Here is a 53,138-nt window from a genome sequence, read left to right as displayed (position 1 = left end):
GGCCGCCGTCCCGGTGGGGCGGGGTCACGAGCCGCCGGGCCAGTGCGTTGGCCACCGTCGCCCCGTGGTCGGCGCGCACGATGTGCAGGCACAGGTCCATGCCGGCGGCCTTCCCCGCGGAGGTGAGCACGCTGCCCTCGTCGGTGAACAGGACCCCGGCGTCGACCGTGACGCGGGGATGGCGCGCGGCCAGCCGGGCGGCGTGGGCCCAGTGCGTGGTGGCCCGGCGCCCGTCGAGCAGGCCGGCCGCGGCCAGGACGAAGGCGCCGGTGCACAGCGAGACGATGCGGGCACCTGATGCGTGGGCGGTGCGCAGGGCCTCGGTCAACTCGCCCGGCGGGTCCCGGTCGATGTCACGCCAGGCCGGGACGATCACCGTCCGCGCGGTGGCGACGGCTTCCAGACCCTGGGCGGGCTCGGCGCGCAGCCACGGCCCCACGCGGGTACCGGCCGCGCCGCACACGGTGAACGAGTACCAGGACCCGGCCAGGTCGGAGTGGTCCGAACCGAAGACCTCGAAGGCCGCGGCCGCCTCGAAAAGCATGGTGCCCTCGGGAAGTGCCATCGCCACGGTCCGCATGTCCGAAACTGTACGCCCCTCGTCATTCCGGCCGCTGGTGGTGTGCGGCCCGGCCCCGGATCATGGTGCCGGCAGGGCGCAACCGCCCTCAGGACAACGGGAGTCAACGATGAGCAACGCCCCCGCCACACCCACCGTGCAGCACGCCGGCGTCCGGTCCGACGCACGGACGGTCGCCGTCATCGGCGCGTACGGCCACACCGGCCGCTTCGTCGTGGCGGAGCTGCTGCGCCGCGGCCTGAAGCCGCTGCTCGTCGGACGGGACCAGGAGAGGCTGGAGGCGCTGCGCGGCCTGGCCCCCGGCGCGCCGGTGCGCGTGGCCTCCACCGGCGACGCGGCGTCCCTGGACCGCGCCCTCGACGGTGCCTCGGCGGTCGTCAACTGCGCGGGGCCGTTCCTCGACACGGCCCTGCCCGTGGCCGACGCGGCGCTGCGCGCCGGCATCCCGTACCTGGACGTCGCCGCCGAACAGGGCGTCAGCGCCGCCCTGTTCGACACCTACGGCGAGCGCGCGCGAGCGGCGGGCGTCGTCATCGCCCCGTCCCTGGCGTTCTACGGCGGCCTGGGCGACCTGCTGGCCACCGCCGCGCTTGGGGAGTGGCCGGACGCGGACGAGATCACCCTCGCGTACGCACTCGACAGCTGGCACCCGACGCGGGGCACCCGGCGCACCGGGGAGAGCAACGCCGGGCAGCACCTGGTGTACTCCGGAGGCGAACTGCGCCCGTTCGACTACTCCCAGGACACCTTCCCGTGGGACTTCCCCGAGCCGTTCGGCACCCAGGACGCCTCCGGGTTCGCGACGGCCGACCAGGTCACCCTGCCGCGTCACGTGCGGACCCCCGAGGTGCGGGCGGTGATGAACCTCGCGCCGCTGCGGGACATCCGGGCCGATGAGACGCCGGAGCCCGAGCCCGCCGACGCCGTCGGGCGCTCCGCGCAGACCTTCCTGGTCGAGGCGGTCGTCCGGCGCGGCAAGGAGATGCGGCGCGCGGTCGCGGGCGGGCGCGACATCTACGCCGTGACGGCACCGCTCGTCGTGGAGGCCGTCGAGCGCCTCCTCGACGGACGCGGCAAGGTGCCGGGCGTACGCGCGGCCGGTGAGGCCTTCGACGCCGCGGACTTCCTGCGGGCGCTCACCCCCGAGCACCTGACCCGGCTCGACCTGCCGTCCTAGGGCGACACGCCCCGTTCCGCGCGGGCGCCGTATCCGCCGCGTCGGATGACATGCTGAAACGATCAGTGAAGTCGAGATCGCGGTACGCGTACGGCGAGTGCCGGTGACACCCGGACCAGGCGAAGGGCAAGTGCGAGGTGCTGACCGTGCTGGTGCTGGCCGCCGATCACCAGGCAGGTGACCTGATCCCGCAGATCGAGGCCGTCCCCGGCGTGTACGTCATCTCCCAGACGGACGACAGCTTCCTCGCCATGGCGCGGGCCCGGGCCCTGCTGCCCGACGTCCTGGTCATCGACCTCAGCGCCCGTTTCGCCGGTGACGCCGCGACGGTGATCGACCAGGCCCGGCGACTGCGGCCGCCCAGCCACATCCTGGTCCACTCGGGCGACACCTTGGTGGGGGCCGTTTCGCCCGACGGCGCGGTCGGGCCCGCCGCCGCCGGTTCGCCGCCGGGGCTCGGGAACGCGCTCGCGCGGCTGGCGGGCGATGCGGCCCCGCCGCCGTGACGGGCGCCCTACGCCTCCGCGACCCGCACCGAGAGCCCGTAGTCCAGCTCCGACCCGTCGACCAGAAGTGCCTCGACGGTGCGGGTTTCGGGGTCGATGTCGGCCTCCATGCCGTCACCGGCGAACCGGGGGAACCCGGAGGCCCCGGTGTCGCCCGTGGCCACCACGACGGCCGAGCGCAGGGCGCCGCGGGCATCGGTGGTACTTGAGCCGTCCCCCGAGAACTCGGGGACCAGCAGGATCTCGAAACGCTGCGGGACAGTGTTCATGACCGTGACGCTAGACAGGAGTCGCGCGCCGCGCACGTCCACCGCTGCCGCCCGGCGCCGCCCACCGCGCTAGCCGAGCGTCAGCTCGACGCGCAGCCGCCCCCGGGGGGCGGCCCGCTCCGGCGGTTCGACACGGACGGTGGCCTCGGCGGTGCCGGACGGGCCCATGAGGGGGTCCGCCCGGCAGATGAGCCTGTATTCGCCCGTCGTGGGGGCGACGAGGGAGAAGCGTCCCTCGGCGTCCGTGACGGCAGCGATGTCCGGCAGAGGCCGTGGACCGTCGGTGAACAGGACGTGGGCGCCCGTCACCGGGGTGCCCGAGGTGTCGCGGACGACGCCGGTGATCTCCACTGCGGACTCGCTGCCGTTCATCGGGGTGCGCTCACGCCTTCCATGCCACGTAGTTGTTGAAGACGGGTGTGGTGAACCGGGTCCCGGAGTTCACCCGGGCACCGCCGTAGGCGTGGATGCCGAAGCCGTAGCGGCCGGTGCTGTCGATGCGGTAGACGGAGCTGCCGCTCTGCCCGCCCGCGGTGTCGATGTCGTAGTACACCTTGCGCGGGGCGACCGAGTCGATCCCGCGCGCCGCGTACCACTGGGTCCCGGACGGCTTGTCGCCCGGATAGCCGGAGATGTTGCCGGTGGTCTTGAGCAGGTCCGAGTCCGACCAGACGCCGAAGCCGAACCAGCCCGTGGTGGAGCCGATGTTGGAGGGCGTGATGATGGCGCCGTAGTCGAAGTTCTCGTCGCCGTTGCTCGTCCAGCCCGTCACGGAGCGGAAGCTCGTGCAGGTGATGCTGCCGTAGGGCAGCGAGGCGCCGTTGCGCCCCGGCATGACCTGGATGCTCTTCACCCAGCCGTCCCGGCCCGCCACGCCACTGCCCTTGATGTAGACGCAGTGGCCCGCGGTCGCCAGGGTGTGGGGTCCGAGCAGCCATCCGGTGCCCTGGTAGAGGGTGTTGTCGCGTGCGGTGATCAGCAGGTAGCAGTGCACGCGCCACGGGTACACGCTGGTGTTGGTGATCTGGATGCGGTCGTCGGGGCCGTGCACGGTCTCCGGGGCCAGGGGCGGCGGGCCGTACGACGCCTCGCCGATGTCGGGCAGCGAAGCGGTCGGGGCCGTCCAGGCCTCGGGCGCGAAGTGCTCCGGGCGCCGGTAGCCCTCGACGTGCTCCAGGCCCTCACCCGTCGAGTGCTGGGCCTGGCCCTCCGTCCCCTCGGAGGGCGGCTGGAGCACCGCCTCCTGCTCGGCGGCCAGGGTTATCGCTCCGTCGTCCGGTTCGTTCGTCACTGCGGTGTGTGGATCTTGCGCCATTCTGGATCACCCGGCTTCTCTCAGAGCTGCGATGTGATGCCTTGCAGGACGCCGCGGCCGCAACGTTTCTGGGTCGATTCCCTTGTTTACTGCCGCCGGACAAGTGCCGCAATGAGCCTTTTGCGCCGACCGTAGCGCGGGCGTAAGCACTGGGGTTCAGGGACGTCCTGTACGCCAACTGCCCGGCTCCCGCGGCCCAGTCGACGCTCGAGCCGTCAGCTCGCCCCGCCGCCTCACGGCGAACGGCCCGGGCGGGGTCCCAGTGGTCACGGCCGGGCACCCGCGCCCCGCCCGCGGCCGGAGCGGGCGGGGCGCGATGCCTTAATCACGACTCGAACAGACAAGCAGCCCCAGGGAGCGGCCCGTTCCGCCCGCGGAGGGCTAAGGGCGCGCGTAGGGCCGGGTCATGATCTCCATGTTGTGGCCGTCCGGATCGTCGAAGTACGCGCCACGACCGCCGAACCAACGGTTGATCTGGCCGGGTTCGGTATGGCTGGGGTCCGCGTAGTGGGTGACCCCGATCGCGTCCAGGCGGGCGATCATGGCGTCGAACTGCTCGTCGGGCACGAGGAACGCGTAGTGCTGGGACTGGACCGGCTCATCGGTCAGCTCGTAATAGTCGAGCGTCACGCCGTTGCCCAGGTCGACGGGCAGGAACGGTCCGAACGGGGCGCCGACCTTCAGGCCCAGGATCACGGCGAGGAACTCGGCGGACAGCTGCCGGTCCCTGGCGAAGACGACGGTGTGGTTCAACTGGACGGTCGTGACAGGCGAATCGGGGTCGTGCGAGTGCGACTGTGAGTGCTGGTGCTGCGGCATGTGTGAGGTCTCTTCCGGGTCTTGGAATCCACTGTCGGTGCGCCGCATGGGGCGCTGTGGGAAGTCGGAAGAGAGACGGCGGGGCTCTGGCCCGCCTCGCGCTCACGCCAAGGCCGGATGCCTCACTCGTACGTGGCCCATGGCCGACCCGGCAGTCACGCGAGTGATCTTAAAGGGCGCCATGGGGCGGGGCAACGCGTTTTTCGCCCGCGCCGGCAGGACGCCCGCGTCGCGCCTGACCGGCGCCACACCCCGGCCGGCCGGGCGTTAGCCTCGTCAGGACGACTGGGCAGTGAAAGGGAGACGGGCGTGGCGGAGCAGGAGCGGCGGTCCCGGCGGCGGGGGCAGGGTGAGCTGGAGGCTCAGGTCCTGACGGTCCTGCGCGAGGCGGAGGGCCCCGCGACCGCGGGCTGGGTGCAGGAGCGGCTCGGCGGGGACCTCGCGTACACGACCGTCGTGACGATCCTGAGCCGCCTCCTCGACAAGGGCGCGGTGACGCGCGAGCGCGCGGGGCGCTCCTTCGCGTGGACGCCGTCGGCCGACGAGGCGGGCCTCGCGGCGCGCAAGATGCGCAAGGTGCTCGACGGCGAGCACGACCGGGAGGCGGTCCTCGCCAGTTTCCTCACCGCGCTGCCGCCGGGCGACGAGCAGGTGCTGCGTGAGCTCCTGCGGCAGGCCGAGGCGGAGAAGGACGTCTGAACCGTCATGGGGATGTTCGTCCTGCTGCCGCTCGTGCTGCCGCTGACGGCCTGGCCGGTCGCCCGGCTCGCCGAGCAGCGGCTGCACCCGCGGACGGCGACCCGGCTGCTCACGACGGTCGCCGCGGTCATGGCGCTCTGCAGCACGCTGTGCCTGGGCCTGCTGATGGTCGTCGGCACGGCGCAACTGCCCGGCAACCCGCTGCCCGACGGCTGGTCGGACCCCGAGGTGCGCGCGGCCGTCCCGTACGACGAGGTCGCCGGGCGTCTAGCCATCCCGGGGCTGCTCGCCGTGGCCCTGGCGTGCGGCAGGACGCTGTGGCGCCACCGCCAGGTACGCCGCCGCGCCCACCGCGCGCTCGCCGGGCTGCCCGGCACCGCCGTCGCCGTCCTGCCCGACACCGTGCCCTACGCCTACGCGCTGCCCGGCGGCGCCCGTGACCGGGTCGTGGTGACCACCGCGCTGCTCGACTGCCTCGCCCCCGCCGAGCGCCGCGCCCTGTTCGCCCATGAGCGCGCCCACCTCGCGACCCGCCACCACCGCTACCTCCTCGCCGTGCAGCTGGCCGCGCGCGCCAATCCGTTCCTGCGCCCGCTGCGTACCGCCGTGGCCTACACGACCGAACGCTGGGCCGACGAGGACGCCGCCCATGCCGTCGGCGACCGCAGGGCCGTGGCCCGCGCGATCGGCAAGGCGGCTCTGCACTCCCGGGGCGCCCCGGCACCGACCCTGGCCGGACTCGCGGCGCCGGGGCCCGTTCCGCGCCGGGTCGCGGCCCTCCTCGGCCCTGCTCCCGCGGCGCGCAGCTGGCCCTCGCTGTTCACCGCGGTGGGGCTCGCGGCGTGGGCGGCCGCCGCGGGGGCAGTGGTCTCCGCCATGTCGTCGGCCAACTCCGCCGTGACGATGGTCATGATCCTGCACGCGGCGACCCCGCTCTGAGGGCGTGGGCCCTGCCCGACTCGCTTTGCCGTTCCTTTACAGTGGTGTAGAAGCACCACCGCTTCCACGCCACCGCCCTCGTACGACGCTTCGTACGAGTACGAGAAGGAGCCACGGACCCGCAATGGGTGAGCCTCCCAGTACGAACCGTGCCACGTCCCGCCCGCTGTCCGAGCGCGAGGGAACGGGGGTGGCACGGTGACCGAGATCCTGCTTCTGCTGCTCGCCCTGCTCCTCACGCTCGCCTGCGCGGTGTTCGTGGCGGCCGAGTTCTCCCTGACCACCGTCGAGCGCGGTGACCTGGAGCGTGCCGCCGAGGCGCGCGAGCGGGGCGCCGAGAGCGCCCTGAAGGCGGTCCGGCGGCTGACCCTTCAGCTCTCCGGTGCCCAGCTCGGCATCACCGTCACCTCGCTGGTCATCGGCATGCTCGCCGAACCGTCGCTCGCGGCGCTGCTGCGCGGCCCGCTGGAGGCCGCGGGTCTCGGCGGCGCCGCTCCCACCACGGCCACCCTCCTCGGTGTGGCGCTGTCCACCGTGATCCTGATGGTCGTCGGCGAGCTGGTGCCCAAGAACTGGGCGATCTCCCGGCCGCTGGCCGTAGCCAAGGTGGTCGCGGCACCCCAGCGCGGCTTCACCGCCGCCTTCGGACCGTTCATCCGGCACCTGAACAACACCGCGAACCACGTCGTACGCCGCTTCGGCCTGGAACCCGCCGAGGAGCTGGCCTCCGCACGCACCCCCGAGGAGCTGGTCGCCCTCGCCCGGCGGTCGGCCGCCGAGGGCGCCCTGGAGGCGGACTCCGCCGAACTGTTCGTGCGCACCCTGCACCTGAGCGACCTGACCGCGGAGAACGTGATGACCCCGCGCGTCGACGTACGGGCCCTGGAGGCGCACGCCACGGCCGCCGACGCGGCGAACCTGACGCACGCCACGGGCCTGTCCCGCTTCCCCGTCTTCCGCGACAGCCTGGACGAGGTCATCGGCACCGTCCACATCCGCGACGTGCTCGCCCTGGCCCCCGACAAGCGCCGGCTCACCCCGGTCACCGACCTGGCCACCGAGCCCCTTCTCGTGCCCGACAGCCTGCCCGCCGACCGGCTGCTCGAGCGGATGCGGGAGACCCGCACGATGGCCGTGGTCATCGACGAGTACGGCGGCACGGCCGGTGTGGCGACGGTGGAGGACATCGTCGAGGAGGTGGTGGGCGAGGTCCGCGACGAGCACGACCCCATCGAGGTCCCCGACCTGCTGCCCGCCCAGGCGGCCCCCGACGGCCGCACCGTGTGGGAGGCCGACGGGAGCGTCCGCATCGACCAGCTCGCGGCGATAGGACTCACCGCGCCCGACGGGCCGTACGAGACCGTGGCCGGACTGATCGCCACCCGGCTCTCCCGCATCCCGGCCGAGGGCGACGCGCTCGACCTCGACGGCTGGGGGCTCGCCGTCCTGGCGGTCGAGCACCATCGCGCCGACCGGATCCGCATCACCGAACCCGCGCTCCACGTGCCCCGCCAGGCAGTGGAGGAGGCACGATGACCACGCTCCAGCTCGCCATCGGCGCCCTGACCCTGCTCACCAACGCCTTCTTCGTCGGCGCCGAGTTCGCCCTGATCTCCGTGCGCCGCAGCCAGATCGAGCCCCGCGCCCAGGCGGGCGACAAACGCGCCCGCATCACCCTGTGGGGCCTGCAGCACATCTCCGCGGTGATGGCCACCGCCCAACTCGGCATCACCGTCTCCTCCTTGGTGCTCGGCGCGGTCGCCGAGCCCGCCATCGCGCACCTCCTGGAGCCCGCCTTCGAGGCGGTGCACATCCCGCACGCCCTGGTGCACCCGATCGCCTTCGTCATCGCCCTGACGGTGGCGACGTATCTGCACATGCTGATCGGCGAGATGATCCCCAAGAACGTCGCGCTCGCCGCGCCCGCCAGGACCGCCCTGCTGCTCGGCCCGCCGCTGGTGGCGCTCACCCGTGCCCTCAGGCCGGTCGTCTTCGGCATCAACGCCTTCGCCAACACCCTCCTCAAGCTGCTCAGGGTCGAACCGAAGGACGAGGTCGAGTCCGTCTACACCGACGACCAGCTCGCCCGCATGGTCGTTGACTCCAGCGAGGCGGGTCTCCTGTCGGCGGCCGACGGCGAGCGGCTGCGCGACGCGCTGGAGCTCGGCACCCGGCCGGTCGGCGAGATCCTCGTGCCGGCCGTCAGGATGCGCACCGTCGAACACACGGTCACCCCGGCACGCCTGGAGCAGGTGGCCGCGGACGCGGGCTTCTCCCGCTTCCCGGTGACGGGGCCCGAGGGCACCCTGCTCGGCTACCTCCACATCAAGGACACCCTGGGCATCGCCGAGCGGGACCGGCCCTTCCCGCGCGCCGCGTTGCACGTGGTCACGCGGGTGCACATCGACACCCCGCTCGACGACACGCTGACCGCGCTGCGGGCCGCGGGCAGTCACCTGGCCGCGGTCACCGGCGAGAGCGGCACGGTGCTCGGGTTCGTCACCATGGAGGACGTGCTGTCCGAGCTGGTCGGCCCCTCACCGGCGGCGCTCAACTGATTCACAGGTGGCGTGACTGTACGTGCGGGGGCTCCGGTGGCTAGGGTGCCCGTGATGTTCTACACAGGTGTAGCACCCGCATTGGACGTAAGACGCGAGACCGCGGGCCCGGGTTCCCCCGGGAGGTCCCGTGAGTGAGCCTGTCCGCTCGGTGCACCGGGCCGGGGCACTGAGCGCGCCGCTGCCCGCCGCGCGCAATGCCCCTCCGGAGGCTTCGGCGCCCCCCACGGTGGTGCCGAAGCCTCCGGTCAAGCGCCGGGACTCGTTCTTCGACAACGCCAAGTACCTGGCGATCGTGCTGGTCGCGATGGGTCACGCCTGGGAGCCGCTGCGCGGCGACAGCCGGGCGGCGGCCGCGCTCTACATCACCGTCTACACCTTCCACATGCCGGCGTTCATCGTCATCTCCGGCTACTTCTCGCGGAGTTTCGACGCGAGCCCGGACCGTCTCAAGCGCCTGGTGACGGGCATCGCGGTGCCGTACGTCATCTTCGAGGTGGCCTACACCTTCTTCAAGCGCTGGGCGGGCGACGACCCGACGTACCCGATCAGCCTGCTCGACCCCTGGTACCTCACCTGGTTCCTGGTCGCGCTCTTCGTCTGGCGGCTGACCACCCCGCTGTGGAAGCTGGTCCGCCGGCCGCTGCCGATCGCGCTGGCCATCGCCATACTCGCCTCCGTCTCGCCGGACATCGGCGACGACCTGGACCTGCAACGCGTCCTGCAGTTCCTGCCGTTCTTCGTCCTCGGCCTGTGCCTGAAGCCCGAGCACTTCCAGATCGTGCGCCGCCGGGAGGCCCGCATCCTGGCCTTGCCGGTCTTCGCGGGCGCCCTGCTGTTCGCGTACTGGGCGGCGCCGCGCATGAACGCCGCCTGGTTCTACCGCAGGGACAGCGCACAGGAACTCGCCGCGCCCGGTTGGTCCGGGGCCGTGATGACGCTCGGCATGTTCGGCTGCTCGGCGATCCTCGTGGCGTGCTTCTTCGCCTGGGTGCCGGGCCGCAGACTGTGGTTCACCGCGCTCGGCGCGGGCACGCTCTACGGCTATCTGCTGCACGGCTTCGTAGCCAAGGGCTCCCGCTTCTGGGACTGGTACGAACTCGGCTGGCTGCACACCCCGCTGGGCGAGATCACCGTCACCCTCTGCGCCGCGGCCCTCATCACCGCGCTGTGCACCCCGCCGGTGCAGCGCCTCTTCAAGTTCGCGATGGAACCCGAGATGGAGTGGGCGTTCAAGAAGGACGCGAAGGCGGTGGCCCGCGGCAGGGGCGCGCACCGGCGGCGCTGACGGGGATGGTGGAGATCGGGCCTCGGCGAGGCCGCCGCGGTGGATGATGGAGTCCGATGTCGGAGTCCATATCCCGGAGGGCCGGACGTGCCGCAGAACAACGACCCCCTGGCGGCACGGACGCCCGAGGAGATGCTCGACAGCTGCCGGGCGAGCGCGGAGCGCGTCGCGGGCCGGGTCTCCCGGTGGGACAGCGCCGACCCGTCGACCCGCTCGGCCGTCGACGCGGGGATCCTCCACCTCGACGAGGCGACGCCCGCAGATCTGCGGGCCCTGGCCGACTGGCGCCCGGCCTCCGGGCGCAACAGCGTGTACATGGACGCCACGACGGTGGGGATCGCCGACCGCCTGCTGGCCGGCGACCGGCGGTGGCTCACGCCGCTGACCCTGTGGGACCTGGCCGCGTTCGCGGACCGGGTGATCATGTCCGACCGGATCTACTACGCGGGCGAGCACCTCGTGCCCGCCGCGAGGCTCAACCAACTCCTCGGTGACGACGTGTTCGTGAGCCTGCCACCCCTCTCGCACACGGACGACGCGCCGGCGCGACTCTACGAACAGAGCCTCAGGTCCTACCGCGCCCTGATCTCGCCTCTCGCCCACCAGCGGGAGCTCCCGGCGGGCACCTACTGGGCGGATGCGGTACGGGAGGTGGCCGACGCCTGGACGCTGGTGACCGGACGCCCCGTGCGCCCCGGTGAGGCGCTTGCGGCCTGTGAGGCACAGGGCTGGTTCACGCCGAAGCTGACGCTGCTGCGCGATCCCTACTGCGACGACCTGCCGTCGCTCTCGGACGGATACTGCGCCCCGGTTCTGGGCGATGTGACGTACCGGGCCCATGCCGCCCAGTCCTTCGCGAACCTCCTCGGCCTTCCCTACGCGCCCGCGACCGCCCGGATGCCTTTCCGCCACTACTTCTGCGAACGGGGTTGGGAGCTGGAGGACCGACTGCTCACCGGCGAGGCGGCCGACCGCGCCTACCGCGAACTCGCCCGGGAGCAGGACCTCGTGCTTCCGGTGTTCCTGGCCGTCGCGCTGGCCGACGCCCGGCGGATCGAGGACGTGTGGCCGCGCCTGGCCGAACTCCGCACGAGGGCTCGCCGCTTCCGCGGGCACCGCGTGGAGCTGGACGAGGCACTGGCGCTCGGCGAAGCCTCCGACACCTCCCGGCAGTTGCTCATGGCGGTGCGCAGCGAGGCGGTCGGACTGACCGAGGTGTGCGGTCACGGAATCTCGTTGGTGGCGAAGATCGTGGGCCGTCTCACCAGGGCCACGCCCGCTCAGCTGCCCGAGGAGATCGCGACCTTGATGGGCATTGCCTCCTCGGAGGTGCCCGCCGATCTGCGGCGGCGCCTGTGGTGGCAGTGCTTCAGGCCTGAGCTGCGCTTTCTGATCCAGGTCCGGTCCCAGTCGCGGGAGATGACCGACGCGCTTCCGAAGATCGGCAGGCTCTGGGGGCTGCCGCAGGGCCGGGCGAAGGGCTTCCGTGACCGGTTCGAGCAGCTGGGCCGGCTGCGGACGGTCAGCTGAGTATCGAGCCGAGCCGGTCGGTGGGACGCCGGTCAGTCGAACCGGCTCTCGGTCGCCGCGATCCGCTCCCGCACCAGGGGATGCCGCGCCAGCTCCGGGTCGAGGAGGGTCTTCTCGTAGACCCAGGCGGTGCTGAGCTGTTCGGGTTCGAGTCCCCAGGCCTCGGTGAGGTCCGCGCTGTGCAGGTTGGCCCGGTCGAGGCGGGCCCCGGCGAGGTCGGCGCGGTGCAGCCGGGTGTTGAACATGTACGCGTCGCTCAGATCGGCGCCGCGCAGGTCGGCGTACGAGAGGTCGGAGGCTCCGAGGCCCGTGTGGGAGAGATCCGCGCCGCACAGATCCACGTACTGGGCATTGGCCTTGACCATCTGGCAGCCCCGCAGAGAGGCGCCGGTGAGCCGGGCGTTGCGCAGCAGGGCGTTCGACAGAGCCGCGTTTTCCAGCCGCGCTTGCGTCAGATCGGCGTCGTCGAGCCGTGCCTTCCGCAGGTCGGCAAAGTGGAGCAGGGCACCCTTGAGGCAGACGCCGCGCGCGGACGCGGCGTTGAACGAGGCATACGGCAACTGCGCGCCCCGCAGGTCGGCGTGGTCGAGGTCGGCCCCATGCAGGCCGGCGAACTCGAGCCGGGCGTTCTCGCCGTGGGCGTGGTGGAGGTCGGCTCCCCAGAAGCAGGCGTGCGTTGCCTGCGCGCCTCGCAGGTTCGCCTCCCACAGGTGCGCGTTGGTCAGATTGGCGCGGCCGAGCTGGGCGGACGTGAGGTCTGCCCGCTCCAGGAAGGCCCACGACAGGTCGGCGTCCCGCAGGTCGGCTTCGCGCAGATCGGCGTCCTGCAGGTCGCTGCCATTGAGCCGGGCGTGTGTCCATCGCCCGCGGCTCAGGTCGGCGGAGCGCAGGTCGAGACCGTTCAGTTCCGGGCGGCGCGCCTCGACGGCTTCATGACGCCGGGCCAGGGCGGTGAGGGCGGCCTGGACATCGGCGGCCAGAGCCACTGGTTCCCGGGCCCGCAGGTATAGGGGCCCTTGATGCCCGAGACGCGGATCCACCACACTCCGCCGGACGAATTCGACCAGCCCGTGGACGATCAGGTCGTGATCACCGTCGGACGAAGAGGCCGCGAGGAGCTGCTCCAGCGCGCTCACGGCGGCCAGCCGCACATCCAATCGCTCCGATGCCAGGTCCGCGTGATGGTCGTGGATCGTCAATGCTTCGCCCCCCCATGGGCCTGCCGTGAGCACCGAACGCGTCAAGGCTAGCCCGCCTCACTCCGGCGCGGGCCCGAACCTGCGCCGGTACGCCGAGGGCGTCAGCCCCGTCTCGCGGCGCATCAGGGCGCGCAGATTGGCGGTGGTGCCGAGTCCGCTGCGTCGGGCGACCGTGTCGAAGGGTGCCACGCCCCGCTCGATCAACCGGCAGGCCAGCGCGAGGCGTTCGCCGGTGAGCCAGGCCAGGGGAGTGGTTCCCAGCTGGGCCTGGAAGCGGCGGTGCAGGGTGGCGGGGCTGAGTGCGGCGCGCGCCGCGAGCTCCGGCACGCTGAGGGGTGAGTCGAGCCGCTCCTGGGCCCAGGCGAGGACCGGCGCAAGCGACTCGTCCGGCACCTCGGGCACCGGCCGCTCGACGAACTGCCGCTGCCCGCCGTCCCGGTGGGCGGCGAAGACCAGGCGGCGGCTCACCGCGTTGGCGACCTCGGCGCCGTGGTCACGGCGGACCAGATACAGCCCGAGGTCGAGGGCGGCGGCGCTGCCCGCCGCGGTCAGGATGTCGCCGTCGTCGACGAAGAGGACGTCCGGTTCGAGCCGTACGCCGGGGAAGCGGGCCCGGAAGTCGTCCGCCCACTGCCAGTGCGCGGTGGCCCGGCGTCCGTCGAGCACCCCGGCCTCGGCGAGCGTGAAGGCGCCGCTGCAGAAGCCGACGAGCCGGATGCCCCGGGTGTGCGCCCGGCGAATGGCGTCCAGGACGGCCGGGCGGCGGGGAACCTCGATGTCCGGCCTGTTGGGCACGATCAAGGTGTCCGCCGAGTCCGCCGCGTCCAGCGAGGCGACGCCCGAGAGAGTGAAGAAGCCGTCCCGCATCAGGGTGCGCGGCTCGGGCGAGCAGAGGCTGAAATCGTAGAGCTCACGCCTGAGTTCGGGCCTGCGCAGCCCGAAGACCTCGGTCGCGCAGCCGAGCTCGAAGGGGTTGGAGTTCGCGTCGACGATGACGACGACCCGATGCGGGTGCCGCCTTCCGGCGGGTTGAGAGGATCCTTGCGACATAAGCTGTTCCTACCACTCACGGGGGAGGCGGCCCATGCCGGACGCTGGACCCATGAGCAACGAACCGATTCCCCTCGGCAAGGCCCTGGCCTCCTTCGACGCCCTCTGGAGCCCCCGCATCGTCACCCGCGTCAACGACTACGACGTACGCGTGGCCAAGGTCGAGGGCGACCACCTGTGGCACGTCCATGACGACACCGACGAGTTCTTCCTGGTCCTGGAGGGTGAACTGCTCATCGGCCTGCGCGAGCCGACAGGCGAACGCACGGTCACCCTTCCCAAGGGCACCGTCTTCACGGTCCCGCGCGGCATCGAACACAAGCCGTCGGCCCCGTCCGGCGCCAAGATCCTGCTCTTCGAGCCCACCGGCACCCCGACGGTCGGCGACCGCCACGACGACATCCCCTCCCACGTCGACGCGACGACGGGCCACCGCCTCGAACTCTGAGGGCGGCCCGTCGGCCTTCTGGGCAGCGGCACACAACAGCGGTATGCCAAGTGTTGACCCGTACACCACGAGAGGGTGGGCCAGACATGTGGACCGCTGGATTCTGGAAGGCCACCGCGGAGCGTGCGCTCCGTACCTTCGCGCAGTCGCTCGCCGCCGTTCTGGTCGCCGGGGCGACCACCCTCCTGGACGTCGACTGGAAGGCGGCACTGGCCACCGCGGGCATGGCGACACTGCTCGCCGTGCTCACGGCGGTCGGTGCCGCCAACGTCGGGGCGCGTGGACCCGGCCTCACGGAGACGCCGACCGCCCGCGAGGGACGGACCGCCACCTAGGCGACGGCCGGCCTCCCGGCCTGCACCGAAAGCCGCTCTCCCCGGAACCGCTCGCGCAGCCTGCGGTCGTGCGACACCACGACCAGCGTGCCGCGGTACTCCGCCAGGGCCTCGTCGAGTTCCTCGACCAGGGCGGGGGAGAGGTGATTCGTCGGCTCGTCGAGCAGCAGGAGGTCGGCCGGGCGCGTCACCAGGCGTGCGAGCGCCAGGCGTCGGCGCTGGCCCACGGAGAGCCCCCGCACCGGCACGGCCAGGTCCTCCTCGCGGAACAGACCGAGGGACAGCAGCGCTTGCGTGTGGTCCTCGGGCAGCCCCGGTAGCCCCGCCGCGAAGGCGTCGAGCAGCGGCCTCGTCGTGTCCTCGTGACCGAGGTACTCGATCTCCTGCGGCAAGTAGCCGACACGAGGGGGGAGTTGGACCTCTCCGCGATCCGGGGTCAGCGCACCGGCGAGGACGGCGAGCAGCGTCGACTTGCCCGCGCCGTTCACGCCGGTCACCAGCGTGCGCGAACCAGGATCGAGGGCCAGGCGCTCGACGGCGAGGCGCTCGCCCACCGCGACGTCCGCCAGAGCGACCGGGCGTACGAAGGGGTGGTCGCCGCCCGCCAGGCCCTCGCCGGCCGTGAAGTGCAGCGGGTCGGGCGGGCGTGGCACCGGATCGGCGCGCAGTCTGCGCAGCCGCTCGCGCGCGTTGCGCACGATCCCGGAGAGCTGCCCCTCCACCGAACGGTTGTTGCTCGCGAAGCGAGGGCTCTCGCTCATCCGCCAGCCGACCGCGATCCGCTTGGCGCCGCCCTCGGCGAGGTGCTCCTGGCGTGCGATCTCCTCGCTCCACTCGCGGTAGCGCTCCTCCCAGCGGCGCCTGGCCGTGGCGCGCTGCTCCAGATAGCCGTGCCAGCCGCCGCCGAAGCGGGCCACGGACCTGCGGTCGCCGTCGACCTCGACGATCACCTCGGCGACCCGGTCGAGGAAGACGCGGTCGTGGGTGACGGCCACGACCGTGCCCCGGTGGGCGCGCAGCCGCTCCTCCAGCCAGCCGAGTGCCTGGTCGTCCAGGTGGTTGGTCGGCTCGTCCAGGAGGAGCAGCTCGGGCTGCGGTGCCAGCACGCAGGCGAGCGCGAGGCGTGCGGACTCACCGCCGGAGAGCGAACCCAGGGTGCGCGAACGCTCCAGGTGCGGTACGCCCAGTCCGTGCAGCGCCGCGTCGAGGCGTGCGTCGGCGCGATAGCCCTCACGTGCCTCGAAGGCGGCGATGAGGTCTCCGTACGCGGCCAGTTCGGCCTCACCGGCCGAGCCGAGCGTCTGTTCCGCCTCGCGGATCCGCCGCTCCAGATCCCGGAGCTCGGCGAGCGCGTCGTCCACCGCGTCCTGCACGGTGGCGTGCGGCGGAAGGCGCAGGGTCTGCGCGAGATAGCCGGTGCCGCCGTCCGAGACGACGGCCACCTCGCCGTCGGCGGGCGCGAACTCGCCCGCCATCAGGCGCAGGAGCGTCGACTTGCCCGAGCCGTTCTCACCGATGACACACGCCTTCTCGCCGGGCCGCACCGAGAGGGAGACCCGTTCGAGCACGGGCCGCTCCGGATAGCCGTACGACACGTCGCGCAGGACCAGTTGACTCACTGTGCACTTCCCCCTCGCTTCGCGGCCACGGCCGCAAGGCTCCGGCTCCGGCCTCAGACGGGCTGACCGAACAGCTCCCGCAGTACATCCTCCATCGTGACCATGCCGGCGAGCCTGCCGTCCGAGCCGAGCACCGCCGCCACATGCGTGCGGCTGCCGCGCATCGCGGTCAGCACGTCGTCCAGCGGCGTGGTCTCCCTGACCTGGGCGATCTTCCGCATGTCCGGCACGCGGAACGGCAGATCGCGCGGCATCCGGTCGAGCGCGTCCTTGACGTGCAGATAGCCGACGATACGGCGGCCGTCGTCCACGACGGGGAAGCGTGAGAAGCCGGATTCCGCCGAAAGCCGCTCCAGCTCCTCGGGCGTCACGCCCACGCGGGCGTAGACCACGCTCTCCAGCGGCAGCACCACGTCCCTGACGGGGCGGCGGCCCAGCTCCAGGGCGTCGTGCAGCCGCTCCTGGGCGCGGTCGTCGAGCAGCCCCGCCTCGCCGGAGTCCTTGACCATCCGGGCGAGCTCGTCGTCCGAGAAGGACGCGCTCACCTCGTCCTTCGCCTCGACCCTGAGCAGCTTCAACAGGCCGTTGGCGAAGGCGTTGATCGCGAAGATCACCGGGCGCAGCGCCCGTGCGACGGCGACCAGCGGTGGGCCGAGCAGCAGCGCGGTGCGCACGGGCTCGGCCAGCGAGATGTTCTTGGGGATCATCTCGCCGAGCAGCATGTGCAGATACGTGGCCAGGGCCAGGGCGATGACGAACGACAGCGGGTGGACCAGGCCGTGCGGGACCCCGACGCCGTCGAACAGCGGCTCCAGGATGTGCGCGATGGCGGGTTCGGCGACGATGCCGAGCACCAGCGTGCACAGCGTGATGCCGAGCTGCGCGGCGGCCAGCAGCGCGGAGACGTGCCGCAGGCCCCACAGCACGCTCTTGGCGCGCCGGTCGCCGTCCTCGGCGTACGGCTCGATCTGGCTCCTGCGTACGGAGATGAGGGCGAACTCGGCGCCCACGAAGAAGGCGTTGACGACGAGGGTCGCCAGGCCGATCAACAACTGGACGGCGGTCATCGCTCCTCCTCCTGGTGGTCGTCGTGCAAGGGCGCGTGCAGCAGGACGCGGGCCGCGCGGCGGCCGCGCGCGTCCACCACGTCGAGGCGCCAGCCGCCCACCTCCAGGGTGTCGCCCTCGGCGGGGATGCGGCCGAGTTCGGTGGCGACGAGTCCGGCGAGCGTCTCGTACGGTCCGTCCGGCGTGCGCAGGCCGACGCGGGCCAGCTGGTCGGTGCGGGCCGAGCCGTCGGCGGAGTACCGCGTCCGGCCGTCGTCGTCCTTGCCGTCGGCCGCTATGTCGGGCGTCTCGTGCGGATCGTGCTCGTCGCGCACCTCGCCGACGACCTCCTCGACGATGTCCTCCAGGGTCGCGACGCCGGCCGTGCCGCCGTACTCGTCGATGACCACGGCCATCGTGCGCTTGCCGGACAGCCGGTCGAGCAGGCGGTCGACGGTCAGCGTCTCCGGTACGAGCAGGGGCTCGCGCATCAGCTCGGCCACGGGGAAGCGGGCCCGGCGCTCGGCCGGTATGGCCAGGACGTCCTTGATGTGCGCGACGCCGACGACCGAGTCGAGGTTGCCGCGGTAGACGGGGAAGCGGGACAGGCCCGTCGCCCGGGTGGCGTTCGCGACGTCCTCGCAGGTGGCCATCACGTCGAGGGCCATGACCTGGACGCGCGGCGTCATCACGTTCTGCGCGGAGAGGTCGGCGAGGTTCAGGGTGCGCACGAACAGCTCGGCGGTGTCCGGCTCCAGCGAGCCCTCCTTGGCGGAGTGCCGGGCGAGCGCCACCAGCTCCTTGGGGCTGCGCGCGGAGGCCAGCTCCTCGGTGGGCTGGATGCCGAAGCGGCGTACGGAGCGGTTCGCGGTGTTGTTCAGGTGCGCGATGAAGGGCCGGAAAAGGGCGCTGAACAGGCGCTGGGGTGTCGCCACCCGTTTGGCGACGGCCAGTGGGGATGAGATCGCCCAGTTCTTGGGGACCAGCTCGCCGACGACCATCAGGAAGACCGTCGACAGGGCCGTGCCGATGACCAGGGCGATCGACGAGGACGCCGAGGTGGGGATGCCCATGGCGCGCAGCGGGCCCGAGATCAGCTTGGCGATGGAGGACTCGGAGAGCATGCCGACGACCAGATTGGTGACGGTGATGCCCAGCTGGGCCCCGGAGAGCTGGAAGGTGAGGTTCTTGACGGCCTTGAGGGCGCCCGCGGCGCCGCGCTCACTGCGTTCGGCGGCTCGCTCCAGCTCGCTGCGCTCGACCGTCGTGAGGGAGAACTCGGCCGCGACGAAGACGCCACAGGCCAGTGAGAGCAGCACCGCCACCAGGAGCAGGAGCACTTCGGTCATCGGGTCACCTCCGTCCCATGATCGGGCAGGGACCGGGGGAATGCGCGATGTCGGGTACTGGGAGGCTCGCCCATGGGCGGACGCTCACACCTTTCGTAGACGTTCGAGTGGTCCGTCCATATTAAAGGACCAGCAAAGCCCACTCCTGCGGACCGCGTACGGGTACCCAGCGCTCGGCCCCTCAGTCGAGGAGGTGCTTCACCCAGCGGCTCCACTGCGGCTGGGGCGCGTAGCCCGCGGCGTGCCACGTGTGATGGGCCTGTTCGTTGCGGTCGAGGACCATGGCGTCGCCGCGCCGCCCGCCGAGGCCCACGAAACGCTCTTCCGCCGCGGCGAGCAGTGCCGAGCCGATGCCCTGACGGCGGTGGTCCGGGTGCACGGCGAGGCGGTAGAGGTGGCAGCGCCAGCCGTCGAAGCCGGCTATCACGGTGCCCACGAGGAGGCCGTCGCGTTCCGCGAGCAGCAGGGCGTCGGGGTCGCGGGCGACCAGGCGCGCCACTCCGTCGTGGTCGTCGCTGACGCTCGTGCCCTTCGCGGCTTCGCGCCAGAACCGCAGTACGCCGTCGATGTCCGAAGGAGTCGCGCGGCGGATGTGGAGATCACTCATGGGGGAGATGTAAGCAGTGCGGCCGCCCGCCGAGCGAGTGGTTTCCGGCGTCCGCTGATGCCCTCCGGGTCGTGGCGGAAACCTGCGGTGGAAACTTTTTCTAGAAAATGTCTCTAGAAAGAGCGATGCTTGGTCCAGAATCTCGTTCATGGTCAATCGTGAGTCCGAGCCGGTGCATCAGCCCGTGCCCGGTAACCCCTACGTCCAGCCGGCGCCCCCGGCGGGCACCACGCGAAAGCTCCGCCTCGCCCTTGGCGCCGGTGCCCTCGCCCTGGTCCTGATCGGTGTGGGCTTCTACGCCGTCACGCAAGCGGACGGGGACGGGAAGGGGAGCGGTTCCCGTGAGCCCGTCGCCGGGCAGACACAACAATCGCCGGACGGCGGGCCGGAGTCGGCGGACCCGGACGCGGACTCCGATGCGAAGGACGACGGATCGGCCGCCGTGATCGACGTCAACGCGGGGCGCAAGGCCGGTGAGGCCAAGGCCTGGGTCGCCATGAACGACATCAAGCTGCCGGGCAAGGGCGCCCAGCTCCTCGACCTCTGGCACGTCCCCGGGATCGTGGCCCAGGCCGAGCACGACGAGGTCACCGGATACCGGACCAAGGACGGCTCGAAGGCGTGGTCGGTGCCGCTGCCCGGCACGGTGTGCGACACGCCCGTGAACCCCACACCGGACGGCAAGGTCGTGGTGGCGTACACGAAGAAGAAGTCCGAGCGGAACTCGTCGTGCGACCAGCTGCGGATGATCGACCTGAGGACCGGCGAGAAGGGCTGGCACAAGGAACTCGTCGACGGCGGCTTCTGGGACGCCACCAGCGCGACGCACGTCTCCATCACGGGCAGCACCGTCCTGGTCGACCAGAGCGCCACCATGCGCGCCTACCGCATCGGCGACGGCAAGCGGATGTACACCACCGAGCGGGAGCGCAAGGGCGGTTGCTCGCTCGACGGCGTCGCGGGCGGCTCGCGGCTGCTCCAGGTCGAATCCTGTCAGCCGGGCAGCCCCAACACGCACGGCAGGCTCAAGATGCTCGACCCCCGCACCGGCGACGTCGAGTGGAGCTACCGGACGAAGAAGGGCTGGAGCATCCAGAAGGTCTACTCCGTCGACCCCGTCGTGGTCGCCGTCCGAAATCGCGACGACATGGACAAGTGGGCCGTCGTCGCCGTCGACGACAAGGGGGACCAGCGCTCCTGGATCGACATGGGCAAGGGCCCGTACGACTTCGAGATGTGCGCGGGGGCCGGGGACTCCGGCGAGGGCGTGCAGAACTGTCCTGGTGGCGTCGCCGACGCGGACACCTTCCACCTGGCGAGCGAGCCCAAGGACGGCGTCATCGGACCCAACAAGATCGTCGCCTTCGACCTGCGCACGGGCAAATCCAAGTGGACCGGTTCGGTCGAGGGCGGGCGGCAGATCACGCCGGTCGCGGCCGCCGGTGCGGGCAAGCCCGGGGTGATCGCCTACGTGCAGGCGCAGGGCGGCAAGAGCGGCCGGACCGTGCGGTTCGGCCCCGACGGCGGCAAGCCCGACGTGCTGCTGCGGCACACCTCGTCGGCCCAGAGCATGGAGTCGGCGATGTACGCCGGCCACACCCTCTACGCCGACAAGCGGTTCTTCGTGGCCCCTACGCGCCTGGACGGCAAGAGCCATGGCGGCAAGGGCGAGGAAGGCAACGCCCGCATGCTCTCCTTCGCCCGGTGAGGCCCCCGGCCGAGCAGCACACCCCCTACCCTCAGCCAGCAGTGGAGCCACGATGACGCAGCCGCCCCCCGAACAGCCCCCGCAGCACCCCCAGGGCCCCGTACCCGCGCAGGGAGCCTTCGGCCCGCCCCCGCAAGGCGCCTTCGGACCGCCGCAGCAGGGGCAGACCCCGGGCTTCGGCCCGCCCGTCGCCCCGCCGCCCAGCGGCTTCGGCCCCCATCAGGCCTACCGGCCGATACCGGCGCCCACCCCGCCGCCGGGCTCACGGGGCCCCGGTCGCCGGACCGCGATCGTCGTCTCCGTCGTCGCCGCGATCGCCCTGATCGTCGGCGGCGGCGTCTGGTACGCCACGACGTCCGGCGACGGCTCGAAGGACAAGACCGCGGCCAAGCCGGGCGGCGACAGTACGGCACCCGCGTACGAGAAGCCCAAGGAGAGCGTGCCTGCGAACCCCAAGGCCTTCTTCTCGACCAAGGCCGTGCAGCCCAAGTTGCCCAAGGGGGATACCACTTGGAAGGCGCAGGGGTCCTGGCTCACCGACAAGGTGTACGCGAAGGCATCGGTCGAAGCGATCGTCGGCGTCGACGCCACTTCGGGGAAGCAGCTCTGGCGCCTGCCGAAACCGGGGGAGTCGTGCGCGGGCTCACCGGACGTCGGCAAGGACAACATCGCCGTCGTCGTCACGGGGGCGAAAGTGCACGACGACAAGGGCAACAAGGCCGCGTGCACCGAGATCACCGCCTTCGACGTGGACAACGGCGACAAGCTCTGGAGCAAGTCGCTCACCATCGGCTACCAGAAGGAGAAGACGGAGTTCAACCAGGTCACCATCAGCGGTGACACGGCCGCCGTCGGGGGCCTCTACGGCGGCGCGGCCTTCGACCTGCGCAGCGGCGACGTCCTGTGGGAGCCGAAGCAGGGGGACAAGTGCCGCGACGTCGGCTACGCGGGCGGCGAGCGGCTCGTGGCGGTCCGCTCCTGCGGTGACTACGGATCGGAGCGCTTCCAGGTCCAGCTCCTCGACCCGGCCACGGGAAAGTCGAAGTGGACCCACAAGCTGCCCGCGGGCGTCCGCGGCCCCAGCGTGGTCTCCACCGATCCCGTGGTCGTCGCCCTCGACTCCGGTGAGATCACCTCGTCGGGCGCCACGGACGTCTTCTCCCTCGGCGAGAAGGGCGATCGGCGTACGAGGATCGCCCTCGCGGACGGCAAGTACCTGCACAAGTGCGGCACCGTCGCCGTCGTACAGGACTGCCGCGGCATCGTGGCGGGCAACGGCAAGCTCTACGTCCCCACCGAGCGGCGCGACGGGGCGAAGGAGTACTCGTCGACCAACGACATCGTGGTCTTCTCCCTGGCCACGGGAAAGACCACGGGCGAGAAGGTGGAGGCGGGCGACAGCTCACCCATCTTCCCGATCCGCATGGACGGCGGGAACGTACTCGTCTACAAGAGCGGCCCCTACGCGCAGGTCGTCTCCCTCGACGGCAGGGACCTGAAGAAGGAGAAGGTGCTGCTCGACGCAGGCACCCGGCCGACCGCGCTGCCGCCCCTGATCTCCGAAGTGCGCTTCCGTGCCAACAAGCTGTTCCTCAGCTCCGATCTGCTCGCCCAGTACTCCGCGGGCAGGGAAACCATCATGATGTTCGGCTTCGCCGCCAAGTAGGCCGCACCGCCCGGTCGCAACTTCATCCGCGACCGGGCGGTGCGGCAGGTCGGCACACCGCGACACCTCACTCGTGCGCGATGGCCGCGAGCACATTCATGCGTGAGGCACGCAGCGCGGGCAGCAGGGCCGCGGCCAGGCCGACGACCACCGAGCCGATGAGCACCGCGATCACCGTCGTCCAGGGGATCGCGAACGCGGTCATGCCTTGCAGCGCGAGCACCTGTTGGGCAGCGACGCCCCACACCAGGCCGAGGGCGAGCCCCAGGAGCGCGCCGAACACCGCGATGACCACCGACTCCAGGCGGATCATCCGGCGCAGCTGCCGCCGGGCGAGGCCGATGGCGCGCAGCAGGCCGATCTCGCGGGTGCGCTCGACGACCGACAGGGCAAGGGTGTTGACCACGCCGAGGACCGCGATGACGATCGCCAGGCCGAGCAGCGCGTAGACGAGGTAGAGCATCACGGCGATCTGCTCGCGGATCAGTTCCTTGTAGTCGGCCTGGTCGCGGACCTGCACCTGCGGGTACGGGTCCAGCGTCTTCTCCAACTGGTCGCGCAGCGTGTCGGCATCCGTGCCCGACGCCGCGTTCACGTACAGCGCGGAGTCCTGGCCGCCCGGCACGAACTCCTCGACGGTCTCCATGCCGAAGTAGATCCCGCCCTCGACGCCGAACCCCTCGGCTCCCGGCTGGTCGGTGAGCGCGCCCACCGTCAGTTCCGTCTTGCGCCCGCCGGGGAACTCCACGGGCAGCTTCGAGCCCGTCCGGACCTCGTGGTCCCGCGCGAAGTCCCGCTGCATGGCGATGCTTCCGGGCGCGAGCGCCCGTGAGGTGTCGCCGTCCACATAGGTGACGCGGGCCACGTCGTCGAGGCGTGGGTCGTAGCCCGCCGCGGTGGTCTCCACGCTCTTGCCGTCCGGCATGGACACCTTCACGGGCGTGAACCGCTGCCGCACGACGAGTCCGGCGCCCTGCGTGTCCCGCACCTTCTCGGTGATCTCCTGCGAGAAGGGCATGAAGTTGCTGTTCTGCACGACGAAGTCGGCGCCCAGCGTTTTGTCGATCTGTTCGTCGAACGACTTGGTCATCGACGCGCTCGCCACGGACATGCCGCTCACCAGGGCGAGGCCCACCATCAGTGCGGCCGCCGTGGCACCCGTACGGCGCGGGTTGCGCAGCGCGTTGCGCTGGCTCATCCGGCCGACCGAGCCGAACAGGGCGGGGAAGGCACCGCCGAGCACCCGGATCACCGGACGGACGAGGAGCGGTCCCGCGATCACGGTGGCGACCAGGGTCAGGACGAGACCCAGACCGAGCAGGGAAGCCGCCGACGCGGTCTCCTGCGCGGTGGCACAGCCCACCAGGGCGGCGGCTCCCGCCGCCCCGACGAGCGCGCCGACCGTCGCGCGGATCTTCAACGGCCGCCCCACGCCCGCTATCTCCGCGTCGGCGAGCGCGGCCATCGGCGACACCTGTGCCGCACGCCGCGCCGGGAGATACGCCGCGACGAACGTGACGCCGACCCCGACGACGTACGAGGCCACGGGAGTTCCCCACCCGACGACCATCTCGGTGGACTTCAGGTTCATCCCGAACAGGCCCATCAGCTCGATGAGCCCGGCCGCGAGGCCGATCCCCGCCGCGAGACCGACCGTGGAGCCGACCACGCCCAGCAGGACCGCCTCGGTGAGCACGGAGCGGCGGACCTGCCTGCGGTCGGCGCCGAGGGCGCGCAGCAGGCCGAGTTCGCGGGTGCGCTGCGCGATCAGCATCGAGAAGGTGTTGACGATCAGGAAGATGCCGACCAGGACGGCGATCCCGGCGAAGCCGAGCATCACGTACTTGATGACGTCCAGGAAACCGCCGAGTTCGGACGCCGCCGACTCGGCCTGTTCGTCCGCGGTCTTCAGGTCGTAGCCCGAGCCGAGCTCGGCGGCGACACGACGCTTCAGCTCGGTGTCGCTCACGCCGGGGGCGGCGTCCACCGAGATGCCCGTCACCGCGTCCTTGTCGCCGAGTAGCTCACTCTGGGCGGTCGCCGTGTCCAGGTAGACCAGCGCGGCGCCGGGGTTGGTGGTGGTGAAGGTGACGATGCCGACGACCTTCACCTTGAACGAGCCGGGCGCGGCGAGCACCGTGAGGGTGTCGCCGATCCGCACGTCCTTCTTGTCGGCGGTGTCCTTGTCGAGCAGCGCCTGGTCCTTGCCGCGAGGGGCGTGTCCCGAGGTCAGATCCACCGGGCTGCGATCGTTGGGCGCCCAGTTGGTGGCGATGGTGGGGGCGCCCGTGGTGGAGCCGACCGGGTCGTTCTCGCCGTCGACGACCGTGATGTTCTCGACGGCCGCGTCGACACGGGTCCGTGCGACCCCGTCGATCCCGGCGACGCGGTCGGCGAGTTCGGCGGGGATCGTCGGTGTCCGGCCCGACGGCACGGCCTCTTCGAGGTCTTCCTTCGGCTCGACGGTCACGTCGGCGGACGTGGAGGCGAAGAGCCGGTCGAAGGTGCGGGCCACCGTGTCCGAGAAGATGAGGCTGCCCGCGACGAACGCCACCGAGAGGATCACGGCGAGCGCGGAGAGCAGCAGTCGTCCCTTGTGCGCGAGGAAGCTCCTGAGCGTCGCCTTCAGCATGTCCGCGACGCCTCAGTCCTGGTCCGGCTTGCTGTCGATGTCGACGCCCCGGCCACCGTCGACGTCTTTGCCGCCGTCGGCGCCGGGCGGGCTCTCCTGGGGCAGCGCGTGGATCACGTCGAACCGTTTGAGGCGTTCCAGGACCGCTTCGGCCGTCGGCCGCGGCATCTCGTCGACGATGCGGCCGTCCGCGAGGAAGAGCACCAGGTCGGCGTGGGCTGCCGCGCCGGGATCGTGGGTCACCATGACGACGGACTGCTCCAGCTTGTCGACGGCCTCGCGCAGGAAGCCGAGCACTTCGAGGCCCGCGCGCGAGTCGAGGTTGCCGGTCGGTTCGTCCGCGAAGATCAGCTCGGGGCGCGAGGCGAGCGCCCGCGCGCAGGCCACGCGCTGTTGCTGGCCGCCGGAGAGCTGGGCGGGCCGGTGCTTGAGGCGGTCGCGCAGGCCGAGCGTCTCGATGACGTGGTCGAGCCACGCGCGGTCGGGGCGCTGGCCCGCGATGTCCATGGGCAGCGTGATGTTCTCGGCGGCGTTCAGGGTGGGGATGAGGTTGAAGGACTGGAACATGAATCCGATGCGGTCCCGGCGCAGTTGCGTCAGCTCCCGCTCCTTGAGCCCGGTGATCTCGGTGTCGCCGAGCCACACCTGTCCCGCGGAGACCGTGTCGAGCCCGGCGAGCAGATGCATCAGCGTGGATTTGCCCGAGCCGGACGGGCCCATGACCGCCGTGAACCGGCCGCGTGCGATGTCCACGTCGACCGAGTCGAGGGCGAGCACCGTGGTCTCGCCGGAGCCGTACGCCTTGGTCAGGCCGCGTGCTCGCGCGGCGACCTCGGCGGGCTCCGCGAGCCCCGTGGCCGATGCCGAAGCAGGTGTGGACAAGGCCGCCTCCTGGGTCGTGGCCGCTCCAACTCCCGTAATCCTGCCGAGAGTAGAGGGTCGGGGCGGGCGCGGGTATCCCTCCAAGGTCGTGAACCGCAGACGTATGTAAGGGGCACGGGGAGAAGGTCCGCGTGTGCGCCTTTGCGCCCTTCCGCGCTCTCCCGCGCCCTCTTGCCGGTGCTAGCGCCCCAGCGCTAGCTTGAAGGCATGGCGAAGACCCAGCTGAACGTGCGGGTGGACGAAGGCACCGCCCGGGCCGCGCGCGAGCGAGCGCTCGCCCGCGGGATGAGCGTGAACCGCTACATCGAGGAACTGGTCAAACAGGACGCCGGCGAGATCGGCCACACCTTTGTCGAGGCTGCCGCCGACTTCATGAAGCAGTACGAATCCGTGTTCGCCGAGGAGTTCGGTGCTGAGCGCGAGGGTCGTCGTTAGCCCTTGAACCTCAGAATCGATCTTGCGTGGCTGTTGATGATCGCCGAACACAAGACGCCCGGAGACCCGCAGGTCACCGACTGGGGTGCCCTGGTGGCCGCCGTCAGCCGGCACGAGGCGGAGATCTTCGGGGTGCCCGTCTACGAAAGCCCGCACGACCGAGCCGCCGCCCTCCTGCAGGTCCTTCTGCACATCCCCGCCCTGGAACGCTCCAACGCCCTCTTCGCCTCGTCCGTCGCCTACGCCTATCTGGTCGCCAGTGGCATGAAGGTCGTCACCTCGCCCGAGCAGGTGCGCGAACTGGCCCGCCTGGTGAAGGAGGACGGGGCGAGCGTGCGCGCCATCGCGGACGAACTGCGCAAGTGGAGTCTGTAGCCGCGCAGCTCCCGCGAGCCGGCCGGATGCCGAGGCGGGGGCCAACGATCATGCGGCGGGGATAGGTTCGGCGGGGAAGAGCCGCACTCCAGGAGGACACCCATGCCTGCCGCCATCCAGCCGATGATCATCACCCCGGACATCGACCGCCTGCTGCGCTTCTACCAGGAGCTGCTCGGCGCCAAAGAGGTGTCGAGGACGCCGGAGGAGGGGCCCGCGTTCTTCGTGGACCTGCGCATCGGCGACGCGGAGCTCGGTGTCGTCTCGGACCCGAGCGTGCCGCTCGACACACCGCAGCGCATCCTGCTGAGCGTGGCGGTGGAAGCCGTGGACGACCTCCTCGCGAGGGTGGAGTCCCTGGGCGGCGAGGCGCTCGGGCCGGCCAACGACATGCCGTGGGGGCAGCGGGTCGCGCACATCAAGGACCCGGACGGCAACGCGGTCAACCTCACGCAACTGATCTGACATCCGCCGGGCGCCCCGGCTTCCGCCCCCGACGTCAGTCGCTCTCCGGCCGCCGGGCCGTGCCGAGCACGCAGTAGGAGGACGGCAGCCGCGGGCCCTTCGGGGGCACCAGCAGGCTCCTGTACGGGCCGATCTCGAAGCCCGCCGTACGCAGCGCGCCCAGGGTGTCCCGCGCGACATGACAGCCGCCGAAGAGCAGCGGCCAGACCGTGCGGTCCAGGACGCGCTGCGTGACCGCCATCGCCGCGCCCGGAGCCACGCCGTGCTCGAAGAACCGCAGCTCGCCGCCCGGCCGCAGGACGCGCCGCAGCTCGGCGAGGGCACGGGGCACGTCACGCACGCTGCACAGCACCAGCGAGGCCACTGCGCCGTCGAAGGCCTCGCTCTTGACGGGCAGAGCCTCAGCGGCGCCGGGCACGACGTCCACCGGCACACCGGCCCGCACGGCCGCGTCCACGGCCAACTGGCGCAAGGTGCGCTCCGGTTCGATGGCCACGACCTCGGAGACCGCCGCCGGATAGTGCGCGAAGTTCAGTCCGTTCCCCGCGCCGACCTCGATCACCCGGCCGGAGAGACCGGCGAGCAGCTCCTTGCGGTGCGGCGCGATGATGCGCTCGGCGGCCACGCTCTGGCGGGCGTAGAAGCGGGCGAAGACAGGATGATGCACCGCGTCCCGGGACGCGGACCTGGCGGAGCGAGGCGACATGAACCCTCCTCGGCGGGACGACCGGACACCGCAATGGTGCCCCGGCAGCGCCCCTTTCCCCCCTGCCGGGACCCGCGAGTCCCGGCAGGTACCCGAACGGGAGCCACCGCGGTTTCAGGCTCCCCGCGCCGCCTCACGGGTCGTGAACGCCGCACTGCTCCACGTTCCCCCGAGCTCCGGGCCGAGCCACGTCCCGGCCCTGGCGCGGAAGTCGTCGGGCGCGAGCGATGCCGCGCCCTCCGGTACCGCGCCGAGCAGGGGGGCGCCCGCGCACCGCGGCAGGTCCGCGACGTTGCAGCGTGACGCGAGGTCCGGTGCCGCGGGCCAGCTGCCGATCGTCACGCCCAGCGGGGCGAGTTCACGCGCCCGCAGGGCCTCGGCCGTGAGTTCCGTCGTGTTCAGCGTGCCGAGGCCCGCCGTCGCGACCACCAGGACCGGAGCCGACAGGAGGCGCGCGGCGTCGGCGAGGGTGGCGCCCTCGTCGTCGAAGTGGACCAGCAGGCCGCCCGCGCCCTCGATCAGGACCAGGTCGTGGTCGGCCGCCAGCTTCTCCGCCGCCGCGGCCACCTCGTACGGCCGGACCTGCGCCATGCCTGCCCGCCGGGCGGCGGTGTTCGGCGCCAACGGCTCGGGGTAGCGGGCGAGTTCGAGGGTGGTGATCGCCTTGCCCGCGAGCCGCGTCACCTCCTGCGCGTCGCCCGGCTCGCCGGGCGCCACCCCCGTCTGCGCGGGCTTGAGCACCGCGACGCTGCGCCCCGCGGCGAGCGCGACGACGGACACCGCCGCCGTCGTCACCGTCTTGCCGATCTCGGTGCCGGTCCCGGACACCACGATGAACGTCATCTCAGCCCTCCTTCGCTGCCGCGCACACCGCGCGGCCGATCCGTGCCACGTCGTCGTCGCCCGTGATGAACGGCGGCATCGTGTAGATGAGGTCACGGAACGGCCGCACCCACACCCCTTCGCGAGTCGCGGCGCGGGTGGCCGCCGCCATGTCCACGCCGTGGTCCAGCTGTACGACGCCGATCGCGCCGAGCACGCGTACGTCCCGTACGCCCGGCAGCTGAGCCGCCTCCGCCAGCGAGCCGCGCAGACCCGCTTCGATGCGCTTGACCTCGGTCTGCCAGTCCTGCCCGAGCAGCAGGTCGATGGAGGCCAGGGCCACCGAGGCGGCGAGCGGGTTGCCCATGAACGTCGGGCCGTGGGCAAGGACCGGAACCTCGCCCTGAGAGATGCCGTCCGCGACCCGCGAGGTGCACAGCGTCGCCGCCAGCGTCAGATAGCCGCCGGTCAGCGCCTTGCCCAGGCACATCACATCGGGTGTGACCGCCGCGTGGTCCGCGGCGAAGAGCGCACCCGTGCGGCCGAACCCCGTGGCGATCTCGTCGAACACGAGCAGCACGTCGTGCTCGTCGCAGGCATCCCGCAGCACCCGCAGATAGGCGGGGGAGTGGAAGCGCATGCCGCCCGCGCCCTGAACCACCGGCTCCACGATCACACCGGCCAGCTCGTCGGCGTGGCGCCCGATGACCTCGCGCAGATGGTCGGCGTAGGCATCGTCGTACGACTCGAAGCCCGCGGGGGGCATGTCGGCGAACAGTTGCTGGGGCAGCGCTCCCTGCCAGAGCTCGTGCATGCCGCCCTCGGGGTCGCACACCGACATGGGCTGCCAGGTGTCCCCGTGGTAGCCGCCGCGCCAGGTCAGCATGCGCCGCTTGGCCGGGCGGCCGAGCGAGCGCCAGTACTGCAGGCACATCTTGATCGCGACCTCGACCGACACCGAGCCGGAGTCCGCGAGGAAGACATGCTCGAGGCCCTCGGGAGATATGTCGACAAGGCGCTTCGCCAGGCGGACGGCGGGCTCATGTGTGAGCCCGCCGAACATGACATGGCTCATCCGGTCCAGCTGGCCGCGCACCGCGTCGTTGAGCACGGGGTGGTTGTAGCCGTGGATCGCCGACCACCAGGAGGACATGCCGTCCACCAACTCGCCGCCCTCGCCCGCGAGTCGCAGCCGCACACCGCTCGCCGCCTCGACCACCAGGGGCTCCTGGCGGCCGGGCATGGGGCCGTACGGGTGCCACACATGACGGCGATCGAGGTCGAGCAGTTCGGGAACGGAGAGGTCAGGCATTGGGCGCCAGATCCGTTCCCGCGCCCCGACGGCGTACCGCGACCAGGTCCGTGCGCGCCTCGGACGTCTCGTCCTCGGGGATCTCGGCCGGTACCGATGCCGCCTCCGGCTCCGAGGAACCGCACGGCCCGCAGCCGCCCCCGGCCTCGCCGTGCGACCCGCACCCCGCAGCCGCGACGGCGTCCGCGCGGTGCTCCGGCAGCGTCACCGTGTCGGTGCCCTCGACCTCGAAACCGGCGTCCGCGATCATCTCCAGGTCGGTCTTGCCGGCCTGGCCCTCGCTGGTCAGGTAGTCGCCCAGGAAGATCGAGTTGGCGAGGTGAAGGGCCAGGGGCTGCATCGAGCGCAGGTGCACCTCGCGGCCGCCCGCGATGCGGACCTCCACGTCGGGGCAGACGAAACGGACCATGGCGAGGATGCGCAGGCAGCGCTGCGGGGTGAGGTTCCACTCCTTGGCCAGCGGCGTGCCCTCGAAGGGGATCAGGAAGTTGACCGGCACCGAGTCGGGGTCGAGGTCGCGCAGCGCGTAGACCACGTCCACCAGGTCCTCGTCGCTCTCGCCCATGCCCGCGATCAGACCCGAGCAGGCGGAGAGGCCCGCGGCCTGCGCCTGCTGCACCGTGTCCACGCGGTCGGCGTAGGTGTGGGTCGTGGTGATCTCGCCGTACGTGCTCTCGGACGTATTGAGGTTGTGGTTGTACGCGTCGGCGCCCGCGGTGCGCAGTTTGTCCGCCTGGCCCGCGGAGAGCAGACCGAGGCACGCGCACACCTCGACGCCGTCGTTCTGCTCCTTGATGGCTTCGATGGTCTGCGAGACCCGGTCGACGTCACGGTCGGTCGGACCGCGGCCGCTGGCGACCAGGCAGACCCGCTTGGCGCCGCCCGCCACTCCGGCGGCCGCGGCCTGCGAGGCCTCGGCGGGCTTGAGCCAGGTGTACTTGAGGATGCCCGCCGTCGAGCCCAGGCGCTGCGAACAGTACGAGCAGTCCTCCGGGCAGAGCCCCGACTTGAGATTGACCAGATAGTTGAGTTTCACCCGGCGCCCGAACCACAGCCGCCGTACCTTCCCGGCGGCGGCCACCACGTCGAGAAGCTCGTCGTCGGACGTGGCCAGCACGGCCAGCGCCTCTTCACGGGTCGGCAGCTCGCGCCGAAGCCCCTTGTCCACCAGCGTGTTCAGCAGATCCATGGCGCTGATCCTTACGCACGGGGGCCCCGCTTTCCAAGGAGACTTCGCACAACAGAAAGGCTGGGAGGTGTGGGTATTGCCACATCCTGGCCCGGTGGCCGGACGGCTAGGGTCTGTGCACTGTCTACAAACCGGCCAGTGCTGACGACCCGGAGGGGACCCCCATGGCGAGCTCGCCGTTCGACTGGATCGACGAGCAGGCGAGCCTGCGCGCACGGGCCGGACTCGTCCGTACGCTGCGTCCCCGCCCCGCCGACGCCGGCGGTCTCCTCGACCTGGCGAGCAACGACTATCTGGGCCTGGCCAGGCACCCGCGGATCACCGAGGGCGCGGCGGCCGCGGCCCGGCGCTGGGGCGGCGGAGCCACCGGCTCCCGGCTGGTGACCGGCTCCACCGAACTGCACGCGGAACTCGAACGCGAGCTGGCCGAGTTCTGCGGATTCGAGGCCGCCCTGGTCCTTTCCTCCGGGTACGCCGCGAACCTCGCCGCCGTCACCGCCCTCGCCCCGCACGGTTCGCTGATCGTCTCGGACGCGGGCAACCACGCCTCGCTGATCGACGGCTGCCGCCTGGCGCGCGGTGGGACGCAGGTGGTGCCGCATGCCGACACCGAAGCGGTGCGCAAGGCACTGGACACGCACGCGGGCCGCGCGATCGTCGTCTCGGACACCGTCTTCTCGGTCGACGGGGACGCGGCCCCGCTGACCGAACTCAGTTCCGTGTGCCAGGAGTTCGGCGCCGGTCTCGTCGTCGACGACGCCCATGGGCTCGGCGTGCTCGGCGACGGCGGCCGCGGCGCCCCGCAGGGGGCCGGGCTCGCGGGCACGGACCACACGGTGGCCACGGTCACCCTGTCGAAGTCCTTCGGCAGCCAGGGCGGTGCGGTCCTCGGACCCGCCAAGGTCATCGACCACCTGGTCAACGCAGCCCGGACCTTCATCTTCGACACGGGGCTCGCGCCCGCCGCCGTGGGCGCCGCCCTCGCGGCCCTGCGGTTGCTGCGCGCGGAGCCGGAGCGCGCCGCACGGGCGCGCGCAGTCGCGGCCGAGCTGCATGAACGCCTCACGGCGGAGGGTCTTACGGCGGTACGTCCCGACGCCGCCGTCGTCTCCGTGCGTGCGCCGTCACCGGAAGCGGCCGTGCGGTGGGCCGCCGACTGCAGGGGCGCGGGCCTTGCCGTCGGATGCTTCCGTCCGCCGTCGGTGCCCGACGGCATCTCGCGGCTGCGGCTGACCGCCCGTGCGGATCTCACCGACGGACAGATCGCCGATGCCGTACGAGTGATCAGCCGCGCCGCACCCCGGTAGTCACCGGAGGCCGTGGACGAAGGCCTCCCATGTCGTGGGCGAGAAGAGCAGGGCGGGCCCTGCCGTGTTCTTCGAGTCACGCACGGCGAGCAGCCCCTGCTTCGGCCCTGAAGCGAGCGAGGCTGTCTCCACACAGTTGTTCATGCCGTTGCTGCGACTGCTGCGGTACCACCGTGCGCCGTACAGAGAGGTGCTTGAAGGTACGTGCCGAGGCAGTGCCGTCATGGTGCCCCCTTACGCGCCGTCACGTATCCCGGCGATGTGATCCGTTGATTCCTCGGGCGAAAGCGCCTTTCCCTGAAGGGAGTTGAAGGCCTCCGTGTAGGCCTGGAGGTCTTCTTTCCGTTCGAGGTAGAGGCTACTCGTCAAGTGGTCGAGAACAACCACATCCAGATCAGCAATGTTCGGAAATGAGAAAATAACGAAAGGGCCGATGAGGCCCACGTGCTCTCCGGCGGCGAACGGCAACACCTGAAGTCGTACATGAGGCAACTGTGCCGCCTCCAGTAACCGTTTCAACTGGCCCGCGAGCACCGCGCTGCCGCCCACCGGCCGGTGCAGCACCGCCTCGTCCAGGATCACGCTCAGTCGCAGCGGCGGGGCCGTGCGCAGCACGTCCTGACGGGCGAGACGCACCTCCACCAGCGTGTCCACCTGCTGTTCGGGCAGCCCGTCGAGCGCGGCCCGCGTCACCGCACGCGCGTAGTCCGGCGTCTGCAACAGGCCCGGCACGACGCTGGTCTCCAGGGTGCGCATCCGACAGGCCTGCGACTCCAGGCTGATGAAGTCGCGGTAGGCGGGCGGCAGCAGCTCGCGATAGGCGTGCCACCAGTGGCGCCGTCCGCCGTCGTCGTCCGAGCCCGCCAAGGCCACCAGCAACTGGCGGAGCTGGGGGTCCGCCACCTCGTACGCGTCGAGCAGCAGACCTACGTCGGCCGCCTTGACGCTGCTACGCCCCGTCTCGATCCGGCTGACCTTCGACTGATGCCAGCCGACCCGGTCCGCCGCCTGGCCACTGGTGAGCCCGGCCTGCGTGCGTAACGCACGCAGTTCGGCGCCGAGTTTCCGGCGGCGCACCGCGGGACCGTACCGCATGTCCGTCTCCTTCCCGACGGAGCGTTTCTTTTCGGCCTCCCCCGGGCCGTTCAGGGGCGACAGTAGAGGAAGCGCCGACCTCGCGCCCAAATACGGTCTCTCGTAGCAGAGTTCACCGCTTTGAGCGACAGATATATGCACATCTTGGTGGATGGCCACCTCTCAGGGGTCCAAGAGTGGCAGTCTGGCGCGAAGCACCATTCCGGGACTGTCCTCGTGCCTTCGCTACGAGTCGGAGCCGAGCCCCGGTGGGAAAGGGACAGCGTCGCCATGGCAGACCTTCAGGAAGCATCCGTCACCCTGCCGAGCGATCCTGCCTCGGTCTCCGCGGCCCGGAAATACGTCTCGACCATCCTGGCCGAGTGGGGCCTGCCGGGCGGGACCGAGGCGGCCGACACGGTCCGGCTCATCGTCTCCGAGCTGGCCACGAACGCCGTCCAGCACACCCGGGGCCAGTCGCCCACCTTCCGGGTGGACATCGAGCTGGACCGGGACGAGCAGCTGCGCATCGGTGTCACCGACAGCCACCCCCGCTACCCCAAGCGGCTGCCCGCCGCCGTCCAGCAGGACAACGGCCGGGGCCTGGTCATCATCCGCTGGCTGACCATGGAGTGCGGCGGCAGACTGTCGGTCACGCCCACTCCCGAGGGCGGCAAGACGGTCTGGATCGAGCTGCCGTGGACCGTGCCCGTCCGCGGCGAGGCCCCGGCCCCCTCGCCCTCACCCCGCTGAGCGGCCGAACGCACCCCGGAGCAGGGCACGGAAGGTGTCCGCCGCCGGATGCGACACATCGGTGCGGTGGACGACCGAGATCGTGCGCCGCAGATTGCCCGGCTCCAGCGGTCTCGTCCCCACCGGGGTGGCCGCCGTCCGCGCCACCATCTCCGGTACGACGGCGACGCCGAGCCCCGCGCTGACCAGTGCGCACACCAGCGCGTAGCCCGGAGTGTCGACCAGGACCGCGGGTGTCGCGCCGGCCCGTCCGAGCGCGGACTCCACGCCCTGCCGGGACGGATGGGTCGGCGCCATGCTGATGAGCGGCTGTCCGGCGAGTTCGCTCAGGGGCAGCCGCGACGAGGCGCTCGCGAGCGCGTGGCCCGGCGAGGTCACCAGGACCAGCTCCTCGACCAGGATCGGCTCCGCGCTCACGGACGCGGGCAGCGCCACCGGATCCGCGGGCTCGTAGGTGTGCGTGAGGGCCAGGTCGACATCGCCCGCTGCCACGGCCGCGATGCCGAGCGGCGGTTCATAGCCCCGTACCGTCAGATCGATGTCCGGGTGGGCGCGGCGGAACGCGGTCAGCGCGGGCGGCACCAGATGGATTCCGGCGGTGGTGAAGGTCCCCACGCGCAGCCTGCTGCCGGACAGGCCGGCCAGCTGGGTCAGTTCGTGCCGGGCCTGCTCCATCTCGTCCAGGACCCGGCGGGCCCGCGCGAGCAGCAGCTCACCCGCGCCGGTCAGCCGCGCCCCGCGGTGATGCCGGACCAGGAGAGCGGTGCCCGCCTCCCGTTCGAGCTTGGCCAGCTGCTGGGAGAGGGCGGGCACGGTGTAGCCGAGGCGTTCGGCGGCGCGGGTGATCGACCCGGCCTCGGAAACCGCCACCAGTGCGGCGAGCCGCGTCGGGTCGTACATGGTCTCTCCCGGCGGCGTGGGGGTGAACGGCTGGAGTAAACAGCTGCTTAAGGCAGACCCAGGATATTCCACATACCTGCTGAAGGCAGAAGAACGGCAGGGTGGATGCCATGGACGCAGAACTGGTCGCTTTCACCGGGGTCGCCGCCGGCCTGGTCGCCATGCCGGGCGCCGACTTCGCCGTCGTGGTGCGCAACGCCCTCACCTCCCGCCGCGCCGGAGTCGCCTGCGCGATCGGTGTGGCGGGCGGGCTCCTGGTGCACACGGCGCTCGCGGTGGCCGGGGTCGCGGCGGTCCTCACGGCGGTGCCCACGCTCTTCACGGCGCTGCAGGCGCTGGGCGGGGCCTATGTGCTGTACCTGGGGTATCGCGCGCTGCGGTCGGCGGCGCGGCCTGCGGGGAACTCCGGCGTGCAGGAGGACGCGGGGCACGAGGCGGTCGGGGGCAGTCTGCGGCAGGGCTTCCTCACCAACGTCCTCAACCCCAAGGCGCCGATCACCTTCCTCAGCGTGCTGCCGCAGTTCGTGCCCGCGGGCAGTCCCGCGATGCCGAGGACCCTGCTGCTCGCGTCGATCATCGTGGCTCTCGCCCTGGTGTGGTTCCCGGTCCTCGCGCTCCTGGTCGACCGGCTGGGACGGTGGCTGCGCAAGCCGCGTACGGCCCGTGCGATCGAGGGAGGCACGGGCGTCGCGCTGAGCGTGCTCGGACTCGTGCTCCTCACCGAGGCCGCGATGGTCTGACGTCGTCCGAGCCGTCCGGTTCCTCGTCGTCGCGCGCACGGCGCAGCAGCAGGGGGAGCAGCCCCCACAGGCCCGAGCACACCACGAGCGTGGCCGCGCTCGCGATGATCCCGCCGGTGCGGCCCACGGCCACGTCGACGACCAGGAGCACGGCACCCGAGACCGCGAACACCAGGACCACGAGACCGATGCCGGCGAGACGGGACGAGACGCGCACGATCAGCGGCTTGGAGTGCTTCCCGAACAGCGACCTGTGCACGGCCGCCGGCGCGGTGAACAGCGCCGCGGCGAGCACGGCGAGCAGCAGCGTGGTGACGTATGTGGCGCGCTGCACCGTGTCGAGCGAGGGGAAGCGCTCGGTGAAGGCGAGCGTCAGGAGGAAGGCGAAGAGGATCTGCACCCCGGCCTGCGTGACGCGCAGTTCCTGGAGGATCTCCGCGAAGTTGCGGTCGGCGCGTTCGAAGCGCGTCTCGTTGCGCGGTGGGTCGTTGCGCGGTGGGTTGTCGCGCGGTGGGTCGTCCGAGGCGGGAGAACTGTTGTTTTCGGCCATGGCGCACGAGTATCCGCGCCGACGCCCGCCACGCCAGGCGGGCGCGCCGACCGGAGGACCTGCCGGGGACCGCCCGGGGGCCGGCCGGGCGGCGGCAGCAGCCCTGAGGCCCCCGCCGCCGCCCGGCCGACGGCCGGTGACGGATGATCAGCGCACCCTGCCGTACGAGACGCTCTTCGTCCAGATCTTCTCGAGCCGCACCTTGGTGTTCGACTTGGGGGCGTGCCAGATCCGGCCCTTACCGGCATAGATGCCGACGTGGTAGACGTTCCGGCCGGAGTGGAAGAAGACCAGGTCGCCGCGGACGCGGTTGGACGCGGAGACGTGGCGGGTCTTGTTGTACTGCTGTGCGGCGGTGCGAGGCAGCTTCTTGCCCGCGCGCTTGAAGGAGTACTGGGTCAGTCCCGAGCAGTCGAACCGGTGTGGTCCGGTGGCTCCGTAGCGGTACGGAGAGCCCTTCTTGGAGGCGGCGATCTTGAGCGCCTTCGTCCCGTGTGTCGCGGCCTCTGCTTCCGACGTGAGCCCTGGGGCCACAAGGGTGCCGCCCACGACGGCGAGCGTGAGGGCGGATACGGACCCGACCCTGGTGAGCAGCGACGGAACTTGATTCAGCGCAGTCATGCGCAACCCTTCGTCAACCGCCTGTGAAGGATGACCTGTCGGATTCGGGCTGACAAAGTTGCCCGGCCGCGTGCTGCGGCTTCACCCCAAGGGTCGGTGTCCGGACCTTCCGGACCGACCCGTCATGCCTGGGTCCTCCACTCCTGCCGATGCACCGATGTCGACCGGTCATCCGGGCGGCGGCAGGACTCGGCGTCCGCCCGGACCGCCCCGCCGCTGATGGCGGGGGCTTGTCGTCGGAGAGGATCTTGACCCGACATGGGGTCGAATTCCGAGCCGAAACGGCGTTTTGTGAGGCTCCTCACGGCTGAACCGTTCGGGTGGACACGGTCGGATTCGGGAGCCGAAGAGGGCGCCGGACGATCGTTCGACCAGCACCGGAACGAGGAATTCCGGCCCACGCGTACACAACTGACGCAACTGAAGACGTCTCGAAAAAGGACGAATGTCTACGCCGAATGAGGTAGCCCGTTTGGTTCGTTTGAGATCGCCCCCGGACGCAACGGAGTTCGAGGACCGGGGTGACGGGTGCTCAGGACGCCGCCGGCGGCGGCACGGTGACCCGCCCGGCCCGCCGCTCTCCGTCGAGCACGCGCAGCGCACGCGCCAGCGTCGGTGCGTGCACGGCGCTTTCACCCCGCTGGTGCATGAGCGTCAGCGCGTCCCGCAGGGCCGTCGCGCTGCCGACCAGGGCCTGGGCGGCGCGCAGTCCGCCGTAGGTGTCCGAGGTGCGGGCGGGGTTGATCCGGCCCAGCAGATCGACCACTTCGAGGTACCGGTCGATCAACTCGCCCTCGGCGCGGGTGAGTGCGGGCAGCGGGGGAAGTTCGGGCGGCAGCATCGGTGGCTCACCCTCCGTCCGGGGTGCGCGGGTCCGGGCCGCGCGGTGAGGACTTGCGGCTCGCGATGATCCGGTCCACCAGGCCGTAGTCGACTGCCTCGGCGGCGTCGAGGATCTTGTCCCGCTCGATGTCGGCCGCGATGCGTTGCGCGCTCTGCCCCGTGTGCCGGACGAGCAGCCCCTCCAGTTGCGCGCGGGTGCGCAGGAGTTCGTCGGCCTGGATCGCCAGGTCGGAGGTCTGGCCGTGCACCGGCTCGGCGAGCGAGGGCTGGTGGATCAGTACACGGGCACCGGGCAGCGCGAACCGCTTGCCGGGGGTGCCCGCGGCCAACAGGACGGCGGCCGACGACGCGGCCTGCCCCAGACAGGTCGTCTCCACGTCGCAGGAGACGAACTGGATCGTGTCGTAGATCGCGGTCATCGCGCTGAACGAGCCGCCGGGGGAGTTGATGTAGAGCGCGATGTCGCGGTCGGGCGCCAGGTATTCGAGGTGCATGAACTGCGCCATCACGTCGTTGGCCGACGTGTCGTCGATCGGCGTCCCCAGAAAGACGATGCGCTCCTCGAGCAGCTTCGCATAGGGGTCCAGCGTCCGGGTGCCCGAACTGGAGCGGTCGGTGAACTCGGGCAGGACATAACGGGCGAACGGTCGGTTCATGGCATGTCTCTCCTCTGCCGGGGTCGGCTGCTCCCCAAGGCTTCCGGTAAAAAATGTACAGGACGTACGGAACGTCGGGGTGAGAAGCGAGGGCGGCGTGGGCATGCTTCGCCTCGTCGCGATCCCAACCGCCCCCAGCCGAAAGCGCCGTATGACTGCGTCCGAGCTCGTCCATCTCACCGCCCGCGAACTCACCGCCAGGATCCGCACCCGTGAGGTGTCCGCGCGTGAGGTCGTACAGGCCCACCTCGACCGGATCGAGCAGGTCAACGGCCCCGTGAACGCGGTCGTGACGCTCGTGGCTGAACGCGCGCTCGACGAGGCGCATGCCGCGGACGAGACCGCCGCGCGCGGCGCCGCGCTCGGCCCGCTGCACGGACTGCCCGTCGCCCACAAGGACACCCACGACACCCGCGGCATCCGGACCACCTACGGCACGCCGATCCTCGCCGACAACGTCCCGGACCGGGACGAGCTCATCGTCGAGCGCATCCGCGCCGCCGGGGCGATCACCATCGGGAAGACCAACGTGCCCGAGTTCGCGGCCGGTTCGCACACCGTCAACCCGGTCTTCGGGGCGACCCGCAACCCGTACGACCTCCGGCGATCGGCGGGCGGCAGCAGCGGGGGAGCGGCGGCCGCGCTCGCCTGCGGCATGCATCCCCTGGCCGACGGCAGCGACATGGGCGGTTCGCTGCGCAACCCCGCGTCGTTCTGCAACGTGGTGGGCCTGCGCCCCTCGCCGGGCCGGGTGCCGAGCTGGCCGGACACCGCGCCCTGGTCGACGATGGCCGTGCAGGGGCCGATGGCACGCACCGTCGCCGACGCGGCTCTGCTGCTTTCCGTCGTCGCCGGGCCCGACCCGCGCTCACCGATCGCCCTGGAGACGCCGGGGAGCGCCTTCGGCGGGTCGCTGGAGCAGGATCTGCGGGGGCTGCGGATCGCCTGGTCACCCGATCTGGGCGGCGCGGTCCCGGTCGACCGCGAGGTCAGGAACGTGCTCGCGCCCGCCGTCACCGTCTTCGCCGACCTGGGATGCGCGGTCGAGGAGACGTGCCCCGAACTGGGCGGCGCCGACGAGGTGTTCCGGACGTTCCGCGCCTGGCAGTTCCACCTGGCGCTCGGTGCGCTCGTGGAGAGCGCGGCGGACCGGATGAAACCCAGCCTCGTCCGCAACGTACGACAAGGGCGTGCGCTCACCGGCATCGACCTGGAGCGGGCCACCGTGCTGCACGGCGAACTGTTCCACCGGATGCGGGAGTTCTTCGGCCGCTACGACGCGCTGATTCTGCCGACAAGCCAAGTGCCACCTTTTGACGTCGAGTTGGAGTATCCGGACAACATCGACGGGGTGCCGATGGCGGACTACCTGGACTGGATGCGCTCGGCGTACCTGGTGTCCGCCACCGGTTGCCCGGCCCTGTCCGTGCCCGCCGGATTCACCCCCGGCGGACTGCCGGTCGGGCTGCAGATCGTCGGGCCGCACCGCGGCGACCTACGCGTTCTGCGGATCGGCCACGCCTTCGAGCAAGCGACCCGGCACGGCGAGCGCAGGCCGGGGCCGAGCGTTACGCGTACGGACGGACGGGTACTCGGGCGCCATGAATCGTTTGGAGCATCTGGACAAGAGCCTCGTCGATGAACTGACGCGTGCGGCCCGCGAGGCCGTACGGGACGAACTGCGGGAGCAGACGCGCGGGCAGCGTCGCAAGGCCGCGCTGTACGCCGGTGCGGGGGCCTTCGCCCTCTACGCGGGCGCGGCGCTGGCACTCGCCGTCGGCCTCGCGCTCGCTCTGTGGCTGCCCGACTGGGCGGCGGCGCTGATCACCGCGGTGGTGCTCGGTGGTGTGGCGTATCTGCTGCGCAACGCGGCGCGTCCCTCGGCGGGCCGCTCTTCCGGGGGCCACCTGCCGTCCGTGGACGGGCCGGCCATGACCCCGCCGCCCGTGACGCCGCCGGCGCCCGAGCGCCCGACGGCGCCGCCGACCGTGGACGCGACACACCCGGGCGGCGTGGAGCCCGAGGTGCCGCACCGCTGGGGTCAGTGATCCGGGCCACCCGAACAGAGATGTTTGGCCAACGGGTTACGGGCCACTCGAAGAACCGAGGTGGCCATATTGAACACATCATCGGATCCAGAGAAGAAGAAGGCGAGTTCGCAGAACTCGGGTAATTCAACCGAACACGCGGAAAGCGGCAGCGCGAAGCGCCGCCCGGGCCCCATGGAGGTGCTGCGCATCGCACGCACCCAGCTCGCCGAGCTGACCGGGATGGCCGCCGAGTCCGTGTCGTCCTTCGAACAGACCGAGGATGGCTGGACGTTGGAGATCGAGGTCCTGGAACTCACCCGGGTGCCGGACACGATGAGTCTCCTCGCGAGCTATCAGGTGGAGTGCGACCCGCAGGGCGAACTCCTGGGTTACCGGCGCGTCCGCCGCTACGAACGCGGACGTGCCGACGGCAGCAAGGCCGGCGGCCGCTGAAGCGGCTGTTCGCGCGGGTTTCCGCGAAATGTCCACAGATATCCCAGACTAAGGAGGGTCGATCGGCATGACCGTTGTCCCTGCACAGCAATCCGGCGGATCGGGCGGCAGCAGTGGTCTGTACGACGTCCTGGAGCTCGTTCTCGACCGCGGCCTCGTGATCGACGCCTTCGTGCGTGTCTCGCTCGTCGGCATCGAGATCCTGAAGATCGACGTCCGTGTGGTGGTCGCGAGTGTCGACACCTACCTGCGCTTCGCCGAGGCGTGCAACCGTCTCGACCTGGAGTCAGGTCCGCACAAGGACCCCGGTCTCCCCGACCTCGTGGGCGAGATGACCGAATCCGGTGCGCGCGGCAAGTCGAAGGGCGCCCTTTCGGGTGCGGCCGAGACCATTTCCGACGCGTTCAAGCAGTCGCGTGAAGAGAGCCAGTCGGAGTCCCGCCCGCGTGCCCGCAAGAGCACGTCGGCGCGCCGGAAGGAGGAGCAGGAATGAGCACGTACGTCTACGGCATCACCGCGGGTTCGCACCCGTCCCTCCCCGAGGGCATGGAGGGCGTGGGCAAGCCGGCCCGCCCCGTGCGCATCCTCAAGGAGGGTGACCTGGCGGCGATCGTCAGCGACGCCCCCGACGGGCTGCGCGCCAAGCGCAACGACCTGCTGGCCCACCAGAACGTGCTGAACGAGGCGGGCGCGGCGGGTCCGGTCCTGCCCATGCGGTTCGGCAACGTCGCCCCCGACGACGCGGCCGTCACCAGCGTCCTGGCGGAGCGCGCCGAGCACTACCACGAGCGGCTCTCGACGCTGGCCGGCAAGGTCGAGTACAACGTCAAGGCCAGCCACGACGAGCAGGCCGCACTGCACCGCGTGATGGCGGACAACCCCGAGGTGCAGGCACTGGCCGAGGCCAACCGCCAAGCGGGCGGCGGCAGTTACGAACAGAAGCTGCAGCTCGGCGAGATGGTGGTTTCCGCGCTCCAGAGCCGCGAGGCCGAGGACGCGGTGGCACTGCACCGCACCCTGGAGCCGACGGCGCACTCCGTCAGCGTGGGCCCCGAGTCCACGGGATGGCTGGCCAACCTGTCGTTCCTGGTGGAGCGCAAGTCGGCCGAGGTGTTTCTCGCAGCCGTCGAGGAAGCCCGCAAGGCCCACCCGCACATCGAACTGCGCGTCAACGGACCGCTGCCGCCCTACAGCTTCGTCGAGCCCGGTCCTTCCGAGCCGAACGGGGCCGCTCCGGAGTCCGCGAGCTCGCAGGCCGGCCGGGAGTAGCTCATGGGACTGATCGGCGAAGTACTGATGCTGCCGCTCGCCCCGGTGCGCGGCGGCCTCTGGGCGGTGAGCCAGGTACTCGCCGAGGCTGAGCGCCTGTACTACGACCCGGCCACCGTCCGGTCCGAACTCGCCCTTCTCGAGCAGCAGCTCGAGTCGGGCGAGATCGGGGAGGAGGAATTCGACCGCCGGGAGGACGAGTTGCTCGACCGCCTGGAAATAGGCCTGCGCCCCGGCGCGGGAACCAACAACGGGACGACACAATGAATCGAGTGGGACTTGGCCTCGCCGTAGGGGCCGGATACGTCCTCGGACGTACGAAGAAGATGAAACTCGCGTTCGCCGTCGGCACCATGGTGGCCGGCAAGCGGATGAACCTGAGCCCGCGCGCCCTGGGTGACCTGCTCTCCCAACAGCTGCAGAACAACCCGCAGTTCAAGGAGATCGGCGACCAGCTGCGCCAGGACATGCGCGGGGTCGGCAAGGCCGCGACCGGAGCCCTGGTCGAGCGGCAGATCTCGGGCCTGGCCGACCGGCTACACGGCCGGACGGCGGATGTACGGGACCAGCTCTCGGGCGTGAAACCGGACATACCGGGTCGCGACACCGAGGAGGACGAGGAAGAGCCGGACGACGCGTACGAGGAGTACGACGACGAGGACGACCGGGACGAGCGGGACCACGAGGAGTCCGCCGACGCGGAGTCCGACGAGGAGCCCGAGGACAGGCCACGGCCGCGTAAGAAGGCTCCCGCGCAGAAGGCCGCCCCCAAGAAGGCGGCCGCCAAGAAGACTCCCGCCAGGAAGACGGCGGCGAAGAAGAGCCCTGCGAAGAAGACGGCGAAGAAGGCCCCCGCCAGGGCCGCGGCGAAGTCGTCCGCGCGCCGTGCCACCGGGGCCCGGTTGCCGAAGGAGGGGGGCCGCGATGAGTGACACCTTGAAGTCCGCCTCGGGCAAGGCGAAGGAGAATCCGCTCACCGGCATCGTGCAGAGCGAGGCCGCCGACCGCCTGAAGTCCGAGGTCCAGGAGTACCTGGGCGCCCAGGCCCAGCGGCTGCTGGTCGGAGTGGGCCACAAGCTCGGCCAGACGACGGGCAAGCTCAACGACATCGCCGAGGGCAACAGCCCGGGCTTCGCCAAGCTCGCCCTCGACGGCGGCCGCAAGATGGCCGAGGGCAAGGGGCCGCTGCGGTCCGCCGTGGAGATCGGTGCCGGCCGCGCCAAGGACAGCGTTGTCGGAGCCTTCAAGAACATGACCGGTGGCAAGGGCCGCCGCAAGAGCGGGGCCGGCAAGAAGCCTACGGTCATCATGGAGTTCATCGACGTCGGCGTGCCGCTGCGCACCGCGTACGACCAGTGGACCCAGTACCAGGACTTCAGCACCTTCGCCAAGGGCGTCAAGAGTGCGAACCGCGCCGACGACACCACCTCCGACTGGCAGGCCAAGATCTTCTGGTCCAGCAGGAGTTGGAAGGCCCACACCACGGAGCAGATCGCGGACGAGCGGATCGCGTGGACCTCGGAGGGCGCGAAGGGCACCACGAAGGGCGTCGTCTCCTTCCACTCGCTGGCCGAGAACCTCACGCGCGTCCTGCTGGTCATCGAGTACTACCCGAAGGGCCTCTTCGAGAAGACCGGCAACATCTGGCGCGCCCAGGGCCGCCGGGCCCGGCTCGACCTGAAGAACTACGCGCGCTTCATCACCATCAAGGGTGAGGCGGAGGACGGCTGGCGCGGCGAGATCCGCGACGGTGAGGTCGTCCACAGCCACGACGACGCGGTCGCGGAGGAAGAGGCCGAGCAGGAGGACGTCGCCGAGGACGAGTACGAGGGCGACGAGGAGCAGCCGGAGGAGTCCTACGAGGACGAGGAAGGCGAGCACGACGAGGAAGCGCGCGACGAAGAGGAGCGCGACGACGAGGAACAGCCCGAGGAGTCCTACGAGGACGAGTACGACGAAGACGAGGACGCCGAGGACGCCGAGGACGCCGACGAGGCGAAGTACGACGAGTACGAGGATGAGGACGAGGCGAAGCACGACGAAGACGCCGAGATGAGCGGGAGCCGTCGATGACGATGGCTGGCCGGATGCCGGAGCCGTACGGGCAGGGCGGCGGCGCGAACCTCGCCGACATCCTGGAGCGCGTGCTCGACAAGGGAATCGTGATCGCCGGAGACATCCGGATCAACCTGCTCGACATCGAACTCCTGACGATCAAGCTGCGGCTCATCGTCGCCTCCGTCGACAAGGCGAAGGAGATGGGGATCGACTGGTGGGAGGACGACCCCGCGCTCTCCACCCGCGCACGCCGGGACGAACTCACCCGTGAGAACGCCGAGTTGCGCGCGCATGTCGCCGAACTGGAGCAAGGCAGGACGGGGCAGGAGGGCAGGACGGAGCGAGCCAAGGTGGAAGAAGGAAGCACGAAGCGCGGCACGGCTGAGGAGAGCACATGAGTGGACTGCGGTACGTCTACGCGATCTGCCGGCCCTTCGACGCGGCGCTTCAGGCGCAGGTGACCGGGGTGGACGGCGCGCCCCCCGGTCAGCTGTCGCACCACGGTCTGATCGCCGTGGTCGGCACAGTGCCGGAGCAGGACTTCGCCGAGGAGCCGCTGCGGCGCCATCTGGAGGACCTGGACTGGCTGAGCGCCACCGCGCGCGCTCACCAGTCCGTGATCGACGCGCTCACGGCGGTCACCACGCCGCTGCCGTTGCGCCTCGCCACGGTGTTCCGGGACGACGCGGGAGTGCGCGCGATGATGGAGGCACGGGAGGACTCCTTCAGGCGCACACTCGACCGGCTCGACGGCCGCGTGGAATGGGGTGTCAAGATCTACTCCGACGCGCAGGCCGCGGGTCCGGCCGCCGAGCCGGAGAAGCCCGCGTCGGGCCGGGACTATCTTCGCCAGCGCCGGCAGCGCAACCGGGCGCACGAAGAGATGTGGGAGAGCGCCGAGAAGTTCGCCCACCGGCTGCACGACACGCTCTGCGGGCACGCGGAGGACGCCCGGCTGCACGCGCCACAGAACTCCGCGCTCTCCAAGGAGTCGGGCCGCAATGTGCTCAACGCGGCCTATCTGGTGTCGCGCGCGGACTCGGAGGCCTTCGTCGAGCTGGTGGAGCGCGTGAAGGGCGAGGAGTCCGGCATGCGCGTGGAGCTCACCGGACCGTGGGCCGCGTACTCCTTCGCCGGCGTGGAGGTCGAAGGGGACGACGTGGCGGGGGAGGCGGGGCTGTGACCGTCATCGAACGCCGCGAGGTCGCCCTGGTCGACCTGCTCGACCGGCTGCTCGCGGGCGGGGTCGTCATCAAAGGCGACCTCACCCTGCGCATCGCGGACGTCGATCTCGTCCGCATCGACCTGAACGCGCTCATCAGCTCGGTGAACGAGCAAGTTCCGTCACCGTTCGAGGAGTTGCTGTGAGTGAGGCCCGGCCCGAGCGCGAGCCCGAGCAGGTGCGCGAGCAGATCCGAGAGCAGGTCCGGGAGCGGCCGGCGGGAAAGAACCGGCTGGAACTGGAGCCGGACACGGTCGAACGCGATCTGATCAAGCTGGTCCTGACCGTCGTGGAGCTGCTGCGGCAGCTCATGGAACGGCAGGCCGTGCGCCGGTTCGACACCGGCGAGCTGGACGAGGACCAGGAGGAGCGCATCGGCCTCACGCTGATGCTCCTCGACGATCGCATGGCCGAACTGCGCGACCGCTACGGCCTGCGGCCCGAGGACCTGAATCTGGACCTCGGGCCGCTGGGGCCGCTGCTTCCGAGGGACTGATGCCCCCAGCAGGGAAGTTCGGGAAGCTCAGGAACCGCTGGGCTTCCCGAACTCCGTCAGGAACGCCTCGCAGAACGCCTTGAGGTCGTCCGGCTTGCGGCTGGTGATCAGCGTGTTGGGCCCGTCGTGGCAGACCTTCACCTGCTCGTCCACCCAGGTGCCGCCCGCGTTGCGGATGTCCGTACGGAGGCTGGGGAACGAGGTCAGTCCACGGCCCGACACGACGCCGGCCTCGACGAGGACCCACGGGGCATGGCAGATGGCGGCCACCGGCCGGCCACCCTCGAAGAAGCCGCGTACGAAGGAGACGGCCTGCTCGTCGAGCCGCAGCGCGTCCGGATTGGCCACGCCGCCCGGCAGCACGAGCCCGTCGAAGGACTCCGCCGACACCTCGCCGACGACCTCGTCCACGGGGAACGTGTCGGCCTTGTCGAGGTGGTCGAAGGCCTGGACACGGCCCGCCTCGGTCGACACGAGGACGGGCTCGCCGCCCGCGTCGGTCACCGCCTTCCAGGGGTCGGTGAGTTCGATCTGCTCGACGCCCTCGGGCGCCATCAGGAATGCGACACGCATGACTGCTCACTCTCTTCGTGGGGGCCCGGACGGTGACGTCCGGGCCTCTTTCCTTGGATTGGGTCAGGTGGCCCGCTCCTGGTGGCCGGCTGTCAGCCGGCCGGCTCCCCGACGACCCGCACGGTGTCCAGGCCGGGATCCGCGGCGTCGGGCAAGTTCATCCCGGCTGCCTTGCCGGTGCTCAGGTAGCGCAGCACCGGCTCGGTGAGGCGTTCGCCGGGCAGCGCCGCGGGAATGCCCGGCGGGTACGGCGTCAGCATCTCGGCCGCCACGCGCCCCGCGGCCTCGGCCACCGGCACGTCGACGGTCGGCCCGAAGTAGGCGTCTCGTGGCAGATCGACCTGGGAGAGCCGCAGCGCCGTGGGGGAGGGGACGTCCACCTCCGGCACCGGACGCAGGCCGGGAGCGGCCTGGGACAGGGCCCGCAGCCCGGCCAGGAGCTGATCTGCCGTCTCCCGGTCGTCGGCGTGCGTGAGCTGGGTGCTGATGCGGCGGTGGTCGGCCAGGTGCGCCTCGATCGAGCGGTGCTCACGCAGCCAGTCCGCCGCCCGGAATCCCGACGTGCCGAGGCCGCTCACATCGATGACGACCGGCAGTGGGTCGAAGTCGGCGGCGGGGCCGCAGAAGTCGACGCGGTCGTTCACGTGCAGCCCGTCGATCTCCTCGATCTCCGCCCGTACGCCGGCCGCCAGATCCAGGGCCGCCCCCATCAGGTCCTTGCCGCGCAGGGCCATCTGGCGGCGCCAGCCGTCGAGGCCGGCGTAGATGAGCACGGACGGGCTCGTGGTGCCGAACAGGTCGGCCCGGGACTTCAGCACCGTCGGGTCGACCAGGTCGCCCTGGAGGTGGAAGACGGAACCCTGCTCCAAGCCGCTGCCCATCTTGTGGATGCTCGTCACACAGATGTCGGCGCCCGCGTCCATCGCCCACGACGGCAGGCCGGGGTGGAACGGCAGGTGCGCGCCCCAGGCCTCGTCCACGATCAGCGGACGGGAGTGCCGGTGGCAGACATCCGCGATGCCCCGCAGATCGGCGCAGCTTCCGTACGGTGTCGGGCTGGTGACCAGGGCGCCCATCGCGTCGGGGTGGGCGGCGAACGCCTCGGCATAGGCGTCGGCCGATGGCGGGTGCGCCAGGTGCCGGTCGGGGTCCCAGCTCGGATCGACCCAGACCGGGCGGATGCCGGAGAGGATCAGGGCCGACACGACGGACTTGTGCGCGTCACGTCCGATGAGCAGCTTCTCGTGCGGTCCCGCGGCCGAGAGCATCGCCGCCTTGACCGACAGGGAGCTGCCGCACGTGGAGAAGAAGGTGTGCGCCGCGTGCACGGCGTCGGCCATCAGATGTTCGGCCCGTTCGAGGACCCGGCCGCGGCCGAGGCGGTCGTCGAGACCCCCGGAGGCGAGGAGATCACCGTGGAAGACGGCGTCGCCCAGCACCTCCCGCACCAGCGGATCGGCGCCCCGGGCCTGTTTGTGGCCCGGTGGGGTGAAGGAGATACGGCCTTTTCTGCGGTGGTCCGCCAGGGCTTCGAGTACGGGGGCTCGGGCGTGATCGACGGTCATGGATCACGGGTTCCCTGGTGCCGCGAAGGTCAATCAGGGTGACTGAGGTCAGGGCTGATGGGTACTCAGAGTCACATGCGGATGAGTGTGATGGACGTGGGTTCGAATGCGGTCCGGCTGGTTGTCGTGGACGCGGAGGACGGTGTGCCCTTGCCGGTGCACACCGCCAAGTGGAAGGTGAGACTTTCCGAGGAGGTCGGGCCGAGCGGGGTGATCCCCGAGGAATCGGTGGGGCAGCTCGTCAGAGCGGTCGCCGAGGCGGCGGGTACGGCCAGGCGATGGGGAGCGGCGGAGCCCCTGGCCTTCGCGACGACGGTGGTGCGCAGCGCACCCAACCGTATCGACGTGTTGCGGGAGATAGGCGAGGAAACGGGCGTACCGCTGTGCACACTGCCCGGCGAGGTGGAGGCCGAACTCACCTTCCTCGGAGCCCGGCGGTGGATGGGCTGGCGGGCCGGGCCCCTCGCCATGTTCGACATCGGCGGCGGCTCGCTCGAGGTGGCCTTCGGACGCGGCAGGCTCCCGGATTACGTGGCTTCGCTGCCCCTCGGCGCCCGCCGGCTGACCCGGGAGTTCTTCGACGGGGAGGACCCGCCGACCGAGCAGAGCGTGAAGGCCCTGCGGCGCAAGGTGCGGCACCAGCTGCGGGACGTCGCCGCACGGATCCGCTGGGAGGGCCCGCGCACCGCTGTGGCGACCTCGCGGACGTTCCAGCAGCTCGCGCGGCTCGGCGGCGCCGCGCCCGGCCGTCACGGGCCCTTCATGGCACGGCAGTTGACCCGGGCGGACCTGCGCCACTGCCGCGACCGTCTCGCCGCGCTGCCGGTGGCCGAGCGTGCCGCGCTCCCGGGGGTATCGGCGCCGCGGGCCGCGCAGAGCCTGGCCGGGGCCATCGTCGGACACACGGCGATGAAGCTGACGGGCGTCAAGGCGGTCACCCTCTGCCCCTGGGCCATCCGCGAAGGCGTACTGCTGCGCCATATGGAGGACGGCGGGGCGTGGTGGGCGGACGTCAGCCAGGGCGAGGTCACTGCGCGCGCTGCCCGGCCGCTACGGATCGCGGCGCTCCCGAACTGAACCCCCGGTGCGGGTGGGTTCACTGTCGCGCCCTGGGCGTCGCCGGTGCCGCCTGGAGCCGGGCGATCGTCGTGGCCAGTTGGCGTCGGAACGGCTTCGGGGTCTTCCCTTCCGTGACGGCGCCGACCAGTTCGTCGGCCACGAGGTGCAGCTTGGTGTTCGTGTTCTGGGAGATCGAGACCAGCATGCCCCACGCGTCATCGGGGCTCAGGCCGAACGAGGCCATCAGGACCCCGCGGGCCATGTCGATGACGGGCCTGGTCTCCATGGCCCGCCGCAGCTGGACGAGTTCGACGCGCGGGTCCTGCTGTACTTCCGCCTCCGCGACGGACACCAGGTCATCCGGCAACGACGTCAGGTCACCCTGCAAGGACACCAGATCCTCCGCGACGGCCGACTCCTCCGCGACCTGCGCGGTAAGTACACGTTCTGTCATGGCGGCCACTCCGTAGACGTCCGGGCGTCATCACCTCACCCAGCGTCGGTCCGAGAGGGCTTACCCGTCAAGAGATACAGGAAATGTCGTTCGCCCTTTTGAATGCGTGAATCAAACGCCCTACCTTGTAGGGATGGGAGCAGTACCTGAATCACACAGCGGTTGGACCTTCCTCACCAACCACGCCCGCGTGCTGGCCGCGATCGCCGATGATCCCGCGACCCGCATCCGTGACATCGCCGCTCGCTGCCGGCTCACCGAGCGTGCCGTGCAGAAGATCGTTTCTGATCTGGAGGAAGGTGGATATCTCTCGCACACGCGGCAAGGCCGTTCCAACACGTATCGCATCGAAGCGGGGACAATTCTGCGCCACCCCGCCGAGTCGGGGCTCGCCGTGGCGGAGCTGCTCACGCTCCTGGCCCAGCACGACGTCGACCACGGTGAGGGCACTCGGCAGTTGGAGTCGTCGCCACCGCACTCGCGCGACCCGAAGTCCGACTTGTGAGGGGCGGGCTGACCTGCGGCGCATCCGTTGCTCGCGGACCGGATGGCCGCGCGGGACGCCGGTAAGCTGGGGAGCATGGCCTACGAGATTCCGGTGACGCAAGCCCGTGCAGAGCTCGCCGACCTGATCAACCGCGTCGTGTACGGCGGTGAGCGGGTGGTCGTCACTCGTCACGGCAAGCCACTCGTGGCCCTTGTGTCCGCCGCCGACCTGGAGCGGCTCGAAGCGCTGCCCGAAGCGCTGCCCGAGGCCGACGAGGAGCAGGTGATCAGCTCCGTCTCGTCGTTGCGCCCGGCGTCGTCCTCGTCCGGTGCGGGTGAGCGGCGGCGTTTCGGCATCGCGGCCGAGCACCGGGGCCCCAACGCGACGTAACCGTCGGGCGATTGCACGAAGGGAACGCGGCAACGCCGGTAGCGCAGGGAGCGCAGGGAACGCAGGCATGGCCGTATGGGGCCGTACGCCCCCGTCCGCTACAGCGGGGGCGTACGGCTGTCTGTGCGTCCTGGCCCTGGGTGCGGCTGGAAGCGTCAGGAGACCGGAAGCGTCGGGAGACCGCATGCGTCAGGAGATCGGAGGCCTAGGAGACCGGCACCGCTTCCGGCGCCGTGGGCGCCGCGTCGCGCGACGCGGCCGCGGGGCGGCGGCGGAGCGCGCCGAGCAGTACGGCCGTCAGGCCGAGCAGGGCCCAGGCGGCGAGGGTGACGAGCGGGCCCGTGATGTGCGCGCCGTCGAAGAAGGACACCGAGCGCAACAAGGTGCCTCCGGCGCCCGGCGGCAGCAACTGCCCGATGAAGCCGACCGGTTCGGGCAGCAGTTGCGGTGCTGAGGTCACGCCGGAGAACGGGTTGCCGAGCAGCACCATGGTCAGCGCGCCGACCCCGATCCCCGCCGGGCCCAAGAGCGCGGCGCAGCCCGCGACGGCGCCGCCCACCGCGAGCGTCGAGAGCCCCAACACCCCGGCTTCCGCCCACCAGTTGCCCGTCAGGACGCCGAGCCAGCTGTGCGTCACGGCAGCGGCGACCGCGCCGACCGCCCCGGCGGCCAGCACGAGAGTGGCCGCCGCGCGGATGCCGCGCAGGCCGGACATCGTCACCATCGCACCCGCCGCGACTCCCGCGATGGCCAGCGGCAGGACACTCGCGCCGAGGGCGGAGCCCCGCGGGTCGGCCGCGGGCGCGGCCACCACGTCAGTGGTCCGCACCTCGGCGCCCTCAGGGACCTGATCGGTCACCGCCTGCTCCAGGAGCTGGGCGACCACCGGGCTCGCCGCCGTCGCGGTCAGCAGCTCCATGCCCCGCGGTGTCACGACGACCGCCCCGTACACATCCCGGTCCTCGATGGCAGCGCGGGCCGCGGACTCATCGGCGTACTGATGAACCTCGAACGCGCCCTTCTGGTCGCCCAGTTGTGCCTTCAGCGGAGCCGTCGCCGCGGCGGGCCCCGCGACGCCGAGGGGCAGATCGCGCGGGGCGGTCCTGGTGGCGGGCCAGGCGAAGGCCCACAGGGCGAGGGCCACGACGGCGGAGACCAGGACGGCCACGGCCACCATGCGGCGGCCCTGGGGAGGCGAGGTGGCGACGGGCGTGGGCATGAGCTGAGCTCCTTCTGGGGTCGGCTGAGGTCGGCTGGGTTTGGCTAGGTTCGGATTAAAGAGAAGGATCGTTCGTTTTACGAGATGCTCTTACTGTGCTGCCGCGTGTGGAGCTTGTCAAGAATGAATGTTCGTTTTAGTTTTGGCCGCATGGCCCGCGTATCCCAGGAGCACCTAGACGCACGCCGCCGCCAGATCATGGACGGCGCCGCCCTCTGCTTCGCCCGCAACGGTTTCCACGCCACCTCGATGCAGGACGTGCTCAAGGAGGTCGGCCTCTCGGCCGGGGCGGTCTACCGCTACTTCCGGGGCAAGGAGGAGCTGATCGGGGCGATCGTCGGCGAGGTCCTCGAATGGATCCAGGCGACCTTCGAGGCGGCGGCCAAGGAGACTCCGCCGCCACCGCCGGACGAGCTGGTCGGCCGTGCGCTGACCCAGGTACTCGGCCGGAAGCCGGGCGTCCAGGAGGGGGAGGTCTCGTACTTCCCGCGGCTGATCGTCCAGGTGTGGGCGGAGACCCTGCGCAACGAAGAGCTCGCGGCCGTGATGAACCAGGGGTACGCCAAGGTGCGGGTCGCCTGGGTGAAGATCGTCGAGGGGTATCAGGCGGCGGGCATGATGCGCGACGACGTCCCGGCCGACCATGTCGCGCGGGTGATGGTCGCCACCGCGCAGGGATTCGCCGCTCAACTCGCGCTCTTCGACGAGGTTCCGGTCGAGGCGCTCCAGGACGGTCTGCGCGGCCTGATGAGCATGGGCGGGCCCAGTCGATGAGCGTGGGCCGTCCCTGCCACTGAGCGCGGGTGGGCCCAGCCGCTGAGCAAGGGCCGTCCCGGCCGCTGAGCGTGGGTGGGCCCAGCCGATGAGTATGGGTCTGCCCAGCTGATGGTCATG

At 71.1% G+C, this 53,138-nt stretch carries 62 protein-coding genes and 1 riboswitch (1 of these 63 running past the window's edge); of the genes, 34 read left to right on the top strand and 28 right to left on the bottom strand.

The window, feature by feature from the left end; genetic code table 11:
- On the bottom strand, nt 1-580 hold the 5' portion of the coding sequence (locus ACWD02_RS13550) for a helix-turn-helix domain-containing protein (RefSeq protein ID WP_451208741.1). The gene continues 362 nt to the left of window position 1, outside the view; only the first 580 of its 942 coding nucleotides appear in the window; it begins with the start codon at nt 578-580; its stop codon lies beyond the left edge, outside the window.
- A gap of 109 nt (nt 581-689) precedes the next feature.
- Between ACWD02_RS13550 and ACWD02_RS13545 the strand changes: the two genes are divergently transcribed.
- Nucleotides 690-1,757, top strand: coding sequence for a saccharopine dehydrogenase family protein (locus ACWD02_RS13545; RefSeq protein ID WP_451208739.1), 1,068 nt, complete (start codon nt 690-692; stop codon nt 1,755-1,757).
- 146 nt (nt 1,758-1,903) lie between these two features.
- Entirely contained in the window at nt 1,904-2,263 is a 360-nt protein-coding gene (locus ACWD02_RS13540; RefSeq protein ID WP_451208736.1) for a hypothetical protein, read from the top strand.
- Between the two features lie 8 nt (nt 2,264-2,271).
- On the opposite strand, the gene ACWD02_RS13535 is transcribed toward ACWD02_RS13540, so the two are convergent.
- From ACWD02_RS13535 to ACWD02_RS13520, 4 genes are all read right to left on the bottom strand, one after another.
- A complete protein-coding gene (locus ACWD02_RS13535; RefSeq protein ID WP_451208734.1) occupies nt 2,272-2,532 on the bottom strand; it encodes a hypothetical protein in 261 nt (86 codons plus the stop codon).
- 69 nt (nt 2,533-2,601) lie between these two features.
- Nucleotides 2,602-2,904 (bottom strand): carboxypeptidase-like regulatory domain-containing protein, encoded by a 303-nt coding sequence (locus tag ACWD02_RS13530; RefSeq protein WP_451208731.1) that lies wholly within the window; start codon nt 2,902-2,904, stop codon nt 2,602-2,604.
- 10 nt (nt 2,905-2,914) lie between these two features.
- Nucleotides 2,915-3,823: a trypsin-like serine peptidase gene (locus ACWD02_RS13525; RefSeq protein ID WP_451208728.1), complete on the bottom strand. Its 909-nt coding sequence runs from the start codon at nt 3,821-3,823 to the stop codon at nt 2,915-2,917.
- Between the two features lie 405 nt (nt 3,824-4,228).
- Entirely contained in the window at nt 4,229-4,666 is a 438-nt protein-coding gene (locus ACWD02_RS13520; RefSeq protein WP_451208726.1) for a VOC family protein, read from the bottom strand.
- Between the two features lie 309 nt (nt 4,667-4,975).
- On the opposite strand from ACWD02_RS13520, the gene ACWD02_RS13515 reads away from it, so the two are divergent.
- The 6 genes from ACWD02_RS13515 (at nt 4,976) to ACWD02_RS13490 (ending at nt 11,680) form a co-directional block, all read left to right on the top strand.
- Nucleotides 4,976-5,365: a BlaI/MecI/CopY family transcriptional regulator gene (locus tag ACWD02_RS13515; protein WP_451208724.1), complete on the top strand. Its 390-nt coding sequence runs from the start codon at nt 4,976-4,978 to the stop codon at nt 5,363-5,365.
- A 6-nt stretch (nt 5,366-5,371) separates the two neighbouring features.
- Entirely contained in the window at nt 5,372-6,304 is a 933-nt protein-coding gene (locus ACWD02_RS13510; RefSeq protein WP_451208721.1) for a M56 family metallopeptidase, read from the top strand.
- Between the two features lie 198 nt (nt 6,305-6,502).
- Nucleotides 6,503-7,840 carry a hemolysin family protein gene (locus ACWD02_RS13505; protein ID WP_451208718.1) on the top strand — a complete coding sequence of 446 codons (1,338 nt, stop codon included), beginning with the start codon at nt 6,503-6,505 and terminating at the stop codon, nt 7,838-7,840.
- Entirely contained in the window at nt 7,837-8,862 is a 1,026-nt protein-coding gene (locus ACWD02_RS13500; RefSeq protein WP_451208715.1) for a hemolysin family protein, read from the top strand. Before ACWD02_RS13505 ends, ACWD02_RS13500 begins: the two co-directional genes overlap by 4 nt.
- Nucleotides 8,863-8,992: 130 nt before the next feature.
- Entirely contained in the window at nt 8,993-10,150 is a 1,158-nt protein-coding gene (locus ACWD02_RS13495) for an acyltransferase family protein (protein ID WP_451208712.1), read from the top strand.
- 87 nt (nt 10,151-10,237) lie between these two features.
- The gene (locus tag ACWD02_RS13490) at nt 10,238-11,680 is read left to right on the top strand and encodes a hypothetical protein (protein ID WP_451208710.1); all 1,443 of its coding nucleotides are present in this window, start codon (nt 10,238-10,240) and stop codon (nt 11,678-11,680) included.
- A 32-nt stretch (nt 11,681-11,712) separates the two neighbouring features.
- Here ACWD02_RS13490 and ACWD02_RS13485 read toward each other — a convergent pair whose 3' ends face one another.
- Nucleotides 11,713-12,879 carry a pentapeptide repeat-containing protein gene (locus tag ACWD02_RS13485; protein WP_451208707.1) on the bottom strand — a complete coding sequence of 389 codons (1,167 nt, stop codon included), beginning with the start codon at nt 12,877-12,879 and terminating at the stop codon, nt 11,713-11,715.
- A 57-nt stretch (nt 12,880-12,936) separates the two neighbouring features.
- Nucleotides 12,937-13,929: a GlxA family transcriptional regulator gene (locus ACWD02_RS13480; protein WP_451208705.1), complete on the bottom strand. Its 993-nt coding sequence runs from the start codon at nt 13,927-13,929 to the stop codon at nt 12,937-12,939.
- Between the two features lie 52 nt (nt 13,930-13,981).
- Between ACWD02_RS13480 and ACWD02_RS13475 the strand changes: the two genes are divergently transcribed.
- Nucleotides 13,982-14,377 carry a cupin domain-containing protein gene (locus tag ACWD02_RS13475; protein ID WP_451208702.1) on the top strand — a complete coding sequence of 132 codons (396 nt, stop codon included), beginning with the start codon at nt 13,982-13,984 and terminating at the stop codon, nt 14,375-14,377.
- Between the two features lie 86 nt (nt 14,378-14,463).
- The gene (locus ACWD02_RS13470; RefSeq protein WP_451208700.1) at nt 14,464-14,712 is read left to right on the top strand and encodes a holin; all 249 of its coding nucleotides are present in this window, start codon (nt 14,464-14,466) and stop codon (nt 14,710-14,712) included.
- On the opposite strand, the gene abc-f is transcribed toward ACWD02_RS13470, so the two are convergent.
- The 4 genes from abc-f to ACWD02_RS13450 form a co-directional block, all read right to left on the bottom strand.
- Nucleotides 14,709-16,388, bottom strand: a complete 1,680-nt coding sequence (abc-f, locus tag ACWD02_RS13465; protein WP_451209221.1) for a ribosomal protection-like ABC-F family protein — start codon at nt 16,386-16,388, stop codon at nt 14,709-14,711. The genes ACWD02_RS13470 and abc-f overlap by 4 nt on opposite strands.
- Nucleotides 16,385-17,398 carry a hemolysin family protein gene (locus ACWD02_RS13460; RefSeq protein WP_451208697.1) on the bottom strand — a complete coding sequence of 338 codons (1,014 nt, stop codon included), beginning with the start codon at nt 17,396-17,398 and terminating at the stop codon, nt 16,385-16,387. Before ACWD02_RS13460 ends, abc-f begins: the two co-directional genes overlap by 4 nt.
- Nucleotides 17,395-18,726: a hemolysin family protein gene (locus ACWD02_RS13455; RefSeq protein WP_451208694.1), complete on the bottom strand. Its 1,332-nt coding sequence runs from the start codon at nt 18,724-18,726 to the stop codon at nt 17,395-17,397. The genes ACWD02_RS13460 and ACWD02_RS13455 overlap by 4 nt, the downstream gene beginning before the upstream one ends.
- A 181-nt stretch (nt 18,727-18,907) precedes the next feature.
- On the bottom strand, nt 18,908-19,342 hold the full coding sequence (locus ACWD02_RS13450; protein ID WP_451209218.1) for a GNAT family N-acetyltransferase: 435 nt from the start codon (nt 19,340-19,342) through the stop codon (nt 18,908-18,910).
- 139 nt (nt 19,343-19,481) lie between these two features.
- Here ACWD02_RS13450 and ACWD02_RS13445 point away from each other — a divergent pair, with 139 nt between their 5' ends.
- Nucleotides 19,482-21,041, top strand: coding sequence for an outer membrane protein assembly factor BamB family protein (locus tag ACWD02_RS13445; protein WP_451208691.1), 1,560 nt, complete (start codon nt 19,482-19,484; stop codon nt 21,039-21,041).
- Between the two features lie 52 nt (nt 21,042-21,093).
- A complete protein-coding gene (locus ACWD02_RS13440) occupies nt 21,094-22,707 on the top strand; it encodes an outer membrane protein assembly factor BamB family protein (RefSeq protein WP_451208688.1) in 1,614 nt (537 codons plus the stop codon).
- Nucleotides 22,708-22,774: 67 nt separating this feature from the next.
- On the opposite strand, the gene ACWD02_RS13435 is transcribed toward ACWD02_RS13440, so the two are convergent.
- Both ACWD02_RS13435 and ACWD02_RS13430 read right to left on the bottom strand, forming a co-directional pair.
- Nucleotides 22,775-25,339, bottom strand: coding sequence for an ABC transporter permease (locus tag ACWD02_RS13435; protein ID WP_451208685.1), 2,565 nt, complete (start codon nt 25,337-25,339; stop codon nt 22,775-22,777).
- 12 nt (nt 25,340-25,351) lie between these two features.
- Nucleotides 25,352-26,221 carry an ABC transporter ATP-binding protein gene (locus tag ACWD02_RS13430; RefSeq protein ID WP_451208682.1) on the bottom strand — a complete coding sequence of 290 codons (870 nt, stop codon included), beginning with the start codon at nt 26,219-26,221 and terminating at the stop codon, nt 25,352-25,354.
- Nucleotides 26,222-26,428: 207 nt separating this feature from the next.
- Here ACWD02_RS13430 and ACWD02_RS13425 point away from each other — a divergent pair, with 207 nt between their 5' ends.
- The 3 genes from ACWD02_RS13425 (at nt 26,429) to ACWD02_RS13415 (ending at nt 27,496) form a co-directional block, all read left to right on the top strand.
- Complete coding sequence (locus tag ACWD02_RS13425) at nt 26,429-26,656, top strand: antitoxin (protein ID WP_160509171.1); 228 nt, start codon at nt 26,429-26,431, stop codon at nt 26,654-26,656.
- 3 nt (nt 26,657-26,659) lie between these two features.
- Nucleotides 26,660-27,031: a fic family toxin-antitoxin system, toxin component gene (locus tag ACWD02_RS13420; protein ID WP_361831402.1), complete on the top strand. Its 372-nt coding sequence runs from the start codon at nt 26,660-26,662 to the stop codon at nt 27,029-27,031.
- Nucleotides 27,032-27,133: 102 nt separating this feature from the next.
- Nucleotides 27,134-27,496 carry a VOC family protein gene (locus ACWD02_RS13415; protein ID WP_451208679.1) on the top strand — a complete coding sequence of 121 codons (363 nt, stop codon included), beginning with the start codon at nt 27,134-27,136 and terminating at the stop codon, nt 27,494-27,496.
- A gap of 34 nt (nt 27,497-27,530) precedes the next feature.
- Here the strand turns inward: ACWD02_RS13415 and ACWD02_RS13410 are convergent, their stop codons facing one another.
- From ACWD02_RS13410 to bioB, 4 genes are all read right to left on the bottom strand, one after another.
- Entirely contained in the window at nt 27,531-28,202 is a 672-nt protein-coding gene (locus tag ACWD02_RS13410; RefSeq protein WP_451208677.1) for a class I SAM-dependent methyltransferase, read from the bottom strand.
- A 114-nt stretch (nt 28,203-28,316) separates the two neighbouring features.
- The gene (bioD, locus tag ACWD02_RS13405; RefSeq protein ID WP_451208674.1) at nt 28,317-29,045 is read right to left on the bottom strand and encodes a dethiobiotin synthase; all 729 of its coding nucleotides are present in this window, start codon (nt 29,043-29,045) and stop codon (nt 28,317-28,319) included.
- Between the two features lies 1 nt (nt 29,046).
- A complete protein-coding gene (locus ACWD02_RS13400) occupies nt 29,047-30,336 on the bottom strand; it encodes an adenosylmethionine--8-amino-7-oxononanoate transaminase (protein WP_451208671.1) in 1,290 nt (429 codons plus the stop codon).
- Nucleotides 30,329-31,525 (bottom strand): biotin synthase BioB, encoded by a 1,197-nt coding sequence (gene bioB, locus ACWD02_RS13395; protein WP_451208669.1) that lies wholly within the window; start codon nt 31,523-31,525, stop codon nt 30,329-30,331. The genes ACWD02_RS13400 and bioB overlap by 8 nt, the downstream gene beginning before the upstream one ends.
- Nucleotides 31,526-31,689: 164 nt before the next feature.
- Here bioB and ACWD02_RS13390 point away from each other — a divergent pair, with 164 nt between their 5' ends.
- Nucleotides 31,690-32,832 carry an 8-amino-7-oxononanoate synthase gene (locus ACWD02_RS13390; protein WP_451208667.1) on the top strand — a complete coding sequence of 381 codons (1,143 nt, stop codon included), beginning with the start codon at nt 31,690-31,692 and terminating at the stop codon, nt 32,830-32,832.
- On the opposite strand, the gene ACWD02_RS13385 is transcribed toward ACWD02_RS13390, so the two are convergent.
- Both ACWD02_RS13385 and ACWD02_RS13380 read right to left on the bottom strand, forming a co-directional pair.
- A complete protein-coding gene (locus ACWD02_RS13385) occupies nt 32,833-33,057 on the bottom strand; it encodes a DUF397 domain-containing protein (RefSeq protein ID WP_451208664.1) in 225 nt (74 codons plus the stop codon). It abuts the gene before it with no gap.
- Nucleotides 33,058-33,066: 9 nt separating this feature from the next.
- Nucleotides 33,067-33,927 (bottom strand): helix-turn-helix domain-containing protein, encoded by an 861-nt coding sequence (locus ACWD02_RS13380; protein ID WP_451208661.1) that lies wholly within the window; start codon nt 33,925-33,927, stop codon nt 33,067-33,069.
- Nucleotides 33,928-34,197: 270 nt separating this feature from the next.
- On the opposite strand from ACWD02_RS13380, the gene ACWD02_RS13375 reads away from it, so the two are divergent.
- Nucleotides 34,198-34,659, top strand: coding sequence for an ATP-binding protein (locus ACWD02_RS13375; RefSeq protein WP_451208658.1), 462 nt, complete (start codon nt 34,198-34,200; stop codon nt 34,657-34,659).
- Here ACWD02_RS13375 and ACWD02_RS13370 read toward each other — a convergent pair.
- On the bottom strand, nt 34,648-35,559 hold the full coding sequence (locus ACWD02_RS13370; protein ID WP_451208655.1) for a LysR family transcriptional regulator: 912 nt from the start codon (nt 35,557-35,559) through the stop codon (nt 34,648-34,650). The genes ACWD02_RS13375 and ACWD02_RS13370 overlap by 12 nt on opposite strands.
- Nucleotides 35,560-35,669: 110 nt before the next feature.
- Here ACWD02_RS13370 and ACWD02_RS13365 point away from each other — a divergent pair, with 110 nt between their 5' ends.
- Nucleotides 35,670-36,299 carry a LysE family translocator gene (locus ACWD02_RS13365; RefSeq protein ID WP_451208652.1) on the top strand — a complete coding sequence of 210 codons (630 nt, stop codon included), beginning with the start codon at nt 35,670-35,672 and terminating at the stop codon, nt 36,297-36,299.
- Here ACWD02_RS13365 and ACWD02_RS13360 read toward each other — a convergent pair.
- From ACWD02_RS13360 to ACWD02_RS13345, 4 genes are all read right to left on the bottom strand, one after another.
- Nucleotides 36,277-36,849, bottom strand: coding sequence for a DUF6328 family protein (locus ACWD02_RS13360; RefSeq protein WP_451208649.1), 573 nt, complete (start codon nt 36,847-36,849; stop codon nt 36,277-36,279). The genes ACWD02_RS13365 and ACWD02_RS13360 overlap by 23 nt on opposite strands.
- Before the next feature lie 147 nt (nt 36,850-36,996).
- Entirely contained in the window at nt 36,997-37,470 is a 474-nt protein-coding gene (locus tag ACWD02_RS13355; RefSeq protein WP_451208647.1) for a C40 family peptidase, read from the bottom strand.
- Between the two features lie 3 nt (nt 37,471-37,473).
- Nucleotides 37,474-37,637: riboswitch (cyclic di-AMP (ydaO/yuaA leader) on the bottom strand.
- A gap of 365 nt (nt 37,638-38,002) precedes the next feature.
- Nucleotides 38,003-38,311 (bottom strand): hypothetical protein, encoded by a 309-nt coding sequence (locus ACWD02_RS13350; RefSeq protein ID WP_451208644.1) that lies wholly within the window; start codon nt 38,309-38,311, stop codon nt 38,003-38,005.
- 7 nt (nt 38,312-38,318) lie between these two features.
- Nucleotides 38,319-38,969: an ATP-dependent Clp protease proteolytic subunit gene (locus ACWD02_RS13345; protein WP_451208642.1), complete on the bottom strand. Its 651-nt coding sequence runs from the start codon at nt 38,967-38,969 to the stop codon at nt 38,319-38,321.
- 151 nt (nt 38,970-39,120) lie between these two features.
- On the opposite strand from ACWD02_RS13345, the gene ACWD02_RS13340 reads away from it, so the two are divergent.
- The 12 genes from ACWD02_RS13340 to ACWD02_RS13285 all read left to right on the top strand — a co-directional run bounded on the left by ACWD02_RS13340 (nt 39,121) and on the right by ACWD02_RS13285 (nt 46,497).
- The gene (locus tag ACWD02_RS13340; RefSeq protein WP_451208639.1) at nt 39,121-40,611 is read left to right on the top strand and encodes an amidase; all 1,491 of its coding nucleotides are present in this window, start codon (nt 39,121-39,123) and stop codon (nt 40,609-40,611) included.
- Nucleotides 40,571-41,017 (top strand): phage holin family protein, encoded by a 447-nt coding sequence (locus ACWD02_RS13335; protein ID WP_451208636.1) that lies wholly within the window; start codon nt 40,571-40,573, stop codon nt 41,015-41,017. The genes ACWD02_RS13340 and ACWD02_RS13335 overlap by 41 nt, the downstream gene beginning before the upstream one ends.
- Nucleotides 41,018-41,083: 66 nt before the next feature.
- A complete protein-coding gene (locus ACWD02_RS13330; RefSeq protein ID WP_451209216.1) occupies nt 41,084-41,452 on the top strand; it encodes a gas vesicle protein GvpO in 369 nt (122 codons plus the stop codon).
- Nucleotides 41,453-41,519: 67 nt separating this feature from the next.
- The gene (locus ACWD02_RS13325) at nt 41,520-41,945 is read left to right on the top strand and encodes a gas vesicle structural protein GvpA (RefSeq protein WP_451208634.1); all 426 of its coding nucleotides are present in this window, start codon (nt 41,520-41,522) and stop codon (nt 41,943-41,945) included.
- Nucleotides 41,942-42,721: a GvpL/GvpF family gas vesicle protein gene (locus ACWD02_RS13320; RefSeq protein ID WP_451208631.1), complete on the top strand. Its 780-nt coding sequence runs from the start codon at nt 41,942-41,944 to the stop codon at nt 42,719-42,721. Before ACWD02_RS13325 ends, ACWD02_RS13320 begins: the two co-directional genes overlap by 4 nt.
- 3 nt (nt 42,722-42,724) lie before the next feature.
- Nucleotides 42,725-42,988, top strand: coding sequence for a gas vesicle protein GvpG (locus ACWD02_RS13315; RefSeq protein WP_451208628.1), 264 nt, complete (start codon nt 42,725-42,727; stop codon nt 42,986-42,988).
- On the top strand, nt 42,985-43,653 hold the full coding sequence (locus ACWD02_RS13310; RefSeq protein WP_451208625.1) for a DNA primase: 669 nt from the start codon (nt 42,985-42,987) through the stop codon (nt 43,651-43,653). The genes ACWD02_RS13315 and ACWD02_RS13310 overlap by 4 nt, the downstream gene beginning before the upstream one ends.
- On the top strand, nt 43,646-44,794 hold the full coding sequence (locus ACWD02_RS13305) for an SRPBCC family protein (protein WP_451208622.1): 1,149 nt from the start codon (nt 43,646-43,648) through the stop codon (nt 44,792-44,794). The genes ACWD02_RS13310 and ACWD02_RS13305 overlap by 8 nt, the downstream gene beginning before the upstream one ends.
- Nucleotides 44,791-45,177 carry a gas vesicle protein gene (locus tag ACWD02_RS13300; RefSeq protein WP_451208619.1) on the top strand — a complete coding sequence of 129 codons (387 nt, stop codon included), beginning with the start codon at nt 44,791-44,793 and terminating at the stop codon, nt 45,175-45,177. Before ACWD02_RS13305 ends, ACWD02_RS13300 begins: the two co-directional genes overlap by 4 nt.
- Nucleotides 45,174-45,962 (top strand): GvpL/GvpF family gas vesicle protein, encoded by a 789-nt coding sequence (locus ACWD02_RS13295; protein ID WP_451208616.1) that lies wholly within the window; start codon nt 45,174-45,176, stop codon nt 45,960-45,962. The genes ACWD02_RS13300 and ACWD02_RS13295 overlap by 4 nt, the downstream gene beginning before the upstream one ends.
- Entirely contained in the window at nt 45,959-46,147 is a 189-nt protein-coding gene (locus ACWD02_RS13290) for a gas vesicle protein (protein ID WP_451208613.1), read from the top strand. The genes ACWD02_RS13295 and ACWD02_RS13290 overlap by 4 nt, the downstream gene beginning before the upstream one ends.
- 44 nt (nt 46,148-46,191) lie before the next feature.
- Nucleotides 46,192-46,497 carry a gas vesicle protein K gene (locus tag ACWD02_RS13285; protein WP_363207851.1) on the top strand — a complete coding sequence of 102 codons (306 nt, stop codon included), beginning with the start codon at nt 46,192-46,194 and terminating at the stop codon, nt 46,495-46,497.
- Between the two features lie 27 nt (nt 46,498-46,524).
- Here ACWD02_RS13285 and ACWD02_RS13280 read toward each other — a convergent pair whose 3' ends face one another.
- Nucleotides 46,525-47,070: a type 1 glutamine amidotransferase domain-containing protein gene (locus ACWD02_RS13280; protein ID WP_451208610.1), complete on the bottom strand. Its 546-nt coding sequence runs from the start codon at nt 47,068-47,070 to the stop codon at nt 46,525-46,527.
- Between the two features lie 92 nt (nt 47,071-47,162).
- Nucleotides 47,163-48,635, bottom strand: a complete 1,473-nt coding sequence (locus ACWD02_RS13275) for an aminotransferase class I/II-fold pyridoxal phosphate-dependent enzyme (protein ID WP_451208607.1) — start codon at nt 48,633-48,635, stop codon at nt 47,163-47,165.
- A 75-nt stretch (nt 48,636-48,710) separates the two neighbouring features.
- Here ACWD02_RS13275 and ACWD02_RS13270 point away from each other — a divergent pair, with 75 nt between their 5' ends.
- Nucleotides 48,711-49,712, top strand: coding sequence for a Ppx/GppA phosphatase family protein (locus tag ACWD02_RS13270; protein WP_451209213.1), 1,002 nt, complete (start codon nt 48,711-48,713; stop codon nt 49,710-49,712).
- Nucleotides 49,713-49,731: 19 nt separating this feature from the next.
- Here the strand turns inward: ACWD02_RS13270 and ACWD02_RS13265 are convergent, their stop codons facing one another.
- Nucleotides 49,732-50,148 (bottom strand): ANTAR domain-containing protein, encoded by a 417-nt coding sequence (locus ACWD02_RS13265; protein WP_451208605.1) that lies wholly within the window; start codon nt 50,146-50,148, stop codon nt 49,732-49,734.
- A 133-nt stretch (nt 50,149-50,281) separates the two neighbouring features.
- Here ACWD02_RS13265 and ACWD02_RS13260 point away from each other — a divergent pair, with 133 nt between their 5' ends.
- The gene (locus ACWD02_RS13260; RefSeq protein ID WP_451208602.1) at nt 50,282-50,653 is read left to right on the top strand and encodes a helix-turn-helix transcriptional regulator; all 372 of its coding nucleotides are present in this window, start codon (nt 50,282-50,284) and stop codon (nt 50,651-50,653) included.
- A gap of 75 nt (nt 50,654-50,728) precedes the next feature.
- Nucleotides 50,729-51,025, top strand: a complete 297-nt coding sequence (locus ACWD02_RS13255) for a type II toxin-antitoxin system Phd/YefM family antitoxin (RefSeq protein WP_451208599.1) — start codon at nt 50,729-50,731, stop codon at nt 51,023-51,025.
- Nucleotides 51,026-51,230: 205 nt separating this feature from the next.
- Here the strand turns inward: ACWD02_RS13255 and ACWD02_RS13250 are convergent, their stop codons facing one another.
- A complete protein-coding gene (locus ACWD02_RS13250; RefSeq protein WP_451208596.1) occupies nt 51,231-52,244 on the bottom strand; it encodes an ABC transporter permease in 1,014 nt (337 codons plus the stop codon).
- A gap of 150 nt (nt 52,245-52,394) precedes the next feature.
- Here ACWD02_RS13250 and ACWD02_RS13245 point away from each other — a divergent pair, with 150 nt between their 5' ends.
- Entirely contained in the window at nt 52,395-53,018 is a 624-nt protein-coding gene (locus ACWD02_RS13245) for a TetR/AcrR family transcriptional regulator (RefSeq protein ID WP_451208593.1), read from the top strand.
- Nucleotides 53,019-53,138: the final 120 nt, after the last annotated feature.

The sequence above is a fragment of the Streptomyces sp. NPDC002853 genome, assembly GCF_053591915.1.
Note: the sequence above shows the minus strand (reverse complement) of the source record. Positions and strands in the feature narration are given on the sequence as shown.

Coding starts and splice junctions, on each gene's coding strand:
- ACWD02_RS13270 (WP_451209213.1), top strand. CDS start 48,711: ATGCGGATGAGTGTGATGGACGTGGGTTCGAATGCGGTCCGGCTGGTT.
- ACWD02_RS13305 (WP_451208622.1), top strand. CDS start 43,646: ATGAGTGACACCTTGAAGTCCGCCTCGGGCAAGGCGAAGGAGAATCCG.
- ACWD02_RS13335 (WP_451208636.1), top strand. CDS start 40,571: ATGAATCGTTTGGAGCATCTGGACAAGAGCCTCGTCGATGAACTGACG.
- ACWD02_RS13365 (WP_451208652.1), top strand. CDS start 35,670: ATGGACGCAGAACTGGTCGCTTTCACCGGGGTCGCCGCCGGCCTGGTC.
- ACWD02_RS13325 (WP_451208634.1), top strand. CDS start 41,520: ATGACCGTTGTCCCTGCACAGCAATCCGGCGGATCGGGCGGCAGCAGT.
- ACWD02_RS13460 (WP_451208697.1), bottom strand. CDS start 17,398: ATGACCGCCGTCCAGTTGTTGATCGGCCTGGCGACCCTCGTCGTCAAC.
- ACWD02_RS13510 (WP_451208721.1), top strand. CDS start 5,372: ATGGGGATGTTCGTCCTGCTGCCGCTCGTGCTGCCGCTGACGGCCTGG.
- ACWD02_RS13400 (WP_451208671.1), bottom strand. CDS start 30,336: ATGCCTGACCTCTCCGTTCCCGAACTGCTCGACCTCGATCGCCGTCAT.
- ACWD02_RS13345 (WP_451208642.1), bottom strand. CDS start 38,969: ATGAACCGACCGTTCGCCCGTTATGTCCTGCCCGAGTTCACCGACCGC.
- ACWD02_RS13410 (WP_451208677.1), bottom strand. CDS start 28,202: ATGTCGCCTCGCTCCGCCAGGTCCGCGTCCCGGGACGCGGTGCATCAT.
- ACWD02_RS13370 (WP_451208655.1), bottom strand. CDS start 35,559: ATGTACGACCCGACGCGGCTCGCCGCACTGGTGGCGGTTTCCGAGGCC.
- ACWD02_RS13280 (WP_451208610.1), bottom strand. CDS start 47,070: ATGCGTGTCGCATTCCTGATGGCGCCCGAGGGCGTCGAGCAGATCGAA.
- ACWD02_RS13425 (WP_160509171.1), top strand. CDS start 26,429: ATGGCGAAGACCCAGCTGAACGTGCGGGTGGACGAAGGCACCGCCCGG.
- ACWD02_RS13310 (WP_451208625.1), top strand. CDS start 42,985: ATGAATCGAGTGGGACTTGGCCTCGCCGTAGGGGCCGGATACGTCCTC.
- bioD (WP_451208674.1), bottom strand. CDS start 29,045: ATGACGTTCATCGTGGTGTCCGGGACCGGCACCGAGATCGGCAAGACG.
- ACWD02_RS13535 (WP_451208734.1), bottom strand. CDS start 2,532: ATGAACACTGTCCCGCAGCGTTTCGAGATCCTGCTGGTCCCCGAGTTC.
- ACWD02_RS13295 (WP_451208616.1), top strand. CDS start 45,174: ATGAGTGGACTGCGGTACGTCTACGCGATCTGCCGGCCCTTCGACGCG.
- ACWD02_RS13320 (WP_451208631.1), top strand. CDS start 41,942: ATGAGCACGTACGTCTACGGCATCACCGCGGGTTCGCACCCGTCCCTC.
- ACWD02_RS13315 (WP_451208628.1), top strand. CDS start 42,725: ATGGGACTGATCGGCGAAGTACTGATGCTGCCGCTCGCCCCGGTGCGC.
- ACWD02_RS13455 (WP_451208694.1), bottom strand. CDS start 18,726: ATGACCGAAGTGCTCCTGCTCCTGGTGGCGGTGCTGCTCTCACTGGCC.
- ACWD02_RS13245 (WP_451208593.1), top strand. CDS start 52,395: ATGGCCCGCGTATCCCAGGAGCACCTAGACGCACGCCGCCGCCAGATC.
- ACWD02_RS13475 (WP_451208702.1), top strand. CDS start 13,982: ATGAGCAACGAACCGATTCCCCTCGGCAAGGCCCTGGCCTCCTTCGAC.
- ACWD02_RS13385 (WP_451208664.1), bottom strand. CDS start 33,057: ATGACGGCACTGCCTCGGCACGTACCTTCAAGCACCTCTCTGTACGGC.
- ACWD02_RS13275 (WP_451208607.1), bottom strand. CDS start 48,635: ATGACCGTCGATCACGCCCGAGCCCCCGTACTCGAAGCCCTGGCGGAC.
- ACWD02_RS13530 (WP_451208731.1), bottom strand. CDS start 2,904: ATGAACGGCAGCGAGTCCGCAGTGGAGATCACCGGCGTCGTCCGCGAC.
- ACWD02_RS13390 (WP_451208667.1), top strand. CDS start 31,690: ATGGCGAGCTCGCCGTTCGACTGGATCGACGAGCAGGCGAGCCTGCGC.
- ACWD02_RS13340 (WP_451208639.1), top strand. CDS start 39,121: ATGACTGCGTCCGAGCTCGTCCATCTCACCGCCCGCGAACTCACCGCC.
- ACWD02_RS13500 (WP_451208715.1), top strand. CDS start 7,837: ATGACCACGCTCCAGCTCGCCATCGGCGCCCTGACCCTGCTCACCAAC.
- ACWD02_RS13415 (WP_451208679.1), top strand. CDS start 27,134: ATGCCTGCCGCCATCCAGCCGATGATCATCACCCCGGACATCGACCGC.
- ACWD02_RS13440 (WP_451208688.1), top strand. CDS start 21,094: ATGACGCAGCCGCCCCCCGAACAGCCCCCGCAGCACCCCCAGGGCCCC.
- bioB (WP_451208669.1), bottom strand. CDS start 31,525: ATGGATCTGCTGAACACGCTGGTGGACAAGGGGCTTCGGCGCGAGCTG.
- ACWD02_RS13360 (WP_451208649.1), bottom strand. CDS start 36,849: ATGGCCGAAAACAACAGTTCTCCCGCCTCGGACGACCCACCGCGCGAC.
- ACWD02_RS13355 (WP_451208647.1), bottom strand. CDS start 37,470: ATGACTGCGCTGAATCAAGTTCCGTCGCTGCTCACCAGGGTCGGGTCC.
- ACWD02_RS13300 (WP_451208619.1), top strand. CDS start 44,791: ATGACGATGGCTGGCCGGATGCCGGAGCCGTACGGGCAGGGCGGCGGC.
- ACWD02_RS13260 (WP_451208602.1), top strand. CDS start 50,282: ATGGGAGCAGTACCTGAATCACACAGCGGTTGGACCTTCCTCACCAAC.
- ACWD02_RS13380 (WP_451208661.1), bottom strand. CDS start 33,927: ATGCGGTACGGTCCCGCGGTGCGCCGCCGGAAACTCGGCGCCGAACTG.
- ACWD02_RS13470 (WP_451208700.1), top strand. CDS start 14,464: ATGTGGACCGCTGGATTCTGGAAGGCCACCGCGGAGCGTGCGCTCCGT.
- ACWD02_RS13255 (WP_451208599.1), top strand. CDS start 50,729: ATGGCCTACGAGATTCCGGTGACGCAAGCCCGTGCAGAGCTCGCCGAC.
- ACWD02_RS13265 (WP_451208605.1), bottom strand. CDS start 50,148: ATGACAGAACGTGTACTTACCGCGCAGGTCGCGGAGGAGTCGGCCGTC.
- ACWD02_RS13520 (WP_451208726.1), bottom strand. CDS start 4,666: ATGCCGCAGCACCAGCACTCACAGTCGCACTCGCACGACCCCGATTCG.
- ACWD02_RS13445 (WP_451208691.1), top strand. CDS start 19,482: ATGGTCAATCGTGAGTCCGAGCCGGTGCATCAGCCCGTGCCCGGTAAC.
- ACWD02_RS13545 (WP_451208739.1), top strand. CDS start 690: ATGAGCAACGCCCCCGCCACACCCACCGTGCAGCACGCCGGCGTCCGG.
- ACWD02_RS13435 (WP_451208685.1), bottom strand. CDS start 25,339: ATGCTGAAGGCGACGCTCAGGAGCTTCCTCGCGCACAAGGGACGACTG.
- ACWD02_RS13480 (WP_451208705.1), bottom strand. CDS start 13,929: ATGTCGCAAGGATCCTCTCAACCCGCCGGAAGGCGGCACCCGCATCGG.
- ACWD02_RS13375 (WP_451208658.1), top strand. CDS start 34,198: ATGGCAGACCTTCAGGAAGCATCCGTCACCCTGCCGAGCGATCCTGCC.
- ACWD02_RS13350 (WP_451208644.1), bottom strand. CDS start 38,311: ATGCTGCCGCCCGAACTTCCCCCGCTGCCCGCACTCACCCGCGCCGAG.
- ACWD02_RS13250 (WP_451208596.1), bottom strand. CDS start 52,244: ATGCCCACGCCCGTCGCCACCTCGCCTCCCCAGGGCCGCCGCATGGTG.